Here is a 57,671-nt window from a genome sequence, read left to right on the forward strand (position 1 = left end):
GAATTTGTCTTGGGTAACATTGCCAACACCTACAAGGTTTTCTCTAAGATGGGTTCGAAAACGGTTGCGATTCAAATCTTGGATGATCAAGCATAATGTTAGTACGATTATCCACCACGACCAGTAGTTTTGCTGTTCAACCCAAACAAACTTAAAGTCGCCCCATGGCGCTTCATTAGCGAGCAGTTTTATGCTGGTACCGATATCAATAAACCATTGTTGACCTATTCTTGGCGCATTGGGAACCCAAAATAGTTGCTCATTGAGTAAATTACTGAGTTCAGAATATTGATCAGTTAATTGCGTGTAGATAACTTTTAACTTCGCCAATTCATTAAGGTACTGCACATACTCTTTTTGTAACTGTTTGATTAATGACAACTGTGACTGAATTAATTTTAAGTGCTGAGTGCTCAGTTCTGTATTTTGCTCCAGTTGTTGGTGATTAATGATTTGTTGTTGTTCTAAATGATACTTGGCTAATCGAGCACTTGAGATAGTACTTTGTAATTGGTTGAGATTGGGAGGCGGAGCCAAGGACTCCAAGGTTTTTAAGAAATGTTCACCAAAGGCCGAATTTAATTTTACCCATGAGATTTGCTCTTTTATATTATCAAGTTGGCGCGTTTGAACCTGATAGAGGTTTTCAGCCTGTTCTTGTCGTTTGACCGAACTATTAATGCCTAGAGTGAGAGACTGCAATCGTTGCGCATAAAGTCGGTTAGTGTTACTGAGTTCTTCAGCAATAGGATCTAAAATTTTTCCTTTGGAACTTAAGTTTTTTGCGATTGTTTCAGTGGTATTTTTCTGTCGCGCCGCACCAATTTTATTATTGAGTTTTTCTATTAACTTTTCTTGTTGAGCCAATTGAGCACGAACCAGTTTAAGGCGAAGTTGTGCGATGATTAATCGATTGGGGTTACTAGAAAAGTCGGCTTCTAAGGTGTCTAATGTTTGTTGATAAAGTTGCCGTTGGTTTTGTTGTCGCTGCCCGTTAGGGGTGCCAATTGGAGCGAGAGGCGCCTTTTTGTGCTGAGCCAAAGCGTTTCGAGCATGGCTAATATGCTCTGGAAGCTGGTTATGACGACTTAATAATTCACTGATTTGTTGACTGAGTTCCGCTTCGAGATCTTTTAATGAAGAAAGCTTTACGCTAGCGGTAGAAGCTTGCTCAGAAAGCTTCGTTTTGCTGTTTATTGTCAGCGGGCTTTTAGGTTTATTTAATTCGGCATTCAATGTAGTGCGTAGGCGTTCGAAGTCGACTTGAGCCTGTTGATAAGAGTCAGCTTGTTCCTTTAGCTGCTGAATACTGAGTTCAATCGTCTGTTGTTGTTTTTCATTATTACTGGTTTGATTTGTTGGGCTCGGTTTGATTCCAAGACGAGTGTTTAGTGTTGAAATCTGGCTAGCATTTACTGAAATACTGAAAAGTACAATTAACCCTATGAGGTAGAACCAACTAATACGCTGCATTTACTTCCATTTATCGTTAAATGAAAAACTATTCTAATAGTAGATAACTTGAGGTGACTTTGATATTTCTTTTTTATGGATTTTTGATGAAAGGTGAATAGCTTGATCAAGGTAACCACACGAGTGAGTGGTATATGCACTACTCATGGGGTAATTTCGTCATTCCCGTTTTCCTGGTACTGGTGGATTATAAAGTATACGATTTTTGTTCGGAAAATATTCATGCGTTTACCCTGATAGCTTGATTTTTATTGAAGGTGAGGAGTTGGTATTATACCAATTACAGTAAGTAATCTCTCACTCAGCAAGAGCTAAAGGGGTTCAGTGCAAGGCACAAGCTCGAAGTACTTTATTCCCTACGGCCGGCATACAACGCTGGCGTTCAACGCATTTTGTGCTTTTGTCGGGATAATTAAAGTGCTTGTAACGCAGTAATGGTACCCTTTAGCCTCGCCCTTTGGGAGCTTGTATGTGCTCACTTTGGTTTATCCTAAAAACATCAGTTGAACGCTGAGTATATGAGTAACTGTTTGAGCAATTGGATGATTTTATTATCATGTTTTTCACCCAATGAGTGAAATGCTCTACGCTCACAAGCTTGCTAAAATGGCTGCTATCTGCGTTGTAACTTTTGCAAGTAGAATAGCTACTTGCTGCAAGCTACGTCTTAATATCAGCCATTTTTTCTACGCTTGAGAACGCAGTCAACTGATGTTTCTAGGGAGCGCCACGAAGCGCTTTATTCTGTTGCGGGATTTGTCTCAACGTATACGCAGCCAAGCGATTACATGGCCATAAACCAGAGACAGCAACGTTATTATTTATAATAAGTCCATCAGGTTGAAACGTACCTGACGGGATAATTACCAGTTCATCCCGAAATCTGACGGGCATGCATAATGGGTAACCGCTATGACATGAAGCCCTGTGACAAAGGCCTTGAATAAAGGTTGAGATGCAATGTAGGCCGCAGCATCAAGCGAATTCAGTTAAGCGTCGTAAATCAAAAAATGAAGATGGGGAGTCTTTCCTAGTTGACGAACCCTGACACAAACAGAGAAGCAACTGGTAAATGCATCTGTTTGATCTTCCGGCGTAATATGAAGTGGCATGTATTGAAGGAAATAAAGTGAACGTGGGAGAGCCTGAGTGTTGGAAGGTAGTGACTTGCACTATCCGAATATAAGGTAAACCGAAATTTCAGATAGGGCGCTCAGGCAGTCGGATGAGCCCATAGTACCGTTAACCGTGAAGACAACATAACTTCACATCAGGGAAGGGGCTCAGTGTTACACCCGTTTTTTAACGTAACTTTTGAGGTGAAATTGCCATATGGCTAACACTCCAGTAAATATCAGAATATTACAGCGAAAACTTTACTTACGCTCAAAGCTTAACTCGGAGCTTCGATTTTACAGCTTGTACGATAAACTCAGTCGCCTAGATATACTCGAAGAAGCCTATCGACGATGCAAAGCCAATAAAGGCGGAGCAGGAATTGATGGCATCACATTCAGTTATCTAGAGCAGCAAAAGAAAGTCGTTGCGCTGTTAAAAGAAATTCAAACTCAATTACAACAGAAAAACTATCGACCTAGCCCAGTCAAACGAGTAGAAATACTCAAAGACAACGGCAAAACGCGGAAACTTGGGATCCCGATAATCAGTGACAGAATTGTGCAAATGGCGATGACAATAGTGATGCAACCCGTCTACGAACCTCATTTACATGAACACAGTTATGGCTACCGTCCATGTCGAAGCGCCCAGCAAGCGGTAAAAGTCATTGAAATGAGCCTAAAACAAGGCTACCAGCACGTACTCGATGCTGACTTGAGCGCCTATTTCGATACCATCCCGCACGCTAAGTTGATGGCAAAAGTAGAAAGGCGAATAAGCGACAGCAGCTTTCTGAGTTTGCTGAAAAGCTTTATCAAAGCGCCCATCAGCGTAGAGACGGTCAACAGAAAATGGCGAATAGAAGCAAGCCGATGTGGCACTCCGCAAGGCGGAGTTATCTCTCCACTACTGGCTAACATCTATCTCAACGATTTCTGTTTGAAAATACACGAAAAAACACCGTGTAAAATCGTTACCTATGCAGATGATTTTGTTGTACTTCATAAGCAAACCTACACACAAGAGCAACTGGACTGGATAACACAGCAATTAAGTGATGAAGGTCTGAAGCTAAATCAAAGTAAAACCCACTGTGTGGATATGGGAAAGCTGATGAATAAGTTTGATTTCCTCGGTTTTAACTTTCAACGGATCACAGGCCTCATCATAGGCACCAGTTACATTAAGATACAGGCGTCTAAGAAGAGCCAAACAAAGCTGAAAAATAAAATCAGAGACATAGTGAAACACCGAACCTCAAATACACTTGGCGTACTGATAAATAAGGTTAATCAAGTTCTGAGGGGATGGAAACACTATTTTGGTGGGATAGGTTATCCCAGAGGTGTATTTTTCAGAATAAATGGATTTGTAGTAAACCGATTCTATCGATGGCATCGTCGCTTAAGTCAACGTCGAAGCAAGTATCTATCACGAGGTGCTTACGAAAAATTACGCCAAGCTGGTCTTGAGTATTTACCCACGACAAGATGATAAGCAAAGTGAAGGAGCTGAGAGAAGTGTAACAACAGAGCCGTGTGAGGGAAAACCTCATGCACGGAATCGAAGAGGGGCTGCTGGATAAGCGATAGCGAAGCCAGTAGCCTACTCTACTTTATAAAGAATATTTCTCAAAATTGTCTTGACGTAGCAATGTAATAAAGACAGTTTGGTATGTCGGTAACAACTATGCCTTCATCAATTTCGATTGCACTTTGAGCACATACATAGCTCTGAGTTGAGCATTTAATTACTGTAACTACCTGATGTGTGAATTTTATAACTCATTGAAATTGCTAATATCGTCATTCCTGCGAAGGCAGGAATCCAGCATCTTTTTCTTTTTTAGATCAAAAAGGCACCAGATTCCCGCTTACAACATGCGGGAATGACGGACGTTTGAAAGGTTCAGTGGCGCGGTTAGACTGCCAACATTCCCTCAAATATTATTGCATCTTTATCAAACTCAAGATTGAGATAAGCACCAATGGTTAATCCCAGCATCTTTCTTCCCATTCGACTGGTCAAGTGCCACAAGTCTCGGCAGTTAACATGCTCAATATCAAAATATTTAACAAGCTGTCCTATGGTTGTTTCAACCCTTCTACGTACATTCATTAATAGCTTTACTGCCCATTTAGGACGACTATCTTTCATATTTTTTCGTAACGGTGTTTGTAAAATCAATGTCAGCTTGAAGATAGTATTCATTGAGTATTGGTCTAATAAGCCCTTTATCAACAATTAAAAGGTCTTTGATATTATTGATAATTTCATAAGCAGAATCACGTTCTTCAACATTTGCGGCGGTTAAAGTGAACTCTACTGGAGTGCCTCTTTCATCAACAAGTAGATGCCCATGAAAACCGTAGTATCTCATATCCTTAGAGGCACAGTTACATGAAGTAGGAAAAACTAATACCCAAGAGTTTTACTGGTGAACTCGTTAGTAGAAAGGAGTCTTGTGACCTGATCATGACTGTAAGCATCATCTAATAAGCCTGACACCCCTGTTGCTGTTACCTGCCCAAAGCTAGATAGTTGGTAATCGCTTTACAGCTCTAGCAATTCATCGCTCAAAGTATGATTATGCCACTAACCTTGAACTTGAAGCGGTGCGTAACATGAGTTAATTAATCACGCAGTGCATAACAATGAATAAAACATCATTGTTAATTCATTCTTGGTTAATTGATGAGCATTATACTTTAGTTTTATAAAGTATTACTGACTCAAGTTTCGGAGTTCATTTTTAGCTAAAATCATGGGTACTTTCCAGTAGAAATAGCCTCTTGGCGTAATGTAAAAGTATCCATTTGCATAACTTGATTAAAAAACGAGGTCACTTCTTCGTTGATTTTATTCAGTATGATTTCGCTTTCTGTTGTTGATAACGAAGAAATACTAGAAACTGCATCGCTGATCAAAGCCTTAAATAAGCCCCATAATTTACAAGCAAAATCTAAATTTTGTAGACTGTCGCAAAGTAGGTTCCTTGAGTCACAGACTTTGCTGTTTTCATCATTTTGCTTCGCATGCAGAAGCAAGCAAAATCTCAACCCTGTTAGATGAATTGAAGCAATATAAGCACTGTAATGACGACTTTGCTCACTCAAAAAGCCAAGATGTTGTTTGGCTTCCTTGAAGTACACTTCAATTCCCCAACGCAAAGCGTAAATCTCAAGAATTTTTTCATCGCTTAGCGAAGCATCCGTACTTAAAAATAATGCCCAATCGTGTTTACCTGCTTTTTTCTTATCAGGATTAACACCTCGACAAAAGACGAGTTTAACCTTAATCCAATTCGGCTCAAGCTTTGCCGTTTCTGCTAGATTCAACTCAACGACAATGGACTTTGTTTGATAAGGCAACCCTGCTAGTTTTTGCCATCGGCCTTTTACTTGGGTTTTGAATAGTTCGGCGGCACTGCACTCTGATTTATCCGCTAAGCGGTACTTCATTTTGTTTTTTTCATTCGGAGAATAGCCGTCAAATCATGCTCAAGCGTCATGCTGATAATAGGCTTGGTGGCAAACCAAGAGTCTGCAAGAAAATAATCAGCTTCAATACCTACTCCCAGCGCACGTTTAACCATACCTGCAACCATAGCAGGCTTAGTTTGAGCCACAGATTGCTTGTAACGTTTAGCGACTATTGAGCGCTCATCTTTAAATTTACGGGTTAGAGGTTGTGCTTTGGTTTGACTGATGAAGAGTTCATTATCCAGTGGGACAAATTGACTATCAGAAGCGTAGCCAAAACTCAGTACTTGCTGTCCCATAACACAACGCCCTGTCAAATGGTCGAAGTGACTGGATACGCCGGGCATTTTCTTACCACGACGTTGCTTTACTGAATCATCGACAACAAAAGCTCTGACTTTACTCTTGCCTTCCTGTTTTATGAGTTTTTTAGCGGTGTAAAGTTGCAGTTTTCTCCAATTCAAGTCTTCTCGGTTGAGTAAATCATAAAGCACATCTTTCTTAGCAGAAGAAAAGCTGAGTAGTGACTCTTTAGCAAACATAGATATGGTATCAACCTTCAACCAAACCCAAAGCATTAGTAAGTAAACGACTTCGGTTGCTTCAATACCCGAACGTTTACTGAAGCCACAAGATGTCAACATTGAAACAAAACCAAGCTGTTTCCATGATGTGCTGAACGAATTATCAATTTGAATGCCTGAACGCTGTAAAAAATTAGAAGTAAGTGATGGTAGAGAAAGTGATTTCATGTCAATATTTGTCTGAGAGTTGGTGTGTTTTAGTTTTTGTCTAAGCAACAAGATTATAACACATTAACTCTCATCTTTTATTTATATATCAGTAAAATACGCTCACTTCATTATTGAATTTGAACTCCGAAACTTGAGTTGCTGAGAGGCTTGTAAATTGACTCGACCATCAATTTCAAGTTCACAAGCTACATCCTCCTCTCCCCTACAATCTTGCAGAGAGGTAACAAAAACTTGTATTCCCATTGTTGACTGCACTGACAAAATTAAAACCTTTAAAGTTAAATTTCAAGACGAAAAAGTTACTGGTATTATTAAGTTTCATCGATATATACCTGATTTCTTATGCCAGCTTATTCCAGTTTCAGATGATGATAAACAGAAAGTTTCAGAATATTATTTACAAAATAAAGCTGTAAGTTACAGTGCAACAAGAGCTGAATCCGAGTCAGATAAAGTTACGTCACTCACTTCGCAAAAAGAACATAAGACGGTTTTAAGTCATAAAGTAGCCTCTGAGCCACAAGCTCCCTCCAATAAAAACGAACCAAGAGTTACAAGTGTCGAATTACATGCCGATATCGACAAAGCGAGGGCGGCCAAATTAAAAGAAACAGAAAAAACACTATTACAACAGGCTATGACTCATTTGATTGACAGCACGCACTCATCTCCTCTACTCACGGCTAATGACCTTATTGTCTTAAAGGCGCATTACGGTCCAAGTCATATAAAGTCAATACCTCAGTCTTTGATCAAACCTGAAGCTCTGTCGCAGTTTCTGCAGCCATCAATCCCTCCATTGGATCATTTCAAGAAACGGCCAGATCATGAAAAAACCTATTCAGAATGCAAAAAAGTCATTCTAAAAGATGCGGCAGCATATGAATTTTTCCCTGAGCGTTTCAAGCATTATGATGAGTTTAAAACCCTACTGGCTTCAGCTGATACGGATCAACTTCATTTGCTATCTAAGGAAGCTCTGACAAAAGATATCTGTAAGCAAGCGATTTTAAAACATGGACGAGCCGCATTGATATTTTTACTAAACCAGAGACCGGAATTAATTGATTACAGTATGTGCCAATTAGTCATAGCGAACAGACACAAAAGAGAGTGTGTGAATAAAGCAGTTTTGAAAACCCTCGAAGAACAGCGACCTGATTTAGTAGACTATAACCTATGTTTAACGGCCGTGCAGACTAATCAAGAGGTAATATCAGCTATACCATCCCGCATTTTGAGGAGCGATACCTCAAGTACGCTATACATTCAGTCATGTCGATTCGGTGCTCACCGTGTCACAAATTTTCCTTCTGAAATTAAAAGCTATGACTTCTATAAACAAGCCTGTTTGGTTAATGGCGATGTCTTACAACATGTTCCTGAAGATATCCTTGATGAAAACTTAATTCTGGCCGCTTGTGAAGCAGGGTTTCTTGAAGCATCAGAATCAGAACTACCATCGCAATTTTTTACCGAAAAGTACCTTATCGCCGCAGTAAAAGCTCATGCTTCCTTTTTGCCTGAAGTCCCCCTAATCTACAGAACAAAAAACATTTGTGAAGTCGCTATGTTCAATGGTGGTGAAAATGCTATCCAAGCCATCCCAGAAATCTATAAAAAAGAGTGGGATTCTGATTTCTATCTTAAGGTAGCGAAGCAAAATATCTTTTGTACTTTTGAATATATACCTGCTGACAAATTAACACCTGAGATTTGTGAATTTATAGTAATGAAATACCCTTACGAACTAGGAGGTGTGCCAGAAAAATATCTCAATCTAGAGTTCTGTCAGAAAGTCTGTCAAGAAGACTATCAAGCAATAAAATATCTACCGGGAGAACATCTGTCCCAGTCGCTTACAGAAATCTTTTTACGCCGCTGCTCAATCAAAGATGTACGTAAAGTAATTGACTCTAATCGCTGGGGATGGAATGCTGAAAGCCAGAATCAATTACTCAAGCATTTAATACAACTCTACCAGAAAGATCCAAATTTACATTTCCGTTCTACCCAGCAAAAAGTATTGCTTATTTCGTTACTTTCAAAAGCCAAAACCGAAAAGTGGTTGCAACCTCTTGGAATCGAGCTCAATGAACCCTTATTACAACTCGCAGAAGAAGCGCTCAACCTGACTCAGTTTAATGAAACGGACAATATTTTACCGATACTTGAAAATACGAAAAGATATATACCCGCATTGAGGAAACTAGCAATACGAGGAAGTAAATGTCAAATAGGCATTGCCGCCGATTCAACTATTGATAAAAATGCACGTAAAGCTGCGCTAGGACTAACTCCGCAAGAACCATTAGACGACTCCAGTCTCCCTTCGAATAATTTACTTTATGAAACCGTTGATCCATTAGTTAAACTTGGTGCCATCAGCGGAGTTAATAATCCGTTTTTAAATAACCTGTATCAGACAGCATCAACCAACAGTAAATTCAGGCCAAACAGCCTCGATAAAGGCGAAGAAATCGAGAGCTATATTAAAGCCAACACACAAAAACCGATAGAGTTAAAAGAGCTGCCAACGCAATTTCAGGGCTCAGATGTCTTGTTCGCTGGCGGCAGAGCAATAAAAACCGAGAGTGAACAGCAGACACATTATTTAAAAATACAACGTAAGGGTGAGCCATTAGAGGATTTCATTAGAGAAGGGCTTATTTACAAATATATTGAGGAACATCCAGAGCTTAAGCAAAAAATTAAAAGTCAGCTTCCTGTTCATAAAGCAACTATAAGTATTCCATATGAATCTCTCCCTACAATTACTAAAGAGTGTAGTGATGAACTTGAGATTATTGAAATCGAAGGTCAAAAATATGTTCACGTTTTTCACTATACAGCTTCACCTAACTATTGCGCCTATGCTCATAAAAAAAATACCGCAAGCCGCGATCCATACGAAAATGGTAAAGAAGGACTTAAAAGGGCCGTTCACGATTTAGGGCTTTTAGCCTCACTGGGACTATGTTTGACTTCGATTCTTCCGGCACTGCACACCACTAAAAACTTACGTCGTTGGCTTATTTTTCATGGCATTTTCGGCTTTGATAATGAATTAGCACAGACAGGTGTTTTTGATGGTTGGCTCGCTTCCGGTACAGATAAAGCCGACATGGGTTATGACGGTATCCGAGATATTGGGGACAGTGTTATTTTCGGAGAGTTAACCGATACATTTATCAATGAAGATCTCAATCCTGAAGCTCATTCTAAAGAAGTACTAGAAAAACTGATCTTCGCAAACCTTATTGGGGAAGGTTTGCTTACATCTCAACTGTTAGCAGCGAGATTACTCAGGGATAAACCAGTGTACTATTATCGAAATGAAGAAGGGGTAAAAGAGATCTGTGAAATGATTGAATCTTGTTTCAGTGAGTTCGTCAGTGGTTATTTCTTATTAAGTAATAAAAAAGAAAGGAGCCTGAAAGAGATACTAGGCGTCAGTAACGAAGAGTCCGACAAATGGTTACGCCGCTCAGCAATAGAGATTTTATACTGGACTGCAAAGCAACCGGACGAAGAGGCGTTTTTAGATAACCCAGATAAAGAAAGACCCGTCGATTTTGAGAAACAAGATTGCTACAGCGCTCACCTTGAAAGTATGAAACTATCTGAAGATTTATTTCCAGAGCAACATCAACATGACTTCAGGTACCCTAAAGATTTTATGTCACTAAATCATTTTACTCTGGGAACCCGAAACAGTAATTTTGTACTGACATCGTTAGTTAGAGGAATTACTAAATTATCAGCGGGAATACTCTCCACCTAATACTAATAGCTTACTTTCAGATATCTCAAAAGCACAACGAAGACTGATCCGCACCGCCCTTAGTGGACACAAAATTAAGCACTGTTTTAAGTTTATAATTTTCTGGGCTAATACAGCTCATTTTTTTAATTGACATACTGTGAGCGCCACGAAGCGCTTTATTCTGTTGCGGGACTTGTCTCAACACATACGTAGCCAAGCGATTACATGGCCATAAAGTAGAGTAGGCTACTTTAACCTAGAAACATCAGTTGACTGCGTTCTCAAGCGCAGAAAAAATGGCTGATAGTAAGGCGTTGCTTGCAGCAAGTAGTTATTCCTCTTGCAAAAGTTACAACGCAGATAGCAGTCATTTTAGCAAGCTTGTGAGCGTAGAGCACTTCACTCATTGGGTGAAAGCCATGATGATAAAATCATCGTATTGCTCAAACAGTTACTCATATACTCAGCGTTCAACTGATGTTTTTAGGTTTAACAGTCACCAGATAAAAACTCTTTCTCAAGATTTGTTTTATTCTTACCAACAGCCTGTAATCCTTCTACTGGTTCGGTATATCCACATAACCAAGAGATTGGACTTAACGGGCTTCCTTCTACAATCACTGGTCTAAAAGTTAGGTATTTACCTTGCAGAGGTTTGGGTACCTTATGGCCAAGCAAAACATGAAAAGCGCCATTTTCGACCGTTACACTTTTAATTTTATTGGTCATGAGCTTGTTAGCTGATGGAAGGCCTGCTTCTTTATTATTTTTAGGAAAGGCTAAATGACGAGCATAATAATCGGTAATGGGTTGTCTAATATTACTGGCATAACTGATAGGTTCAACCATGTGTGCTTTTAAGGTGTAAGTTTGATATTGAGGCATCGCTGTTGAAGCTAAAATACCTATAATTGCCACCACAACCATTAACTCAATGAGCGTAAATCCTTTTGTTTTTATCATGAAATAATTGCTCCCATTGCAAAAATTGGTTCGTAAAGTTGTGTGATATAAAAGCCAATACCAATAAATAAAAGCGCATGAATGAGTTTAAGTAATCGATTTAATAGCTTATTGCATTCATGATCAATTTCTTCAATATAGAAAGTCAATATGCTTGCTAACTCAGTGCCCAATGCTTCTCCGCTGAGTTCAAGTTCGTAAATGAGGCTTTCAAAAGCTGAATTCTTTTTTGGCTTGCTCCTAAGAGGAAGGCGAGCAAGTTGATGCAGTTTTGACATTTTATTGAGCGTTGTTTTTGGCAGAAAGAGCCTAAATAATCTCGGACTCGAATCTTTAACTAGCAGATTATTTAATTGAGCGAGGCTTTTACTCGTATAGATGGCTAACCCTACTGGAAAGAGAAGGATCAGTGCTACGGTAAAAAGAACCTCAGAAAATTTACCCAGCAAGAAAGGGACAGGACTATTAAAACTGATGTACATTTCTATGAATTGAGGCACTAAAAAGGTGCTGGCACCATAAGCCATGATGGCAAATATAAAGTATAAGCCGATTGCGTAATCTTTAGTTTGACTAGATTTTTTCGCTAAACTTTTATCGAAATTTACTTTGTTAAAATTTATTCCATTGATGGCGTCTAAAGTGTCAATTAACTTGTTTGTGTCTTCAATTGTGAGTATTTCAGAATAGAAACTTTGTTGAGCGGGCGTGAGAGCGCTTTTGCCAAACAACTGGCTGATTTCAACTTGCTCAGATGCATTAATCGCTTGAGATTTTGTATGGCCTTGTCGAAGTTTGCTGGCTAAATATCGGCACTTAAAATGAAAATGAGACCAACTCATAAATCCCTTTAATATTAATGTATAAAGTTTATGATGAATGTTTTACCAATATTTTCATTTTGTTACAAGTTGATCGGCTTAATTTTTAAGCTTTACCGAAACCAACATCGCACAGAGTAATAATCCGCTTGATATCCACAAGCAGGCCTCTAAACCATGTACTTGATATACCCAGCCTGATAATACCGTACCTAATAATCGACCTACCGCATTGGCCATATAATAAAACCCCACATCCAGTGATACCCCGTCGTCACTGGCGTAGTTGACGATTAAATAACTATGCAGGGATGAGTTAATAGCAAATAGCGCACCGAATATCAGTAAGCCAATGATCAAAGCTAGGGTTGCAAATTCAGGGATTGAGATGCCTAAGCTAATTAATAAAGGGATCATTGTAAGCGGAATAAGCCATCCAATTGCTGATATATGGCTCGGAGCTTGAGTGATCTTTCTATTGGTGATTTTTGGCGCTAAGGCTTGAACAATACCGTAGCCTATAACCCATAGTGCGAGAAAACCGCCAACTTCCCAGTGATTCCATCCAAGTTGACTGGCGAGATAAACGGGCAAGGCCACCACAAACCAAACATCACGAGCAGCAAACAAACATAAGCGTGCCGCAGAGAGAATATTGATTTGACGGCTTTTAGAAAATAACTCATTGAACTTAGGTTTTAACTTCGCTTTACCTATGTTTTTTTTGAGCATAGCAAGACTGCAGAGCAAAACGATCGTGAGCATGGCCGCCATTAACAGTAAGGCACCTTGATAGCCAAGTAAGGATAGCAACACACCGCCAAGAAAAAATCCCGCGCCCTTTAATGCATTTTTAGAGCCGGTCAGTAGTGCAACCCATTGATAAAGTTTACCTTGATCATTGGAGGGGATTAAGGTTTTTATGGCACTTTTTGCGCTCATTTTATTCAGATCTTTGGCAATACCAGACAGGGCTTGTGCGGCCATAACCCAAGGAATACCTGCTAACCAAACCGGTAATAATGTCGACGGTATGGCTAACATCGTTAAGGCAATAATTTGGGTACTTAACCCAATGTTCATGGTTCGATTCAGACCAATTCTGGCACCCAGATAACCACCAATAAAATTAGTAATGACACCAAAAACTTCGTAAAACAAAAATAGCATTGCAATGGCAAGAGATGAGTAACCAAGCTGATGAAAATGCAACACAACCAGCATTCGCAATGCGCCATCTGTCAGGGTAAAACACCAGTAGTTACTGGTAATGATTAAATACTGTTTTACCGATTCTGGTAGATTGCGAATACGAGATAGCATAATTATAAATCCTGATCGGAAATAAAACGGGCTAACTCAGCGGTACGATTAGCATATCCCCATTCATTGTCGTACCACACATAGAGTTTCAATTGGGTATCATTAATTACCATTGTAGATAGTGCATCGACAATAGCTGACCGCGGGTCTGTTTTGTAATCAATCGACACTAGCGGTTTGGTTTCAACCCCCATTATTCCGTGAAGTTCATTCTCTGAAGCTTCAGTCAGAAGTTGATTAATTTCTTCAACGGTAACAGCCCGCTTCATTTCAAAAACACAATCAGTCAATGAAGCATTAGCCAGCGGCACGCGAATGGCGTGACCGTTGAGTTTTCCTTTTAGTTCAGGAAATATGTGGGTAATTGCAGTGGCACTGCCTGTGGTTGTTGGGATTAAGCTCATGCCACAAGCTCTGGCACGTCTAAGATCTTTATGAGGCGCGTCTAAGATGGTTTGAGTATTGGTAATGTCATGAATCGTGGTCATTGAGCCATGTTCTATCCCAATCTTTTCATGAAGCACCTTAACAACAGGTGCTAAACAATTTGTGGTGCACGAAGCTGCGGTCACTATTCTATGTGCATCGGGTTGATAAAGCTGTTGATTGACACCCATAACCACATTTAAAACACCGTCCTCTTTTACAGGGGCTGTGACTACCAAACGTTTAACACCTTGCTCTAAATAAGCCTGCAGTTTTGATTTACTGCGCATAATGCCCGATGCTTCAAAAACAATATCACAAGCTGACCAGTCCGTTTCGGAAATTGTGGTGTTACGGCTAAATATTATTGATTTACCAGCGATATTTATTTGATTGTCGTGGTGCTCTACCGCATGCTCCCAGCGCCCGTGTACGGAGTCAAATTCAAGTAAATGCGCAAACGTTGCAGCATCACCTGCAGGATCGTTGATTTGCACAAACTCAAAATTATCCCAATTCCAAGCAGCTCTGAGAATCAAACGTCCCATACGGCCAAAACCGTTTATCCCAATTTTAATTGTCATGGTGAAGTACTCCAGTCATGTTGATTAGCAACACTTAACTTGACGCTGCGGTCTGTTGCCCATTGCTTCAAGATGAGAAAATGGTGCTTGGATTATTTCAGATTGTTGCGTGATAATGTCGCTGAGCATAGTGCGATACCAATGCGGTAACTCAGGGTTTAAGCGGTAAAAAACCCATTGCTCTTGGCGTCTATCGAGTAATATCTTTTGCTTTTTCAGTAGTGCTAAATGACGTGAAACTTTTGGCTGACTTTCATCTAAAGCTGCCATTAATTCACAAACACATAGCTCTTGTTGTTGGTGGATTAATAATACGCAAGTGAGTCGAGTTTGATCAGACAAAGCTTTAAAAAGAGAAAGCGTTTCCATGGTGTGTAATGATCCAATCATTAATATATGAAAAATTGTATATATGTTTTTTCGAATATTCAATATTAAGAATAATATTTTTTAAAAACGCTACTTTAAAGCTTTAGGGAGTTAAGGGTAAAATGACGGCCATTATTTTGAATGATTCACTGAATTGGTAATTATCTTTTTTATCGATAATATTGCCAATTTGAATATTTAACTTAATACCAAATACATAAAAATAAATCATATCCACCTTACCTGAAGGAAAACTCTGAAATGAGTCTTGCTGATTCCGTTCTTGCCGTAAACGATGACTTACCCATCCGAACTGATAAACCTGTGCACAGTGGTAAAGTCAGAAGTGTGTACTGGTTAACGGAGGCTGATAGCCGCCGTTTAATTAACGAAAAGCAATACCCAGTTCCAGAAGATACTCCTTTAGCTATCATGGTCATCAGCGATCGTATCTCAGCATTTGATTGTATTTTTCATGGCGAACAAGATTTACAAGGTATCCCGGGTAAAGGTGCTGCGCTTAATTCAATTTCGAATCACTGGTTTAATTGTTTTGCAGAGCAAGGCTTGGCCGATAGCCATATTTTAGATGTTCCTCATCCCTTGGTGTGGATAGTTCAAAAAGCGCGCCCGGTTAAAGTTGAGGCTATTTGCCGTCAATATATTACTGGTTCGATGTGGCGTGCATATGAGAAAGGTGAACGTGAATTTTGTGGTATACGCTTGCCAGAAGGCTTAACCAAAAATCAAAAATTACCTGAGTTATTGATAACTCCATCAACCAAAGGAATTTTGACGGATATCTCCGGTGTACCTGAACAGGATGATGTAAATATCAGTCGTAAGAATATTGAAGACAATTTTGAAGCCTTTGGTTTTGAGTCAAAATCCGATATTGATCTGTATGAAAAGTTATTGAAAGAAGGCTTTGATCTTATCTCAGATAAATTAGCACAACTGGATCAAATTTTTGTAGATACTAAGTTTGAATTTGGTTACGTAATCGCCAAAAATGGCCGCTCAAAATTGATTTATATGGATGAAGTGGGAACACCGGATTCTTCACGTATTTGGGATGGTACCTCGTACCGAAATGGAAGGGTTGTTGAAAACTCAAAAGAAAGTTTTCGTCAAATGTTATTAAGCCACTTTCCTGATCCAGATATCTTATTAAATAAAAAACGTATGCCTGAACGTGAAGCTTTAGCGCGTAATAATGCTTTACCGCTAAAGTCGATGATGGACGTATCAAAAACTTATTTAGACATTGCGAGTAAAGCAGTAGGGACTCAGATTAAGGTCCCAGAACATCCTAAGGATGAAATTATTAAGATATTACGTTCCGAGTATCAACTGATTGTTTAAGTTGGATAAAGCCATACATGAAATGTATGGCTTTTTTGTTGGTATCTACAGAAAAGAGATAATCTCGCTCAAGGTTTTAAAGTTGTTACTATACTTATAAATATAGTTAATTATTCTTGAGTTCACGGATGACCACACCCATAAAAGGCCACTGGCAAAAACCGCTTGTTGAAAAAATGAAGCCTAGTGAACTACAAAATATTGTGGATCACACAAAGATACTTGAAGGTGAACGTTTTAGAGTGACGTTTACCATGCGCCATCCAACCACAGGAAAATTAAAAAATAAAACGTTTCTAGTTAGCCACGATGGAGCAAACTTTAAAGTTAAATATGCAACGCCTTGGCAAAAACTCATGGCAAAATTCCACGGCGCTAGTCAGGTAGCTAAAGAGCTAAGCGAAAAACTTAATAGCCATAATCCGTTGGTTGTTAAAGAAAATGAAATTGAAAAGGTGGGCAAACATCGAACTCACCATCGTAATGTTATGGATTTTAATGCCATCCCTGAAAGTATTACAGGTAGTAAACCTTTAATCATTTTCGATGTTGATGAAGTGATATTAGCCGCTAAGATAAAATTTGATGATGTGAGCGGTAAGCATGTCTCCGACAACTCTAAAGTTGATGCAATCGGTGGTCCGTCAGAGTTTAAAGCGGTTATTACAAAAATTACTGAAAAAGCACAAGGTGCCAAAATTTTATTATTGACAAACGGACGAGGAACACGCTTTAAACTACAACAAGCGGGTATTGAATTAGGAAGAGATATTACTATCGATGAAATTCCTCCTAAACCTTATGGCCTGAATAGCAAGCAGTATACAAGATGGAGGGAGCTGCAGAGTGAAAAAGGAGGGAGGTTAAAACGATTCCTTGATTTTCAAAAAACTCAAGGCAAAGAATATGACGAAGTCCATTTTATTGATGACAATACTGTTAACCTAGATAGTCTTACTGAAGAAACCAACAAAAGGGGATTACGTTGCCACACCTATGATTTTATTGGTGCCATTAAAGAAAGCAATTTTAAGTGGGCAATACAAAATCCTAAAAACCTAAATTCCCAAGGAAAAGTAAATTGGCCTAAGTTCTACCATAAAAAACCAGAAGAAATAACACGGCGCGCAAACTTTAATTCCTTAAAATCAAAATTTCAGAAATGAACTAAGCAAATAATATCAATTACAGTAATTAAATGCTCAACTCAGAGCTATGTATGCGTACAAAGTACAAACGAAATTGGTGAAAACATAGTTATCTACGTTGAGATAATTTTGTGAAGTACTCTTTATAAACACAAAGTGTGTGCATACAAGCTCCCGAAGGGCAAGGCTAAAGGTTTCCATTACTGCGTTGCACGTTCTTGAATTATCCCGACAAAAGCACGAAGTGCGTTGAACGCCAGCTTTGTATGGCGGTTGTAGGGAATATAGTACTTCGAACATGCGCCTTGTACTGAAAACCTTTATCTCTTGCTGAGTGAGAGATTAATTACTGTAATTGGTATTAGTTATTTATGTGGTTGAGCATAATCAGAGGCATTAATAATATTAATTAATACCTCTGAAAAAGGGAAGGTAATGGTTATTTCAGCAATAAATCTAAATGTGATGCAAACTCTTCGGGCCCCATGAAACCAGCGACACGATACTCATCTCTAAGTTGTCCCTGTCCGTCGAAAAACATCAAGGTTGGTAAACCCAGTACATCATAGTTTTCCATGATTTCGATGTCGTCGTCATCGTTACCAGTAACATCGGCTTGAAGTAATACGATTTGATTCATACGTTTTGCAACTTCAGGATCTTTAAAGGTAATGTTTTCGAATTCTTTACAGGCCACGCACCAGTCAGCATATAAATCAAACATCACGACTTTTTCTTGAGCACTTGCTTTAGCTATTTCAGATTTGAGATCAGCAAGGGTTTTAACACGTATAAAGCCATGGTTTTCTTGCTCGCCCACAACGGCATGTTCAGTAGTGGCAAGGTTAAAACCTAGGTGATTCATTACCGCTTGGAAACCATAAGAGAAACTGCCCATTAGTGTAAGGATCAGGATGACTGAGCGGGTAGTTTGCTTCCAGTTAAACTGCGATGCTTTATTCTGATGCATCAAGTAACCTGTTAGGGTGACTCCCCACACTGACCACAGCACATCGGAAACGACACCAGGCCAAATACGGCCGACCATCATGATAGAGACAGCAATCAATAGGAAACCAAAAATGGTTTTGACGATTTCCATCCATCCTCCAGCTCGAGGTAATAACTTACCGCCCGATGTACCCATGATTAACAAAGGTAAACCCATTCCCATGCTTAATACGTATAACGCAATGAAACCGAGGAAAACATTACCTGTTTGTGCGATATAAATGAGGACTCCAGAAAGTGGAGCTGATGTACAAGGTGAAGCAACGAGACCCGAAATTGCGCCCATAGCAAATACGCCAATGAGGTTGCCGCCTTTTTGGTTGTTTGACGCATTATTCATCTTCTCTTGCCATTTTGAAGGCAATTTGAGGTCGTACAATCCAAACATTGACAAACTTAACACGATGAACAGCGTTGCCAGTACAAGTAATACCGCTGGGTGTTGTAGTGCCGCCTGATATTTTAGTCCAGCAGAGGCAACAATTAGACCCAATAATGAATATGTGATCGCCATACCTTGGACGTAAGCCATCGATAAGGCGAAACCTTTTTTCATCGAGAGTTTTTGACCTTGGCCAACAATAATGCCGGATAAAATGGGATACATTGGAAATACGCAAGGCGTTAGAGCCAGACCAACACCCAGACCAAAAAAGATCAGCAAGGTTAAAAATAGATTATCTGTGCTGAGCATTTTGTTCAAAGAATCTTGTTGAGTGATTGGCTCAGAAACACTTTGTTGTGTCGGCGTTCCCGTATTAGTCGTGCCGGGATTGTCAGTAACTTCGGAAAGCTGCACAGTACGCTTGGTAGGAGGATAGCAGAGCTTTCCTTCAGCACAACCCATAAAGGTGACTGTAATAGAACCGTCTTTAATGGCATTTTTTAACGCAACAGGGATTTCGACAAAATTAATGTAGACTTCTTGTTCACCAAAATATTCGTCAGTGTGAATTTTACCTTCGGGTAGTTCGATATCTCCTAAAGTCGCATTTTGGCTTTCAAATTTAAGTTTACTCTTATACATGTAGTAGCCATCAGCCACCACCCAGCTTAACTTAACAATATTACCTTGCTGCTTTGCTTCAAAATCAAATGCTTTTTCTACTGGTAGTAATTCGGGCTCAGAGTTAAAAAAGCTCCCCCCTCCGTTATCAAAAATGCCTTCACTGTGAGCTATTGGCACACATACCAAAAAGCTAATAAAAAGGAGATTAAGTAATTTTTTCATGGGATATCGTTGTTTTCATCCAGTCGAAATACAAAAATGGTAGCGTCGCATATTTGAAAAAAATGTGCAGTAACGCTTACGTACAATCTAGCTCTTGTTTAACCTAAATAAATCGGTTGAACGCACAATTTAACTTTAATCTATTGAAGTTAAATACAAAGTTAAACAACCCGAATTCACCCATCAGGTGAATGCTGAACATTCATATACTTACCAAAATCACCGATAGCTGCGTTATAAATTTTGCAAGTAGAAACGAAGTAACGATAGTTTTGTATGTCGGTAACCACTACTTGCTGCTATTCATGCCTTTCTATCAGTAATTTTTTCTGCGTATATGAATGCTCCCAACCGATTTATTTAGGTTTAACCAAAAATCTCAAGCTGTTTATAGTAAATATTCAAATGAAGATTACTATGTTAATTATAATTATGCTTGATTTGCATTAAGTCTCAATTAACTTTAACTCACTATTTTATTGAGTAGTTTGTGCCTAGACTTGAAATTAGACCGTTTTACCCCAATAAACTATTCATAGACTCTAAAATATTTGGTGTATTCATGTTACCTGTGCTGCTTTTATTATTTATTCTTATCCCAGTATTGGAATTATCTTTGATGATCCATGTCGGCGGTGTAATAGGTACATGGAATACTGTTGGTTTAGTCATATTTACCGCTGTAGTTGGCGGTTCATTAGTACGTAGTCAAGGTCTTGAAACCTTGCACAATGTACGTGCGAAATTGGCTAATGGTGAAACTCCTGGTAAAGAAATAGTCGAAGGGATGATGCTGGCCATCGCTGGGGTATTTCTAGTGTTACCTGGGTTTATTACTGATTTTATTGGTTTATTATTTTTGACACCCATTACTCGTGCGCCTATTGCGGCTTTCATGTTTAAAAGAATGCGAGTAAACATGGTGAACCAAGGTCAATTTAATCAATCGGGTCACAATCCATTTTCTTCAAATGGTTCAGGCCCGAATGACCATAATACCTTTGAAGGTGATTTTGAGCGTAAGTCAGAAGAAGTAAAGCCAGAACATAGAATTGATGATAAGGATAATTCAGAACGTTAGGAAAGTTGCGGAAGAAAGCATATCGATGAGTTCGTGTCACTCCAGCGCAGGCTGGAAACGAAGTTACGATAGTTTTGTATGTCGGTAGTTTAGGGCTTTTGCTTTTTTCTATAAAAGTCACTGGATACCAGCCTTCGCTGGTATGACAAAGACTGGTACCTTCTAAATCGCTAGATCCCTTAGCATTACTTGTATGCTGAAAATTGAGATCAGAATAAGTCTGATCTCAATAGTTTTACTTTACTTGGTCGTTAAACTGACGTTCAAGCTCTGCAACTTGAGATTGTAATAACTCTAACTTTTCTCTCGTTTTTAACAACACATGTTGTTGTACTTCAAATTCTTCTCGAGAAACAAAATCTAGCTTCATCAACTGATTTTGTAATACTTGTTTGCTTTTTTCTTCAAACTCTCCAGCAAACTGTTTTAGCCCTGCTGGCATGTTATCTGTCAGTTGCTTAGCAATTTCTTCAATCTTTTTAGGTTTCAACATAGTCTATTCAATTATTGGAGATGTTAATTAAGATGATACCGCAGCATCATGTAAAAGTCTTTCTACGTAATGCTGCGTTGAGGATTAGCTGATTACCATTAACCTTCGTCAAATACAGGCAATGCTTCATGTTTTTCTGCGATATAAGAATAAATCACAGGTAACACAAATAAGGTGAATATGGTGCCAATCCCAAGTCCGGAGACAATCACTAACCCAATATTAAAACGAGCGGCAGCACCTGCACCGCCAGCCATGAGCAAAGGTATCAAACCTGCTATCATCGCTGCTGTCGTCATTAAAATTGGCCTAAGGCGAATAGAAGCGGCATATTTTATTGCCTCAATCCTATCAAACCCTCTATGTAGTTGTTCTTCTTTAGCGACTTCACACATCAATATACCGTGTTTAGTGATTAAGCCGACCAAAGTAATGAGTCCCACTTGGGTATAGATGTTCATCGACGATAACCCAAAGATATGCGTCCAACCTAACGCAATTAAGGCACCACTGATAGCTAAAGGTACGGAGATTAGGATGACAAATGGGTCTCGAATGCTCTCGAATTGACTGGCGAGCACTAAAAAGATGATCAACAAAGCTAATACAAAAGTGGTGTACAAGGCGCTGCCTTCAGTGACATATTGGCGTGATTCACCCAAAAAGCTATAGCGATAACCTCTGGGCAATTCATTGTCGCCGATGTTTTGTAAGAAACTAATGGCATCACCGATTGCCACACCAGGTTTGGCGACACCACCAACAGTTAGAGAATTCATCTGGTTAAAATGAGGCAAAGAGCGAGGTTCGGTGATCATTTCAATCTCAATTAGGCTAGATAAAGGAATCGAACGACCATCGGCTGCTGTTACGTAATAATGAGACAAGGACTCTGGGCTGGAGCGTAATATTCGCTCTACCTGAGGGATCACTTCATAAGCGCGTCCATCAAGATTAATGCGATTAATGTAGCCCGCGCTCATCATGGTGGATAATGTTTGCCCTATATCTTGCATGGTGATGCCATAGGCACCAGCTAAGTCACGCTTAATATGAATTTTCATGGTTCCAGAATCAAACTTTAAGTTAATTTGTGAGTAGATGAAAAAGGGACTTCTTTGTACTTTTTCAAGTACATTGCTGCCAATTTGGAATAAACTCTCGAAGGAATTGGAAGTCGTTATTACAAATTGAATGGGTAGTCCACCAGATGAACCAGGTAATTCTGGCAATTGGAAGGTGGTAATGGCCATGCCTGGAATATTTTTTACATCCGCTGAAAATGCTTTCTGCATTTCAGCCTGACTTTTTGTGCGTTGACTCCACGGCACCAAAGGTGCAATTCCAAAAGCTTGATTTGAATTGGGGATGCCAACCAATGCCAAGGTTGCTGCGGTTTCTGGTTTGGCTTCGATAATATCCGTCACTTCAGTCATGTTAGCTTGAATATAATCTAAGTTTGCTGTTGACGGAGCGGTGCCGAGCATCATGACTACGCCTTTGTCTTCTTTGGGAGCTAGTTCGCTCGGAATAAAGTTGAACATGATGGGTAATGAAATCATTACTATGATGGCAAAAGCGACTATTACTGGGCGTTTATTCATCACGGCTTCGAGCATCTTGTCATAGCGATTGGTCAAACAACCCAACACATGCTCGACACTAGATTCAAACCGATTAGGTGCAATATGTGGTTTCAAAATCTTGCCACACATCATTGGTGACAGAGTTAATGCAACGATACCTGAAATAACTACCGCACCAGCGAGAGTCAAGGCAAACTCTTTAAATAGTGCACCAGTAATGCCTGACATCAATGCTATCGGAGCATAAACTGCACCTAGTGTAATCGTCATAGAAATAACGGGGACTGCAATTTCACGAGTACCAATGATGGCGGCACGAAATGGCGACTCACCTAATTTTATGTGACGGTCGACATTTTCAACAACAACAATAGCGTCATCAACCACCAAGCCAATAGCCAACACCATCGAAAGTAAAGTCATTAAGTTTATGGTGAATCCGAAAGTTTGCATGATCAACGCCACACCAATGAGTGATAACGGGATCGTTACAATAGGAATGAATACGGCGCGCAATGAACCTAAAAACAAGGTGATGACTATGATAACGATAATCGCTGCTTCACCTATGGTTTTAATTACTTCGTGGATGGACTCATTAATGGATTGCGATGCATCATACAAAATATTTGTGTTAATGGATGGTGGTAGGTTTCGCTCAATTTCAGGAAGCAAATCTCTAACGCCAGCAGCAACAGTTAATGGATTGGCCGTCGGAGTGACATCAATTCCGATAACGACAGCCTCTTTACCATCGGCAAGTGCTCGATATACATCGCGACTTTTTTCAAGGCTCACATCGGCTATATCGCCCAAGCGGATCACAAAGCCATCTTTGCTTTTTATGACTAAACGTTTCAGCTCATCAATATCAGTAACTTGTGTGTCAGCGGTGCCATTGAAAAGGGTATAAAAGCTGTTAGTTTGCCCTACAGCAGACTGAAAGTTATTAGCTTGAAGTACTTGGTTGACTTGGGCCGTACTTAAATTAAATGCGCCCATTCGAGCAGGATCAAGCCATATACGCATCGCGTATTGGATACCTCCAAATAAGCTGACTTTAGCTACCCCGTTGACAGTGAACATTTGTGGTTTTACAACACGTTCTAGATAGTCGGTTAACTGACTGGAGTTCAAACTCGCGCTGGAAAATGCAATATATAAAACAGATGTCTCCGACCCTGTTGAGACTTCCACATTCGGATCTTGAGCTTCTTTAGGTAATATGGATCTAACTGAATTGACTTTAGCGAGTACGTTAGCCAACGCAGCGTTGGGATCGGTATTCAGTTTCATATTAACAGTAATTGTAGAGCTTCCTAAAAAGCTTTCTGAAGTCATAAAATCAATGTTGTCAGCTTGAGCTAGAGCTTGTTCAAGTGGTTGAGTAATAAACCCTTGTATCAAGTTAGCATCGGCACCGTAATAGCTGGTCGTGACTGTCACAACGGTATTCGTCATTTCAGGGTATTCACGCACCTGCATTCCCTTCAATGCATTCAAACCAAGCATGAAAATTAATAAACTTATAGAGACCGCGAGAACAGGTCGGCGAATAAAGATATCGGTAAAACGCATGACTTGGCTCCTATTTACAGCTTAGGTAAAGTGGCAGGGGGAGTTATGGTTTTATCGTCAACAATTTTAACTTTGCTGTGATTGCTGAGCCTGATTTGTCCTGTGGTAACAATACGGTCGCCTTTTTTAACTCCGCCACTTATTAGCACTTGACTGCCTTTACGCGCCAAAACATTCACATTATTTTGTTTGACTCGGTGAATGGTTTTACCGTTTTCTTGCGTGGCGGCAACAAAATAAACCGTATTGCCATATAGCGAAAAATTAATGGCGGTTTGAGGTAATACCATTTGATTTGTGAGCATGGGTAATTGCACATTAACCTTAGAGAACATGCCGCTTCGTAGCATAGCTTGATGATTGGGAATTTCAGCTTGCACTTGAATTAAGCCACTTTGATAAAATACAGCGGGTTCGATGGCGGAAATTTTTCCGGAAAACGGTTTTTCAGGGTAAGCGTCAACAAATACAGAGATGTCTTGGCCAAGAGCAATTTTAGGCAATTGTGTTTGAGTTACGGTAAAACGTATCTTCATGGTTGTGATGTTCTCAAGGCGCACAATTTCAGTACCTGCTTGAAGAAACTGTCCTAAATGAATATCACTGATCCCAATCAAGCCAGAAAATGGCGCTCGTATAATTTTACGTTCAATTGTAGCCTTTAACGAAGTGATATCGGCTTTCAGTGCGAGGTATTTGGCTTCAGCATTATCGAGATCTTGCTTTGATACTGACTTTTGGCGATAGAGCTTTAATAGTCGCTTATAGTCGGCTTCTGCAGCAGGAAGTTGTACTTGCTTACTGGTGAGATTGGCTTTTTCAACTTGAGTGTTGAGTTGCAGTAGTATTTGACCTTTTTCTACCTTACTGCCGTTTTCGAACTCAATGCTGGCAACGGTACCCGATAGCTCGTTGGCCAGTGTCACTCCTTGTAATGGTTCAACAAAACCAATGGCACTAATCACAGGTTGCCAGTTGGTTAATTCAATTGTCTGTGTGGTTACTGGGAACTCGGCTTCAGGTAGATTGGCAATGGCATCGGCAATTTTACCTTTCACAAAGTAATTAAAACCAATGACGCTACCAAATGCGGCAACGGCAATAATTAACATGGTCACGATCCACTTTTTCATTCCTGATGACTCCTATAAGTGATTTGAATAAGTAATAGCATGCCAGCAGATATCACACGCTTTCTGTAACTCTTGTTGATTAAAGTGTAGATGGCCTTCAAATATTCGTCGTCCTAGTGATATGGCTGGTTCAAAAGCGATGGAAAATAAATATTCAATTTGAAGATTAAGTACAAGATGCTGTTGAATCCCTTCAGTAAACAGATCTTCTAGCGGTTTAAAGGTTTCACGTGCTATGGCATTATGTTCAGCGGTATTCACGCCGGGCAGTAAATAAAATTGTTGATAATTGAGCTGCTGGGGCGTGCGATCACATCCTAGTCTGACAAAGTTAAACCATATGTGTTTAAATCTTTGTTCTACGTTACCGGCTCTAGCGTCAGTGAATACAAAGGCTGCAACGGATTGAAGGATATTGACTCTTAACTCAGAAATAAGCTGGTCTTTATCTTTGAAGTATCGATAAATGGTGCCAGCTGCAATCTTTGCATCGTCAGCGAGCTTTTGCATCGAGAGATGTTGGATTCCTTCTTGTGCAATAATTTTTTCTGCTGACCGTAAAATTTGTTCACGTTTATTCGCCATATTTTAATATCATAGGTACAAAATGAATATTCATTCACACTTTACCCTTGCAAAAATAAATAGATATTGCTCGGTTTCGAAAATGTGATGCAGCGCGTTAAGTCAGCAAATACGACGCTTATTTTATCTATTGGTTCAGTTTTAATTCAGATAGTTGAACAGAGATTTATGCAGCGGTGATGGTCTGTTATGATCATCATTTCAGATACATTAGAAATTGAGTTCACAATGAAGCTAAACCCCGGTCAAAATGAGGCGGTGCATTATGTATCAGGCCCATGCTTAGTACTTGCAGGTGCAGGCAGCGGTAAGACTAGGGTGATCATTAATAAAATTGGTTATCTACTAGAGAAATGTGGCTACAAAGGCAGAAACATTGCTGCTGTAACTTTCACCAATAAAGCGGCGCGAGAAATGAAAGAGCGTGTCGCGCAATCGATCGGTAAACAACTCTCTCGAGGATTGTGGATATCGACCTTTCATACGCTTGGCCTTGAGATCATTAAACGCGAACATAAAGTCTTAGGATTAAAAGCGGGCTTTTCGTTATTTGACGACCAAGATACATTAGCGCTGCTGAAAGAGTTGACAGAAAAAGAGCTGCAAGAAGATAAAGATTTGCTCAAGGCACTGGCCAGCACCATTTCAAACTGGAAAGGCGGTTTGATAATTCCTGAGCGAGCCAGAAAAATAGCAAAGGGCGAGCAAGAACAACTCTTCGCATTGCTTTATCAGCGATATGCTCAGCATATGAAAGCGTACAATGCGCTAGATTTTGATGATCTCATTTTATTGCCGACCTTGTTATTGCGATTAAACGAGCAAGTCAGAGAGCGCTGGCAAACCCGTTTTCAATATTTGATGGTGGATGAATATCAAGATACCAATTCGAGCCAATATGAGCTGGTGAAGTTGTTAGTGGGTGAGCGTGCGCGGTTTACTGTTGTAGGAGACGATGATCAATCAATTTATTCGTGGCGTGGTGCTAAACCACAAAACCTTGTACTGCTCGGCAAAGACTTTCCACAACTTAAATTAATTAAGCTCGAACAAAACTATCGTTCTAGTCAGAGAATTTTGAAAGCCGCTAATATCTTAATTGAGAATAACCCTCACGTGTATGAAAAAAGGCTGTTTAGTGAGCTAGCTTATGGCGAACCATTGAGAGTCATTACGGCGGGAAACGAAGAACAAGAAGCTGAGCGAGTGATCGCTGAAATTGTAAGGCATAAATTTGTTGGGCGTACTCGGTTTGGTGATTACGCCATGTTATATCGAGGTAATCATCAATCGAGATTGCTTGAACGTGCACTCATGCTCAACCGGATCCCTTACAAAATAAGTGGTGGTACGTCATTTTTTGCCAGAGCTGAAATCAAAGATATTATGGCTTACCTCAGGTTGGTCGTGAATCCCGATGATGATAATGCATTTTTACGGGTGGTTAATTTACCAAAACGAGGCATAGGTCCAGCCACCTTAGAAGCCTTGGGTAATTTTGCCAATAGCAAACACATTTCTTTGTTTAGTGCCATTTTTGAGTCCGATGTTAATCATCATGTGAGCCCTACTGCTGCGGCTTCCTTATATCAATTTGGCCGTTTTATTGTAGATACTGGGGAAATCGCGTTACGTGGTGAAGGTGTGGATGCCATTAAGCAGTTGATCCGAAAAATCAATTATGAAGATTATCTTTACGAGCATAGCCCAAGTGCAAAAGCGGCAGAAATGCGTATGAAGAACATTTCAGAGTTGTATCGATGGGTGACGGAAATGCTTCAAGGAGATGAGCTTGATGAGCCGATGACATTATCTGAGGTAGTGACCCGATTAACCCTACGAGACATGATGGAGCGTAACAGTGAAGATGAAGCAGGGGATCAAGTTCAGCTGATGACACTACATGCATCTAAAGGCTTGGAGTTCCCATACGTCTTTATGGTCGGAATGGAAGAAGGATTATTACCACATCAAGTCAGCATTGATGAAGACAACGTTGAAGAAGAAAGACGTTTGGCTTACGTAGGCATTACTCGAGCTCAACAAGAGTTGTGGTTCGTTATCTGTCGTGAGCGACGTCAGTTTGGTGAAACGATGCGTACTGAACCGAGCCGTTTTTTAATGGAATTGCCGCAAGACGATTTATATTGGGAAAACCGCCAACCGGTTCAATCAGAACAACAACGTCAGCAAACAGGCAAGGCGAATATATCGAATTTAAGGAATTTATTTAAGAAATAGCCATTACAAGTTTTTAAATTAAGTCGTTTTTGAGGTGGTTTTCACTGAGGCAATCGTTATAGGTTGATGAATGACATAACGACCTCGACCTTTTGACTTCGCCAGATACATAGCTGCATCAGCATCCTTTAATATGGCTTCGCTTGATTGAGTATTGGCATCACTGATCGCGATACCAATGCTGGCACTGGAATAGAATTTGTGGTGATTTAACGTATATGGTTGTGATAATAACTGTAAAATTCGATCCGCAATTTCAATGGCATTGTTTTTCCCTTGTGTGCCGTCCAGTATCACGACAAACTCATCACCACCTAATCGGCCTAAGGTATCGTTTTGTCTGACACAAAGCTTCAATCTATCCGCCGTTTCGACTAAAAAACGGTCTCCCTCTAGGTGGCCTAGCGTATCGTTGATTAGTTTAAATTTGTCTAAGTCAATGAAGATTAAAGCAAAACAATCTTCTGGGTGACGTTTAATGTGATTAATTGCCTGCTTGAGTCGTTCCATGAACATGGAGCGATTAGGCAAGCTGGTTAAAGGATCATGTTTAGCATCATAGATAAGCTGTAACTCAACGTGTTTTCGGCGTTGAATTTCTTTTTCTAACTCTTGGTTTGCTGTGGCGAGTTCGTTAGTACGAATTTCTACTTGTCGTTCCAGCTCGATGCAGTTTTTCTGAGTGGCTTCTATGGCTTCTTTTCGTTCAATGGCTCTGGCAATGTGTTGACTTACAAATTTAAGGATATCAAGATCTTTTGCTTGAAACTCAGTGTCTTCATCTGAATGATGAAGCACAAGAGCGCCACGTACTTTATGATGAATGTGTAAGGGAACAGCCATCCATTGTTTGATTTCTTGGGTATTTAAGCAATAAGGCGTGCTTTGAAATATTTTTTTATCATTAATCATTCTTTGAATGTCTTGATGCGTTAAAATTAGCGGCTTTTTATGCTTGATTAGATACTCAGTAAGCCCGTCTGCAAAAGGGCGTCCATTAGGATTGCTTTGTTTTTGTTTGGTGCTATGAAAAGGAAAGTAAAGGCTATTAGAAATTGGATCATGTAAGGAAATATAGCAATTTTTAGCATCAATTAGTTGATTGAGTATTTTATAGAGTTCCTGGTAAAAATCATTATCTTCTGTTTTTGCGCTACATAAGCTGGCAATATCAAATAATGATTTTTGTAACTTTTCGGCGTTACTACGTTCATTGATTTCCTGTTTTAACTCGTTATACGCCAATACGAGTTCTTTTGTCCGCATCGATATTGCTTTTTCTAATTGAGTATTTTGTTTTAACCGCTCTGTCATACCAGCAATATGCTGACAAATGAAGCTCATTAGCTCAATTTCAGGTTGAGCATAACTGTCTTCCTCAGTGTAACTTTGAATAACCACCACTCCAACGGCTTTATCTTGCTTCATGATTGGAGTGCCTAACCAAGAACGACAACTTGATCCTTGTTTAGTAATTTTTTTCTCTTTGATCAGTTGAGACAAGGTCTCTTTATTTCCAAGGAAAGGTTTTGCTGTTTTAAGCACATATCCAGTTAATCCACTTTCTAATACATCAGAAAGCGTATCCGAGTCGTAGTAATTAGTGCAATTATCTTTTTGATCTCGATAAAACGGGATTTCTATCTTTCCAGTTTTAGGACAAACCCAAGCAACAAAAAAATTATCAGCAGAAACAAGTTGTTTTAAATGATTATGTACACCTTCATAGAAATCATCGGGACAAGAAACAGTGGAAGCAATGTTTGATATAGCTATCAATGCATCTCGTGCACATTCAGAACGCTTATATTGCTTGGCAAGTGTTTTCAAACGGACAATACGTTTTTGTAAGCGTAAAATTTCGCTCGTTTTAGGGCGGTTTTTGGCTAAATTTACATCAAAGTCCATTTGATCGTGTCCGTACCTGTCTGGAGAATAATTAGCTGCTTCTAATAATAAATCTAGAATTAACACGAATTCAACATTCTGCCAAGTCAATTATTCGGCAAGTGTTGTACAAAAAACCGCTCAAGGTGGCAAAAGTTGAGCATCTGAACTAAAAAAAGTAAAACAGGGCTAGACGCGGAGGATAATAATCCCTAGTATATGCCGCGCTAACCAAAGCGAGCGCCCATAGCTCAGCTGGATAGAGCGCACCCCTCCGGAGGGTGAGGCCGAGGGTTCGAATCCTTCTGGGCGCACCATTTGGAACAGGCGTTTTTCTAGGTTGGTTAGTAGCAGTAAAATTATGGTGATTGTAGCTCAGTTGGTAGAGTCCCGGATTGTGATTCCGGTTGTCGTGGGTTCGAACCCCATCAGTCACCCCATTTTGCTCATTGTTTCGGTGATTAGCGCAGCCCGGTAGCGCATCTGGTTTGGGACCAGAGGGTCAGAGGTTCGAATCCTCTATCACCGACCATTTTCATGTAAATTGAATATTTGATTTACAGCAGTTGAAATACTGAAACAGTTTACGGTGATTAGCGCAGCCCGGTAGCGCATCTGGTTTGGGACCAGAGGGTCAGAGGTTCGAATCCTCTATCACCGACCAAACAACAAAAAAGCCTCTAACTCATGTTAGAGGCTTTTTTGTGGGTGTCCCATGAACCAATATGTATCGAATAGGCATTCAATCTTGATGTGGCGCAAAATAATTGTAATTGAATATTACTTGAAGGGTTGAATGGATGTTGAGCGATATAAGTCGCAAAGGTTTCAAGTGGTAATTGACTGAGTGCTAGTAATTCAAAAGATGGATTAGAGTTTAAATCAGTGACTTTTTGAGATGGCTGGCTGTTTTTGCCACCTTTATGCATACGCTCAGACATAGTACTTCCTTATCTTTGTCTTTATCAGCGCAATTTATTTTTATTATCTTACCATTATCTTTTAATAAACTATCCAGCTGCCGTCTTCTTGATCAATTTCTTTAGCACCCTGCTTGAGTAAAATATCATGGAAAACTTGGTGTCTTTCACGTTCTTGGGCCGATCCATTATCAAGCAGAACTCGTCCTCTTACGTTTGAGACTTCGGCTACATTTTTTTTAAGGCGTTTCAGCTGTTCAACCATCTGTAAAACAGCGCTGCTTATTCCTGATGCTTTATCTTTACTTGTAAATTCACAAACGGTGAGCGCGTTTTCATCGAGACGATAAATAAGTGTCCACTGTGGTGTGTCCCAACATTTACCCCACTCATAATTACTGCTGCCAAAATAGGCGGGTTTAATGTCGACACCTAGTTTTGTTAAATAATTTGTTACTGGATCCATAATATCTTCCTGATGTTTATTTGTGTAGACATGCGCCGAACAACATTTACTTCAAGGTTATTCGGCGCATCAGTTAACAAAAATCATTACTTCATTAGAGCGTTTTCTAAGCTACGGTGTAACTGCGTCAACTCGGTAAGCAAACTCACCATGTCAGCCGATGTTTTACGAGCTCTCTCTAGCATTTCAACCAGCTTTTTGATGAAGGTATTGGCGTTACTTTCATCAAATCCACCGATCAACTTTTCTTCTTCAGCGGTTTTAGTCATTGTCGCGTTCGCTACGCCACCAGCGCCTTCTAAAGCTTTACCTAAACCTTGTCCGCCAATTGCAATAGCTTCACCAAACCCTGAACCAAGAGCACCACCAGCTACGCCAGCAATACCACCTGCAATTGTGAAACCTGCAGATAAGGCACCAGCTATGGATTGTTGACCAATACCTTGTTCTTTTTGATCGTACCCTGACACTTGTACAGCCCAGGCCAGTTTTTCCTGCTTCACATCAAAATCTTGAATGATATTACGTAGCTCTTGAAAAAGTGTTGCGAGCTTGGTCATTAAGTCATTGATTTCACTGATTGCGGCAGCGCCACTCATTGAACCGTTACCATCAAGTGAACCATAGCGTGAAGTGAGATCATTAAGATAATCGTTTGCTTTTTTTGAACTATCAGTTCCTGCGTTTTCTATATTCGCATTAGCTGAAAGCAAGTGAAATGATTCTTTAATTTTGGCATGATGATTTTTCAGAGTGTTTACTGTCGAATTAACCACTTCTGGATCAACCAGCGAATCATCCATTAGTTTACCGCTTTTAGGGTCGAGGTTAGGAGAACCTTGACCGATACTTGTAGTACTCATAATTGACCTCTTTTATATAAGTGAACTGGCAACGCGAGATTGAATTGAGCCAGTTTCAGTAATGGTTTGTGTTGCACCTTGAAGTGACGTTGTTTCTTTTTGCATTAAACCCTTGGCAGCTTTCACTTCATCATTTTTGGTTCTTTCATACCAGTCATAGGTATATTCCAAAAATTCGGTATCTAGCATAAGCCGTTCAACGGCTTCTTCTGTTTTCCGTTTAATTTCTTTTATTGTACCCACGGTAATTGTTCGGCCGCCTCCAACAGCGCCTTGTAGCATATGAATACCCACTTTCACGCCTATGCTTGCGGCTTTTTTCATGAGTTCCCATGTTGCCCAGCGGCCAGCAGACTTAACTAAGTCATCAGCACTGATTTCAACACCTTCTTTAATGGCTTTTTTAATGGCTCTTTTAACCACTTTATTAACCACTTTTTCAGTCATATCTTTGATGGCCTTTTCACCAAAATGCTTGGTTGAATCAGAAACTGAACTCATGGTTTTTTTGACAACTGTACTGCCACTATTTTCAACAGCTTCTTTGAATGCTTTTGAAGTAACATTTTCAGCGATAGAGTCACCTAACTTTTCACTGACTTCTTTGGCAATTTCTTTAGACATTTCTTTGAGTGCCTGCTTGGCTTCGGTAATACTTAATTCAACGGCTTCCGATGCGCCATCTTCGGCGGATTTAGCTGCTACATCCGCGATACCTTCGACCAATTTAGGGGCCGCGGCTTCTACTCCAGTCTTGATACCTTTCACCGCGCCCCTCGCTGCTTTAAAAGCAAGCCCACCTTGCACAACATCTACAATTAATCCGGCGGCTTCAAAACCCAGTTGAACAAAGCCTGCATATTTTGCTACTTCTTCACACTTTTTCTTTTGTGCTTCAGATAAATGTGGTGACAGCTCTGCGGTTTCAGCTGCTGCTTTCACAAAACCCGCAACGCCTGCGGCGAGATAGGTTCCGCCAGCGGCTACCTCCATGTAAGCATTTACGTCGGCACCAGCGCTTAATATAATTCTCGCTGCACCTTCTACGAGTTTTACTATTCCGTATATCGCTTCGGCCGCACTGATGACCCAATCAAATAATGCGGTCCAAATCCCAGCTTTGTGTGCTTTTTTAGCTTGAGCAGACTGTTGAGCCATTTTGTCTTGCAACTTTTTGACTTTTTGGTCTCTCAAAACTTCCTGTGTTTTTGTCATGATATCCGTAGCCTTAATTGTGGCGTCGGCGGTGGCACTAAATGTTGATATGCCCAATAGAGTCGCCATCATGACCATTTGTTGTGGATCAATTTTTTCAAGGTTCGCCATTTTAATGTCGTCAACCTTTAGGGTTGGCGATGAGATGGAGTGATCATCTGCTGTTTTTTTGGCTTGAGCGATATCTTGATTTATCTGATCTTGTAGACTTTGTTTGGTTTTGTTTTTTTGATGAATATCATCTTGCATGATTTTTTCTTTTACGATTTCGTCATGAATCTGTTCTTTTTCATTTTCATCATCGGTGGCTTTAGCATTGGTTTGTCCTTGCCTTATGATTTGCCCCATGACTTTTTTTAAGGCGCGATCAGCATCAGTCCTCGATATGGCGCTGCCATGTTTACTCATATGATCAGCGAGCGCGTACTCGCTAGGCTTTGACCAGCTCGGAATGGTTGCCGCTTGATAAGCTGCATCGATGCCTGCGGTATCCCCAGTTGGTGATGTACTTTGGATTGATTGCGGAATATCAGTTTTGGGTTTTATGCTATTAACTGCTGACATGGTTCTTCTCCTCAGTTACTGCACTTAAACCTTTACTGGCGTTTTCATTGACTTCTTGGAACTCAGGGCGACCATCACTCCACCTTAGTGAAGCGCGAAAACTTCTTCTTGCGTACTCTTTGTTTCCTAATGCAGTGAAACTTAATCCTGCATGATAAGAAGGCAGGGGATTATCTACTTGAATCATTCCGGCACGACCAAAGAGATAAATCGCTTCATGGTGTTCATTGAGTTTTTGGCAGACAAGCCCAAGGGAATAACAATAGTCATAACTCCAACTATCTATTCGCCATAATAAATAGAAGATATTTCTTGCAGCGCTAATATCTTTACATTCAAAGAGCTGAAAAGCATATTGATATAAAGTGTCTAATTCTTTTTGATCAACATCATTAAGCATCCTTATGGAGCCACCTTGTTGAACAAAATCTTGTAAGGTTTCAAATTCTTCTGTTTTCATCTTCGTCGCTCCTTAGAAGACTTAATGCTGATGAATCATGCAATTTAGAAATTTGATATATTCAAACTGATATTATTTAACTCATAATCTTTCGTGGGTTATTCAATAAATACCGAATGAACTTTTAGTATAGTTTGGTTGTTAATTACCATTAACGCTTGTTCATTAACTATTTTTAATATTCATGTTTTATTTAAATTGATTATTCAATATCGTGTATACATTAATCGTAAGCCAAATATGAAATAGAGATATCGAAAAGTAATGGAGGATAATTGATTGGTGGTATGACCAGTTTGATTGTGTTTTGTTTGTTCTTAACATATTAATTAGCTCACTCTTATTATTTTATTTCGGCTAGTGGCCTAATGTTAATCGGTATCTTGTTTTGAGTATATTTGGTTATTAACGAAATATAGACTGAGTATTTCTGCATGGTGTACATGAGGTCAGCAATGAAAAAAACAGAGCTCGTTATTGTTGGAGGAGGTATTCTTGGTACCGGAGTTGCTCAAGCAGCCGCAGCTGCAGGATATCAGCTAATTTTACTCGAAAGTAATAAAGTCGGGCATGCGACATCAAGTAATTCAAGCAAGTTAATTCATGGTGGTCTTCGATATTTGGAATCAGGGCAAACGCATGAGTGTTCATATTTTAACCGCGTCGGAAAATCCCGCTGTTAATACTTTCTCTAAAAAGGATGTGTTCATCCAAGCTCGCCTTCTTTTAGTTGGCATACTGACTTTCGTTTTCTCTTTTCTCAGCATATTAAGTGCTGTTTGACGTAGTATTCCCCAGTTTTCAGCACCGTTGTCCTTATAAATCTGGCAGGCATCTTCTCTCATTGTTAGATCTAGCACCCAGTGCAGGCTATTCTCTACAGCCCAATGCTCACGGACAGCTTCTGCGAACTTATCTTCTGTTAATTCTGTTGAACAGATGTAGTAGCGGTACTCTAAACTCGGTTCTTTCCCTTTTTCCTGTCGATAGCTCATCGTAACCCCAACCGTTTTTAATGACGGCCATTCAGGAAATTCTTTCGCAAGTCTTTTGGCACTTAGGATCTGACAAGCTCTCGCTTCAAGCCTACTGCGGTTTTTTTCTATTTTTAGATTGTCGGCTTTAGCGTTTCTAAAATCATCAAACATGCTTTGCACCGCTTCATGTAGTGACGGTTGATTCCCTTTAACAGCCAGCAAATAGTCAGCACCTTGTTTGATAATCGTCTTGGCTATTTCTTTTTGGCAACCCATTGCATCAATAGAAACTATCGCGCCTTTTATTTCTAATAACTTCAGTAGTTCTGGGATTGCTGTAATTTCATTTGATTTCACATCGGTACTTAGTTGCCCTAGTACCATCTTATTTTTGCTCGCAAAAGCATTGATCATATGAATGGTGGAAAGACGATCCTCTCTATCGTATGAGCCTCTTAGTGTTTTCCCGTCAATCGCTATAATTTCCCCTTTAGATAAACGATTAACTGACTGCATCCATTTGACAAAGCACTGGTTAAATTGCTCAGGTTTAATTCTGCTAATAACTCTCGCAATAGTGTCATCAACAGGGACTCCAGACTTTAAAAAACCATGCTTTTGAAACCAATCTAAATGGCCTTCTGCATACTCTTTAATTTCTTTCCAGCCTTCTGCACCTGCTATCACAGCACATAATGTGATAAAAAATATATCAAACATTGGATAGGTAACTTTCGCTGATTGACGCTGGTCATCGAGTAGCTCGAAATGCTTTCTAAAAGAGGTAAGATTCATCGTCATCGGGTACTTCCGCAAAAAGAAGTATATGATCACAAAGTAAGATCTGGGTCAAACTTTATTTCCCAATCGGTTAAAAAGCGTTCGCGATCTTGCCCTGTATTTGGAATCAGCTCAATTTGGTTTAGTTCGCGAGTCGCTTAAAGAAAGACAAAAGTTGTTAGAAATAGCAAATCATTTGGTTAAGCCTGTTAAGTTTTATATCCCAATATATAAGGAGAGTAAAAGAAATGGCTGGCTGATTATACTGGGGCTGTCTTTTTATTATGTGTTGAGTGGTTTTTCTAAGTGGGGGAGGTTTAAATTAATTCCCATGAAAAATTGGGATGAAATTAAAGGGATCAAAAAAAGTGGCTTGAAAATTATTTTACAGTACTGGGATGGGCAAACGGATGATCTTAAATTATGTGAACAAGTTGCTCATAGCGCGACAATTCTAGGAGCTAATATTGTTGAAGGAGCACAATGCACATCAATAATAAAACAATCAAGTGGATATAAGTTAACGTATGCATTAAGTAATGATTTATTTGAAATAGAATGTTCAGCAATAATTAATACAGCAGGTCCATGGGCGAATCAGTTACTTGATACAGTAAAACCGAAAATTGAACCCCCTAGTATCAACTGGGTACAAGGTACACATTTATTATTGGATATACCTGCTGCAGAGGGCATCGTCTATCTAGAATCCTGTTTCGACGAAAGAGTCATTTTTGTTATGCCTTGGTATGGAAAAACACTGATAGGAACAACGGAAACTTCATTAACGTGCTTACCTGAAGTTATCAAGCCAACTGAGGACGAAATTAGGTATCTATTGGGCGTTTTTGTTCATTACTTCCAACAGTATGGCGACATAAACGATTTGCGAGAATTAATGATAAAAACATTTTGTGGCGTACGAATATTACCCTCATCGAAAGATAAAGCTTTTCACACTTCTCGTGAAACCTTAATGCATATGGATCAAACACATCCTAATTTTCTCAGTGTTTTTGGTGGAAAGTTAACCACCTACCGATTAACGGCTAAAAAGACTGTTTCTTGGTTAGAAAAACAGTTAGGAAAAAGGCACAAAGTCGCTGATTTTGACACTATCACTTTGCAAGACAATTAAGAGTAATGCAGTGGTTCTGTTTGTATGACGATGTTGTCATTTCAGTGTCATCTTAATGTCACATCATAAGAAAAAATATTCTGGAATATCAACCTTGTTCAACTCAGCCATTACCATATTCAAACAGTTTTTATTACTGGGAGTCATTGCTTTTGGTGGGCCAGTGGCTCATATAGGCTATTTCCGTCGTCGATTTGTTGATGAGTTAGCTTGGCTTGACGATGCCTATTTCGGACAATTGTTAGCACTGTGCCAGTTTTTACCGGGCCCTTCTTCTAGCCAGTTGGGTTTTGCTATCGGTTATCATCGCGGCGGTATTGTGGGAGCATTAGCGGCGTTTGTAGGATTCACCGCCCCTTCATTTATTATCATGTTTTGTTTGGCGATAATGAGCCTGAATTGGCTTGATGAAACTTGGATGCAGCAGCTCATTCATGGGCTTAAGTTGCTGGCGGTTATTGTGGTGGCTGATGCGGTTATTTCAATGTTCAAAAGTTTTTGCCAAACGAATATCAAACGGATGTTGGCATTGGTTGCAGTAATTTTGCTTATTATTTTTCCATCATCTATCACTCAAATCGGTCTGCTTTTTACTGCTGCCCTTTATGGGTATAACAAAAATGCGTCATTGCCGCAGCCATCTACACAAAAAATTTGTATTAATTACTTATGGCTCGCTATTTTTTGTGTGATTTTGATAGGGCTGGTTTATTTTTCTGATACATCGGTAAATGTTGAAATCATGAAAGAGTTTTTCTTCGCAGGAACCCTAGTTTTCGGTGGTGGGCACGTTGTATTACCCCTGTTACAACACAGCTTAATCCACCTTGTTGATGGGCAGCTTTTTTTAGCGGGTTATGGTTTTTCTCAGCTGATACCCGGCCCCATGTTTACCCTCAGTACTTTTATTGGAGCCTCTACTTGGCAAGGCGCATCGTTCTTTGGCGCGTTGATGACGACATTAGCTGTTTTTATACCCGGATTTTTGTTACTGCTATCCACAATTAAGCATTGGCATTTACTGTGTGAAAGGCCAAAATTCAACGAAGCATTACAAATGATCAACGCTTGTGTCGTTGGTGTATTGGCGGCCGCTTGGGTTCAACCTGTTGTGGTTAGCTCAATACTATCAATGAGTGACGTTTTCATAGCTTTAGGTGGTTTTTATTTACTAAAAATACAAAAGTGGCACTTAGTAAAAGTGAGTTTGGTATTGTTTTTGATTCAAGGCGTAAAATTCAGTTTGGAAAGCTTGATTTGACGGTTTTCACACCTCTCCTCATAGGTTAAAATGGTCGGCTAAATGACTTACTAATTGCAGATAAGCGAAACTGAATTCATGTTTGAAGTAAACCCAGTAAAATTCAAAATCAAAGAGTTGGCTGATCGAACTCATCTTCTTCGGGGGTATCTTTGACTATGATGCCAAGAAAGAACGTTTAGAAGAAGTTACCCGAGAGCTAGAAAGCTCAGGGATCTGGGATAACCCAGAACAAGCACAAGCATTAGGAAAAGAACGCGTTTTATTAGAAAACGTGGTCAAAACCATCGATGATATGGACTCAGGTCTTGAAGATATTGAAGGTTTGTTAGAGCTTGCCGTTGAAGAAGACGACGAAGAAACCTTCAATGATGCAAGCACAGAGCTTGATGATCTTGAAGTTAGACTGGAAGATCTTGAATTTAAAAGAATGTTCTCCGGCCCGAATGACGTGAGTCACTGTTATCTCGATATTCAGTCTGGCTCAGGCGGTACTGAGGCTCAAGATTGGGCAAATATGGTACTGCGTATGTTCTTGCGCTGGGGTGATGCCCATGACTTTAAACCCGAACTTGTCGAAGTTACAGACGGTGATGTTGCGGGCATTAAAGGCGCGACCATTAAGTTTAACGGTGAATATGCTTTCGGTTGGTTACGAACCGAGACTGGTGTACACCGACTAGTGCGTAAATCGCCCTTTGACTCATCAGGTAAACGCCATACTTCATTTTGCTCCGTGTTTGTCTATCCAGAAATTGATGACTCAATTGAAATTGATATCAACCCTGCGGATTTGCGTGTAGATACCTACCGTGCATCAGGGGCTGGTGGTCAGCATGTGAATAAAACGGAATCTGCAATACGTATTACTCATTTGCCGACGAACACCGTTGTACAGTGTCAAAGTGGTCGCTCGCAGCATAAAAACCGCGATGAAGCGATGAAACAGTTGAAAGCAAAATTGTATGAGCTTGAAATGCTCAAACAAAATGCTGACAAGCAAGCTGCTGAAGACTCTAAATCCGATATCGGTTGGGGCAGTCAAATTCGTTCATACGTATTAGATGACTCACGGATTAAAGACTTACGCACAGGTGTTGAAAACCGTAATACCCAAGCCGTACTTGACGGCGATTTAGATAAATTTATTGAAGCCAGCTTAAAATCAGGAATTTAATCACTGTAATTGATATCACAGTGACGAAATTGTAAAACGAACAGAAATTCGATGGGTTAAATAACCCAACTATTAATAATACAACTACGCTTTTTAGGTTTAACGAGAGAAGAAGATGACTGAACACGTCCAAGATGAAAACAAGCTCATTGCTGAGCGTCGTGCAAAGCTCGCACATATTCGCGAGAATTGCCCTGCTAACGGTCACCCAAATAACTTCGATCGAAAACACAAGGCGGCGGATATTCAAGCTGAATATGGTAAGTACAGCAAAGCAGAGCTTGAAGAAATGGGCATTCAACGTTCAATCGCGGGTCGTATTATGGCGAAACGTGGCCCATTTTTAGTTATCCAAGACGTCAGCGGCCGTATTCAAGCTTATGCAGGTAAAGACGTTCAAAAAGACGTTAAAGCGAAATATCAAGGTTTAGATATCGGCGACATTATTGGCGTAACAGGTCAACTCCATCTTTCAGGTAAAGGGGATTTGTACGTCAACATGGAAGACTACCAGTTGTTGACTAAAGCATTGCGTCCTTTACCTGAAAAGTTTCATGGTTTGACGGATCAAGAAATGCGTTACCGTCAGCGTTATGTTGATTTGATCGTAAATGAAGAATCTCGTGATGCGTTCGTGATGCGCTCTAAAGTGGTTACCGCAATACGTAATTTCATGGTGAAAAAAGAGTTCATGGAAGTTGAAACGCCAATGATGCACACCATTCCAGGTGGAGCTAGCGCGCGTCCTTTCATCACACACCATAATGCACTTGATATTGAAATGTATCTGCGTATTGCACCAGAGCTTTATTTGAAGCGTCTTGTGGTCGGTGGTTTTGAACGTGTATTTGAAATCAATCGTAACTTCCGTAATGAAGGTCTATCACCGCGTCATAACCCAGAATTCACTATGATGGAATTCTATATGGCTTACGCCGACTACAAAGACTTGATGGATTTGACTGAAGAAATGCTTAGCTCAATCGCCATGGATTTGTGTGGATCGACCAAACTGCCATACGGTGAGCATACTGTTGATTTTGGTGGGCCTTATGCACGTTTGAGTATGCTAGAGGCAATCAAACAATACAACCCAGACAATGCAACGATTCAATCAATGACGTATGAAGAAGTTAAAGATGTTGAATTCATGCGAGATCTTGCTAAAAGCTTAGGCATGACGGTTGAGAAGTTCTGGACATGTGGTCAGCTACTCGAAGAAATTTTTGGTGAAACGGCAGAGCCGCAGCTGATGCAACCAACATTCATTACAGGGTATCCTGCTGATATTTCCCCATTAGCCCGCCGTAATGATGAAAACCATTTCATTACGGATCGATTTGAGTTCTTCATTGGTGGTCGCGAAGTGGCAAATGGTTTCTCGGAGCTTAATGACGCTGAAGATCAAGACAGCCGATTTAAAGCTCAGATGGATGCGAAAGATGCTGGTGATGATGAAGCCATGTACTACGATTCTGATTACATCACAGCACTTGAACACGGACTGCCACCAACCGCTGGGCAAGGTATTGGTATCGATCGTTTGGTTATGCTGTTTACTAACACGCATACGATTCGTGACGTAATCCTATTCCCAGCAATGCGCCCTCAAGCATAGTTAATGCGCCCCCAAGCATAACTTCAGCTTTACTAGTGTTAATAAAATGCCCTGACTGTTCAGGGCATTTTATACCAATTACAGTAATTAAATACTCAACTCAGAGCTATGTATGTGCTCAAAGTGCAATCGCAATTGATGAAGACATAGTTGTTACCGACAAACAAAACTGTCGTTATTATATTGCTACGTCAAGACAATTTTGAGAAGTATTCTTTATAAACCAAAGTGAGCACATACAAGCTCCCAAAGGGCAAGGCTAAAGGGTTCCATTACTGCGTTACAAGCACTTGAATTATCCCGACAAAAACACGAAATGCGTTGAACGCCAGCTTTGTATGGCGGCCGTTAGGGTATATAGTACTTCGAGCTTGTGCCTTGCACTGAAATCCTTTAGCTCTTGCTGAGTGGGAAGTTAATTACTGTAATTGGTATGTGCGCCGAGCATGGCGTTGTTCTATGAGGTGAAATCTGAAGGAAACCAATGGCAAAACGCAGTTTTGATGAACAGAAACCTTTATGACTGGCGGGAGGTCATCTTTTATTTTTATATGAAAAATTTTTTATTTACCCTATTCATAAACTTCATATTCTGATTTGTTATTTCCAAATTTATTCATCTAGAAGTAGTTTGGGTTCAGTTTCTTTTTTGTACTTTGGTTGTGTGTGAATTATTGGTAGCTAGTAATACCAGTTACTGTAATTGGTATTATGTATATGCACAAAGTACAAACGAAATTGGTGAAAACATAGTTATTACCGACATACAAAACTGTCGTTATTACAATGCTACGTTGCAGGTTCTTGAATTATCCCGACAAAAGCACTGAGGGATCTAGCGATTTAGAAAGTGCCAATCTTTGTCATGCCAGCGAAGGCTGGTATCCAGTGACTTTTATAGAAAAAAGCAAAGGCACTAGACTACCGAGATACAAAACTGTCGTTACTTCGTTTCCAGCCTGCGCTGGAGTGACGAAAGCTCATCGGTATACTTTCTTCCGCAACTTTCCTAAGTGCGTTGAACGCCAGTTTTGTATAGCGGCCGTAGGGAATATAGTACTTCGAACGTGCGCCTTGTACTGAAAACCTTTTACTTCAGACTTTCAAAAGATTGATGAATTAATATGTACAAGGTCAATAGTGAGTTCAAGCTTTCATTACTAAGTTGTTTTAAGTAATGAATTAAATCCGTTGTACGTTGGTAATCAAATAAAGGCTTTGGAGTTGTTATGTGCAAGCAAGTAAAAGCAATTTTATTCTGTAGCTTGTTAGTTTTGGTTATGCCAAAAGTTGTCGGACAAACTTGGGTATCAAACCCTACAGATGCTGTAAAAGGTAAAGGCGATATTGTATTCATAGCAAATCGAGGTCATGGAAATATTATTCAGTGTCATTGGCAAAATTTGAGGTTAAGTGAATGTAATACTGTTGATGTTTCAGGTTTAAGTAGAATAAGTAGAAACTATAATAAATTGAGCATTGGTTTTACCCGTGACGGCCATCAATGGTTATACGTGACGATGATTGGCAGTTCAGAACTATTTAGAGTGCTAACAGATGAAAACGGAAAAATTAATGAAAACTCAACAGTAGAAAAGATTAACCTCAGAATTGCTGATGGGCAGACAAGTATCATCGATTTAAAACGTAACGACTTTAACGGTGTTTATTATTTCTCAGTTGCGACTCCTTACCATTATGGCTCTATAGGAATTTGCCGCTTTGACATACCAGAATTTAATGGCGATCAATGCCAAGCTCTGCCAGATCTTCATCTACCTGTATTTAATTTTTCTGCAGATGGACACACCCTATTTGGAGTCGGAAAGCGGGGAAGTGAGCTGACAGATTTCGAACCTATATATCCAATAACTGCGAGTGTAAATAGTGACGGTACTTTGACCTCTATACAAGGAGGGACGGAAGAAAGTACCAATATTGAAGTTTCATCCAATGCCCTTTCAATTGTATATGCCTCTAATAAATATTGGCTAAGTTACCGTGGTGATCCAACCAACGGTTACCCTAAGATTAGTCGTTTCGATACGTTTCCACCAACATCAATAGTACCGCCTGAAAGCTATCAAGCACCAGAAAGAGATGATATCAATTTGATTAATATAGATAACTCTATTTTGGCTTTGTATTTTTTGACGCTGAAGGTTGGTATTTGCAGTGCGGATGATAATCTGTTTTGTAATAATGTCTTTAAATATCTAGATATTAGAAATGAAGTGGGAAATGAGATCAATTATATTAATATTGATAACCAATCCCATGGAATGTTGTATTTTCGTAATGCAAATTACTGGCTTTTATCTCAATTGGAAGTGAATAAAGAGCTGTCGATTCCAGATGAAGTTAGGCGAGGCTTTGGGAATACTAGAGATAGTGATTGTTTCCTCCAGAGAGCATTTCAACCGTTGGGCCAAAAAGACGATTTTTGTGCACTGCGTTATGATTTTCGTAATATGACTGTATTTCACGCTTATGAAGGCAGTTCAGCACAAGGTTTTTCGATAAATACAGGCTTTAATGAAACTACGCCCTATAAAGTAAATATAAACGCTAACTTGCAGAGCAGAACAAATCTTGCAACTTTAGTTTATCGGCAACATGATAACTTCATAAGAACTTTGGATATAGCAGCTGGAACAAGTGGAAGTATTGAAATATTTAATACAGGCTTAACAGATTCTTTAGCCGCTCATTTGAGGTTTAGTTTCTTAGTTTATAATGAGGATTTCGATCGCCCAAGCACTGTATTTCAATCTTATTTTGATCCCAATTCGCCTTGTTTTACTACGACGTCATTAAGTGGTGGGCAATACTGTATTTTAAATTATTCAATTCCAGACGATGCGGTTGCAGGGCGGTACGTGCTTTCCACAGAACCTTTCACTCCATTTAGTGAAGATTTAGCGGTTAACATTCATCAAGGCCCTGCTGTTGCAATGCGCTTTCCTGAAGATGATCAAAATATCACGAAATTAAGTTTAGCCCCAAATGCAGAGGGGGATCTGTTGTTTTTCAATGTGGGGGATCAAACAGCAGATAATTTAAAAGTAGAAGTCGATAACAATATAAGGCAGTTTTTTAGTGGGAACTGTTTAACTGAGTCAGATATAGCGCCACAAGACAGTTGTACATTGCATTACCGACTTCCGAGTAAAGTTTTACAGGGTAATTTCATTGTTAGTGTAATTGCAGATAATCTTGCTCAGGATCGTTGGCCCATGATTATTCAGCAGCCTTTACCCCCAAAAACACCGAGTGATGGACATTTTCTATGGCTTGTGACTATAGATAATCAGACAGGTACATTAATCAATGACTCTATGAATTTGTACACTGGAAGTACAGGGAGTATTGCGATAAAAAATTTGACTGCTGGTGATATTACAGATTTACACTTAGTTCTTCCGGATGATTTGCCCGATGCAATCAACCTAAGTGGTTCTTGTTTAACCACTCATCATTTACCGCAAAGTGCGGGCTGTACTTTAAGTTATCAAGTGAACAGTGATACTCATGTAGGCCGGATCAATTTGGGCATCAGATATGATGATAATCAATATCATCGGGACTTAGGAATAATTGTACATCCCTATGCAATGATACAAGGAGCTGTGGGTGATCGTATTCTCAGTGAACAAGGTGTAACACTAGATCCAATTAATTATAAAGTAGATTTGAAGTTATATAACCGAAGTCAGCAAGATATCACTGGAGTTCGTGTTAGTGTTCCTGACTCTATTTCTGAAGTTATTACTGACAATGCTTGCACAAATCTTGAAACTGGTGGGCACTGCATAGTAAAACTCGCCATTGATAAAAATGCTCCCCATATTGGCGACTATGCGATTACAGTACAAGCGGATCACATGTTGGATAACCTTATTCCACTTTCCCTACAACGTGGTCAAGAAGATCACATCACTATTGAAAACCGTGGTGGCTATGCGATGCATGTTGAGTATGAAGCTTATTTTGATCAAAATAATGATTGGTCTGATTGTGATTATGATTGCTACCACCAAACTAAAACGAGTACTTTTTTGAATCCGAGTTCTAGAATCATAAACAATTTACATAACCATGATTTAACGTTTAAGATTCATGCAGGTAAAACTCGAACATTGCCTTCGTGTGATGGTGGTAAAATTCGTTGTTCAAAGGCGACGTTAAATCCTCATTGTTATTATTACGAAGGTGGAACGAAAGAGCATCCATGTTCTGAGTTGAATAATTAAGCATTTAATTACTGTAATTGGTATAAGAAGCTGTGTTAAGTGATATATGAGGAAAAAGAATTAGATATAAAAGCGTTAAGCTCTAGAGGCCATTTGCGCCACCTAGAGCTTAAGTTTATTTACGATTATTAAAGTGCTTTTAAGATATTTTCAACACTCGCTTTCGCATCACCAAATAGCATTTGGGTGTTGTCTTTGAAGAACAATGGATTTTGCACACCCGCATAACCGGTATTCATTGAGCGTTTAAAGACAATGACATTACGGGCATTCCAAACTTCAAGTACTGGCATGCCCGCAATTGGACTATTAGGATCGTCAAGAGCCGCTGGATTGACCGTGTCATTTGCGCCAATCACAAGCACCGTATCAGTATCACCGAAGTCATCATTAAGTTCATCCATTTCAAGTACGATATCATACGGGACTTTGGCTTCTGCGAGTAATACGTTCATGTGTCCCGGTAAGCGCCCTGCGACAGGGTGAATACCAAAACGAACATTAATGCCTTTATTGCGCAATTGTTGAGTGATTTCAGCCACAGGATACTGAGCTTGCGCGACCGCCATACCATACCCTGGAGTAATGATGACTGAAGTGGAGTCTTTCAACATGTCAGCAACGTCTTCCGCGTTGATTTCTCGGTGTTCACCTTGCGTTTCTGTCGAGCCTGATGACTGAACATCATTGCCGAAACCACCCGCAATGACCGAGATAAACGAGCGATTCATCGCTTTACACATGATGTAAGATAAAATCGCACCGGAAGATCCCACAAGTGCGCCAACGATAATAAGCAAATCATTAGATAACATGAAGCCTGCGGCAGCAGCGGCCCAACCTGAGTATGAATTCAACATTGATACCACAACAGGCATGTCAGCACCGCCTATCGATGCGACTAAGTGCCAACCAAAAGCACAGGCTAAGATGGTCATGACAAGTAAAACCGTTAAACCGGTACTGTCACCAATAAACATGGCGAGCATAATCGCTGATGCGATCAAAACCAGTAAATTGAGCTTGTGTCTGTGAGGCAGCATTAATGCTTTTGAATTAATTACGCCACGGAGTTTACCAAACGCAACAATTGAGCCACTAAAAGTCACCGCGCCGATAAAAATACCAATGAACACTTCAACTAAATGAATATAGTAAGCGACATCTGTTTCAGCCGTTAACACATCCTTCGTACTCGTTGAAGCCATACCCAAATTGCTGGCTAAGTCGATGGCAGATTGTGGATGAAGATCGATAAAACTGTTAAAGCCAACCAACACCGCAGCCAAACCGACAAAGCTGTGTAAGATAGCAACTAACTCTGGCATCTCCGTCATTTCCACTTTTCGAGCCAAGTGTATGCCGATGGCTCCGCCAAGCACCATAGCTAATAATATCCATTCAATACCTGATGTATCAGGTGCAAGTATTGTGGCCAGTAGCGCAATGCTCATACCAGCAATACCTGAGATATTGCCTTGTTTAGCGGTTTCTTGTTTTGACAGTCCCGCTAAGCTGAAGATAAATAATACCGCTGCTACTAAATAGGCGGCTGTAATAATTCCTTGAGACACAGTTTGACTCCTTAACCTTTACGGAACATTTTTAGCATACGTTGAGTCACTGTGAACCCACCAAAGATATTGATACTGGCTATTAGTACAGCGAAGAAAGCCAAGGCTTTGATCAATAATGAGTCGTGACCTATCTGCAATAATGCACCGACGACAATGATCCCAGAAATGGCATTTGTGACGGACATAAGCGGTGTGTGCAGTGAATGTGAGACATTCCAAACTACGTAATAGCCAACGATACAAGATAAAATAAACACGGTGAAATGGGATAAAAAATCCGCTGGGGCGGTAGCCGCAATAGCCATAAAAGCCGCTATTCCTAATGTGCCTATAACATACTTGGTTTTCGATGGTTGTTTTGGAGCCTGCGTTTCAACTTTTTCGGTGACTTTAGGTTTCGAAGGGGCAGCAGAGACCGAAATAGGTGGCGGCGGGAACATGATCTCGCTTTGATGGGTTACTGTCATGTTTCGCGTGACGACATCATCAAAATCGAGTGCAACTTGTCCGTCTTTTTGTTTGCAAAGTAGCTTCATCAAATTAACTAAATTGGTGGAGTATAATTGTGATGATTGACTGGCTAAGCGGCTGGCTAAATCAGTATAACCAATGACGGTAACACCATTATCGGTAATGATCTTTTTACCAGCAACACTGGGCTCAACATTACCCCCAGAACCCGCGGCTAAATCAACAATAACTGATCCTGATTTCATGCTTGCGACCATTTCAGATGAAATCAGTTTAGGCGCTGTTTTCCCCGGAATTTGGGCAGTGGTGATAATGATATCAACGTCTTTAGCCTGCTCGGCAAATAGAGCCATTTCAGCGGCAATAAATTCATCAGACATGACTTTGGCATAACCGTCAGATGCATCGCCTTCTTTATTGTCAAATTCAAGTTTTAAAAACTGCCCACCCATAGATTCAATTTGTTCAGCCACTTCTAGACGAGTGTCAAAAGCACGAACGATGGCACCCAAAGATCCTGCGGATCCAATTGCGGCAAGACCAGCAACGCCAGCACCGATGACTAATACTTTTGCTGGTGGCACTTTTCCTGCGGCCGTAATTTGGCCAGTAAAAAAACGTCCAAACTCGTGTGCGGCTTCAACCACAGCGCGATAGCCACTGATGTTTGCCATAGAAGACAAGGCATCCAGAGATTGGGCTCTGGAAATACGAGGTACCATGTCCATTGCTAGTACAGTAATTTGTTGTTTTGCTAGTAAGTCAACTAAATCAGGGTGTTGTGCCGGCCAGACGAAGCTTATCAGGATTGTTCCTGGCTTCATTTGTTTGATTTCACTATCTGTCGGGGCGTTGACTTTGAAAATAATGTCTGCATTGAGCACAGAGTCAGAGAGCTGGGCACCTGACTGTAAAAATAGATTATCGTCAAAATTAGCCGCTAGTCCTGCGCCTTGCTCGACGATTACGTCGAATCCCAGTTTTTTTAACTGAATAACGCTAGTAGGGGTAGCGGCCACCCGAGTTTCGTTTTCTAATTGTTCTTTGGGTATTCCAATCAGCATGGTTTTTCCCTATTAATTAAGGTGATGACTGCATAAGTGTCGAAAAATTAAGCTCAGTTAGACAATATGGCAGTGATGGTCACAATGCAATCAAATATTGGTCGCATCAGTGAGCGGTTCAGTTATGTTAATCAAAGCCGTGTAACGTGAGTTTGAATCTGGTTAAAGCCAGATACTTTGCCTAAGCACGATAAACATGGCGAATTGAAATAGAAAATTTGATGTCCAGTTCACAAACTCATAAAAAGGTTATGAAAATACTAAAAGTGTGACTTGGAACAACAAGTAAAAGTTCAGTAAATCTATCTTGATCAAATTTCTATTGCCTTTTGACCATAAGTAATCTGAAATAGAATACTGAGTATTCAAACAGCCAATTGGCGGCATGAAATCACGATTTATTTAGGTGGATTAAATGCAAATTCTAATCGATTTCCGCTAGGCTCTCTGATCATCATATGAATAGTTGGACCTCCTCCATTGGGTTGTGGGGCAAACTCGATTTCAACATCATCAAGCTTTTGAAAGCTGGCGTGTAAGGCATTCAAATCATTTAAACTTGCAACTGAAAATGCGAGGTGATGCAAGCCGACATTATGTTTACGATCGAAGTCGATGGTTTTGGCATCGCTTTGGGTTTGCCATAAAGTCAGAAACATTTTTCCGTCGGTAATAAAAATGGATGGGTAATCAGGGTATCCACCTGCTTTTTTCCATCCTAATGTGTGAACAAAAAACTCAGCGGTTCGTTCAAGGTGCTTAACACTTAAGCCTAAGTGATTAAGGCCTTGAGTCATGGTTTTGTTCGCTGAAGGTTTAGAGTGAGTTTCAGCCGCAATCGTAGCTGATGAAAAAACGAATGACAGAGCAAACAGGACAGGTAAGTAACTGGAATTAAAATTAATCGAGCGCTTCATGAGGTAGCAATTATTAATTAGTTGTATTTTAGATGACCAGCAATAAGCTAATTATTGTTCACCTGTACCCTCATTTATTTTTAATAGGCATAAAAAAACCAGCTCTCACTGGTTTTTATTCATATAAATTGGTTTAACTTTCCCAAAACCAAATTTGGCAGCCATTAATATTACCGCGTTGCAACTTGTGGCGTTGACGCTCAGCGGCACGTTTATGAGGATAAGGGCCTAAAACGACTTTATACCAAGTTCCTGTTTTTCCTTTGACTTTACGAACTTCCGCCTCTAATCCTTGAAAAGCAATATTGGCTTTCAAAGAGTCTGCCTGTGCTTCTGTTCTAAAAGAGCCACATTGCATTTGGTAAGGACGTTTGGGTTTAACTTCCTTTTTAGGTACATCAACTTCAATCTTTTGGTTTTCTAAAAGGTTTTGATATTCCCACTCATCTTTTGGTTTTGGGGGTAAATCATCTTTTTTCACTTTTTTAGGTGGCGTTTTTTTTACTTCAGCTATTGTTGGAGCTGTTTCGGCACTGTCTTTTATGCTCCATAAAAAGTAGCCAAAAGCACCAATACCCATTATTGCGAACAATAACAGAAGTATTGGGTATTTACCGCCAGTATTCTGTGGTTTTTGGCGGCTTGAGCTCTTACGAGCTTTTGGTTTTGTCTTGTTGTAATCCCGACTCATTTTACATTTGCTCTAATGTTTCAATCCCTAGAAGTGCAAGACCTTGCTTGAGTGTTTGTGCTGTTAGTTTAGCTAATAATAAGCGACTGTGTTTTTGCGCTTCAGTTTCAGCCGTCAGCACAGGACATGCTTCATAAAAACTTGAAAACGCTCCAGCGAGCTCGAATAAGTAGCCACACAATACATGAGGTTGCCCTTTTGCACTCACGCGAACCAGTGTTTCGTTAAATTGTCCAAGCTTAGTGCCTAAGGCTTTTTCTTTTTCATGATTGAGACTGATAGTCGCATCAGATAAATCAATGTTCTCAACTCGGTTGAATATGCCGACCACTCGAGTATAAGCATAAAGCAGGTAAGGCGCTGTGTTGCCTTCAAAGCTGAGCATTTGATCAAAGCTGAAAATATAATCGCTGGTTCGGTTCTTCGACAAATCAGCATATTTAACCGAACTTATGCCAACGACTTTGGCTATTTTGGCAACGGTTTCTTCGTCCATATCAGGGTTTTTGCTGCGAACGAGAGCATTAGCACGAACAATAGCTTCATCGAGTAGATCGGAAAGTTTTACCACGCCACCGCTACGGGTTTTGAATGGGCGACCATCTTCACCATTCATGGTGCCAAAACCGAGGTGTTCAAGAGAAAGGTGCTCAGGAACGAACTTTGCCTTTTTCGCTAAGCTAAATACCTGTTGGAAGTGCAAGCCTTGGCGCAAATCAACAAAATATAACGCGCGATCTGCTTTTAATACATTGGCTCGGTATCGCATTGCCGCTAGATCAGAAGTAGCATACAGATAACCACCATCCGCTTTTTGAATGATGACAGGTAATGGCTCACCTTCTTTATTCTTAAATTCGTTTTGAAAAACGACTTTGGCGCCGTTGCTTTCAGTCAATAAGCCTTGAGTATCAAGATCAGCAACGACATTGGTTAAATCATCGTTATAAGCACTTTCACCGTGGACATCAGATCGGCTTAGGCTGACACCAAGTTTGTCATACACTTGGTGGCAATGACTGAGTGAAATATCATTGAATTGACGCCATAACTTGTTGCAATACTCATCGCCTGATTGCAGTTTAACCACAAGTTGACGGGCGTAATTGGCGAACTCATCAGATTCATCAAAACGGACTTTAGCTTGACGATAAAATGCTTCTAAATCAGAGAGCTCAAGCTCGGCTTGTTGACCATTTTTAGCTTGTAATTCTTCCATGTAGGCTAATAGCATACCGAATTGAGTACCCCAATCACCAACATGGTTTTGTCGAATGACATTGTGGCCTAAAAATTCTAATGTGCGCACAATGCTGTCGCCAATGATTGTTGAACGCAGATGCCCTACGTGCATTTCTTTGGCTAAATTCGGTGACGAGTAATCAACAACAACCGTCTGAGTTTTAGGTAAGTTAACCCCAAGTTTAGAGTCGTTCACAGCGTGCTGTAACTGGTTTGCAAGGGCGTTATCGTCAATAAAGAAGTTTATGAAACCTGGGCCCGCGATTTCAACTTTTGATACATAGTCTGCAGCGGGTAAGTTATCAATAATTAATTTCGCCAGCTCACGTGGGTTTTTACTTGCTGCTTTGGTTAACATCATTGCTAAATTTGTCGCAAAATCACCGTGGCTTTTGTCTTTGGTTCGGTCTACCTGAATGCGTGCTTGAACTTCAGCAGGCACAACGCCTTGCTGGATTAATGTGTTTAAAGTTTGTTCAAGCAAAGAGTGTATATTTGATTTCATTGGTGACCGTCAGCCGTTACTTCATTGATTAAGTGAAAAGAGAACATTTTAACGGTTTGTCTAGGTCAATTGCTATCTTTTCGGAAGATATTCGTTAATAAGAGTCATAAATAGTATGTTAATCATGCTTCACAATTCTTGAGATTAAACCCATATGTTTTTAACCTTGTATAGATGAAGTGCATGAGTTGGAGTATATGAATGAGTGTTGAAGTACGATTAGAGCGTATTCCTGAGGTTGGTACCCATTGTTGTTCGAGTGAAATTAAAAGTATCAATGAAGGTAAAATGGTTGATTTTATTATAATTAGTGCCTTACAGAACCGACACTTCCATGCTAAGTCTTGTCCGAATGAGCCTTTAGTTGTATTTCATGAAACTGGTCTCTTTACTATTGCATCAAAGGAAACAATAAGCCGTGAAATAACACGGCTTAATCGGTTTATTGTTTCGCACCCAATACTCTCTGTAGAAAAAGCGGTAAAAGCGCTAACAGATGATTTTATTGCAATGGATGAAAAGCGAGAAATACTCAGCAAATTATCTGAAAATAAACAATTAGATATTATGCACACAATAGCAGGAGGAGACAGTAAGCAGCAAGCAGCGGCTCTGGCTATTATTAATGACGTGGCTGTGAATCAGCCGACATTATTAAGTCATTGGATGCAGCAAGAAGCGAGCAAGCCTATATCTGATGACGCGCCAAATATTATTCAAACCGTATTAAAAGCAAATCAGCAAACGCTGCACATTTTTTTTGATAACCTCCCAGAAAGTGCTAGTGGTGCATTTATTAAAAAAGTAAAAGGACGTTCGGACGCTGATGATATTATTTCTGAGTATATTCGAGTTAACCTAAGCACAAGAAAATGTAAAGTGTTAGAACAATCGCCGTGCGCACTAAAACTAATTTGCTTCTATGAAGCGCTTCCAGCAAGCAAAAAGCTAAATTTAATCATTGAGCAATTAAGAGAATTTACTGATAAAGGAAGTGCGGCTTATTTATTTAGTCAACTGGATGGAACAGAGCAACAGCAACTCATACCACGGTTAACTAATCGAGAATGCATGTATTTGTTAAAAGAAAATGCAATTAAACCTTTGGTCATCGGCACGCAAGATTTCACCATTAAACTAGGTGATGATTTAGACTTACTTTTGGCAAAAGGCACAAACATTTTATTTTTAAGTTACTTCTCATGTCCCACTGATGCTCTTTATGAATTGATTACAAAGATACATCCATCGTTAATTGGAGCTCATATATACGTAGGAGTGACTCAAGCAGACAGACCGATGTTAGCGAAATTACTCGAACGCTTTTTAAATGATGAGACTCACAATGAGTTAGTGACACAAGTTTTTGATCAGTTAAGTAAAAATGTTATGTTAAGTGTTCTGGGCTCGTGCACCCAATCCGAGCAACCGAAACTTCATAATCTTTTGACCTTGAAATTACAATAAGGGAGCTAACGATTTAGAAAGTACCAAGCTTTGTCATACCAACGAAGGCTAGTATCCAGTGACTTTTATAGAAAAAGCAAAGGCACTAGACTACCGACGCTGAAGTGACGAGAACTCATAGGTATACCTTCTTCCGCAACTTTTCTAAGTTCGTTGGATCGCGATCTATGCTCCAAAGATATTTCTTAGGGGCTGTTGATCTTTCAGGATTAAATTTTGTGCTCTTTGAGCATTTATCTGTTCAACCTAAAAACATCAGTTGACTGCGTTCTCAAGCATAGAAAAAATGGCTGATAGTAAGGCGTAGCTTGCAGCAAGTAGTTATTCTACTTGCAAAAGTTACAACGCAGATAGCAGTCATTTTAGCAAGCTTGTGAGCGTAGAGCACTTCACTCATTGGGTGAAAGCCATGATAATAAAGTCATCTTATTGACTCAAACAGTTACTCATATACTCAGCGTTCAACTGATGTTTTTAGGTTCAAGGCGTGAGCAGTGATGCTTAGCCATCTATGTGAGCTGATCAAAACACAGAACAGTGAATGCTCAAAAGCATCGAAGACAGCGTAAATTGGTCATTTCTGCTGCGTTATCGTTTTCTTATTTGGAAACGAAGTAACGACAGTTTTGTATGTCGATAATAACCAAACCTCACAAACTCTGCCTTGCATAAAATAACCAATTTATCGCTGCAAAAACAATCACGAAAGATCAACAGACCCTAGCTTCTGGCAATAAATCGGCTGTGCTATCGCAGTCAATTCACACCACTGGAGAGCTAGGGAATTCTTGCTGTAAGGCTTTTAAATTGTTCAGTAATCCTTGCTCAATCAGCATGGCTCTGCCACATTGTTATTGAACTTGTCCTAATTTGAACAAAGGATAAGGATATTTATTGGATTTTCCCTGCCCATACTCGAATATGGGCAGGGAAAATAAAATGCCGCAGTAATTAACGTAAACCTTTTTGGGAATGAACCGCAGTGGGATTTAGGTGTAAGCAGAGGTTTTGAGCATTCGCTTCGTCAGTGGCCTCGTCACTATTGTAATAATAACAACTTGGATTAACTGTAGCTCTAGTGCAGCGTGCTTTTCCTCCACGGCAAGACAGTAATTTTTTAGTTTTACCCGTCATAATTTTCATTGTGAGTTCTCGATGTCTTACATTATTGAAAGTTCGGCTACTTGGATTTGAGAAATTACCCGTTGACTCTTGGGAAAAGCAAGCGTTACTTCCACTGCAATGCTCGTCATTACCATCTGAATTATCATAGTATTTTGTGTAGAGCACAGACATAATGTACCCACCTCTATTATCGACTTGGATTTTGTCCATTGAAGGGCTAAGTATTCTCAGTGGAATTGTGTATAGGCCAGATTCTTCAGCGTCCAGTGTTAGTGGGTAATCACCTAAGTGGGGTACGGACTCATCAAATAAAAGAGACACTCTGCATCTCCTTCCTAGTGCTAGTACTGTGCCACTACTACAGGCATTCTGAGATATAAACGGCTTAAGCTCTGTTGGTATAAAGTCATTGCTTCTCAACGTTAAATTTTGGTGCGAGTTATTAGTTATAAATAACATTAATGTGTGATTTGATAAGTCAAAGCGTACAGATGAGTCAACCACACTAATGCTTATCGGCCTGTCTTCTCTGTAGAAGTCCTCGGTTGCTGACAGAAACAATTGTGACTGCCCCCTTAAGTGAGCTTGAAACGCTCGTGAATGCAATCCATTTCCATAGGAAATCCTAAATGAGGTGTCTGAGTGGTAATCTCTGTCTGTATGTGCTGGAATACGGAAGCTGATGGTGCATGATTGTCCATTTTCTAGAGCATGTGTTTCGCTTTGTATCAGTTGATAACAATTACTGTTGGTAGCCGAAGGAGGATTGGAAATTATAGTGCCTTGAGGAGCATTTTCCCTTGAAGGTGATATGGTTAAATCATTTATTGTTACGCCTGTGTTATTTGTGATTGTGACCGTTTGCATTTGGTCGTTTGCGTATTGATAAATACGTGAAAGCGGGCCATTTTGAGAATTGAGTATGGCTAATCTTGATGTAGTAAGGTGTGCTGTAATTCTTACATTATTTATAGTCAGTGCTTGGATATTATCGGGGTTATTGGCCGATATGGAGTAATTATTTGCAGTGCTTGAGCTCAGTGAATCATTTGGTGTAAACATTAATGTGCAACTTCCTCCTTCCGTGCCAGAGGAAGAACTTGGAGCTAAGTTGCTTGTGGTTAGACAAGTACTATGGCGGCCCATGCTGGTAAACAAATCTTGAACATCTTGAGGCGTATTTTCAAAATGGATTGAAAAATTGTTGACCGCGGCTGAACCGATATTTACTAGCCTAATGGTTTTGGGTGTGGATAAATCAAAACGAATCTGAGCTAAATCCTCCATCATTCCGTTTGCATTTCTAGCTACAATTTGAGCTGCTGTCGCGATATTAACCATAAGAGGCGAAATATTGTTCGAGGGATCATTATTATGTGTGCTAGATAGATTGAGTGGCAATGAAAGCGCGCCATGATCTACAGCTACTTGATATCTAAGTTCACAGCTTGCTTCCGCCTGTAAAATCAAGCCTGAAACCAAGCAGGGAGAATTAGGATCAAACACACGGTTAAAGTCTTCTGAACCTTGGCTATTACTACCTAAACTAAATATTAAATTACTTGCATTTATGTTTCTTGACGCATGATTAACAACAAATATAGAACCTCTGTCTCCTGCTCTTAGATCTAGGCTGTTAGTCCTTACCGGGCTGCGTCTTGTTGTCCGAAATGTGATCTTGGGTGAGCTGTCTGCCTCGATATTAAAGGTAAATTTAATATTATAGTCAGTTGATTGTCCATTGTTGCTAACCGTAAAGCCCAGTATCAGAGGCTCATTATCCCCTCGGGTGATGGCTGAGCTGGCATTGTCTAAATCATAATTTAAGGTACAAATGTCATTTCTCGTAACAGAGCTTGAGCTGGTATCAACTTTTTCGGTGAAGTCTTGTTTTATATTCGGTGAGTCCCCAATATTATTGATCCCAAGGCACGTTCCGCTAAAGATATTTCTCATTTCGCTAGGTATAGTATCAAATGTATTGGTAAGTTCAGATGCCGAGAGGGTGCTGTAATTGAGATTTCTGAAGATGAAGTGCCCGTGTTTTACTGTCGAACTATCGCTGTTTTCAGGTGTTAGGTTGATCGTTGTTCCCGAAGAGAGAGCACGCCCGGTTTCGTCTTCAATACTGATATGTTGGATGGCGTTTTGACATTGAAATTGTGCATCTCGTGCGTCTATACCTTCACTAGCCTGTCGTTGAGGTAAATAAGTACATTTATTGATCTGGTTGTCATCAGTAAATAAAGCAAACTCTGTGGCACTTAAAGTATTGCCAGTCAAAGAGCTTGGGTGAGCAATTTGCTTCAAGACAGCATTACTGACTTCGGGAGCGATAAAATTGTTGGATGAGAAACCCTCAGTAGGAAATAAATTACCCAAGGTAGAAACTTCTGTTTTTGAAAATTCCTGAACAGTATCGTAACTCACCAAGTATCGTTCACTGTTTTTCAGCAAAGAAAACGCATTATTATTTATGGTAATTGTGTTAGAGCTGGGA

At 39.9% G+C, this 57,671-nt stretch carries 40 protein-coding genes, 4 tRNA genes and 2 pseudogenes (2 of these 46 only partly in view); 17 read left to right on the forward strand and 29 right to left on the reverse strand.

Going from position 1 to position 57,671, the window contains the following annotated elements:
- A protein-coding gene (locus E2I05_RS02440; RefSeq protein ID WP_121854030.1) for a mechanosensitive ion channel domain-containing protein crosses the window boundary here: on the reverse strand, positions 1-1,473 show its start. The gene continues 1,737 nt to the left of window position 1, outside the view; 1,473 of the gene's 3,210 nt are visible here — the first part of the coding sequence; it begins with the start codon at positions 1,471-1,473; its stop codon lies off the left edge, out of view.
- Positions 1,474-2,805: 1,332 nt separating this feature from the next.
- Between E2I05_RS02440 and ltrA the strand changes: the two genes are divergently transcribed.
- Positions 2,806-4,086, forward strand: coding sequence for a group II intron reverse transcriptase/maturase (gene ltrA, locus E2I05_RS02445; protein ID WP_133309446.1), 1,281 nt, complete (start codon positions 2,806-2,808; stop codon positions 4,084-4,086).
- 426 nt (positions 4,087-4,512) lie between these two features.
- Here ltrA and E2I05_RS02450 read toward each other — a convergent pair whose 3' ends face one another.
- From E2I05_RS02450 to E2I05_RS22415, 5 genes and pseudogenes are all read right to left on the reverse strand, one after another.
- Positions 4,513-4,749, reverse strand: a complete 237-nt coding sequence (locus tag E2I05_RS02450; protein ID WP_121855317.1) for a hypothetical protein — start codon at positions 4,747-4,749, stop codon at positions 4,513-4,515.
- On the reverse strand, positions 4,739-4,972 hold the full coding sequence (locus E2I05_RS02455; protein ID WP_121855316.1) for a transposase: 234 nt from the start codon (positions 4,970-4,972) through the stop codon (positions 4,739-4,741). Before E2I05_RS02455 ends, E2I05_RS02450 begins: the two co-directional genes overlap by 11 nt.
- A 44-nt stretch (positions 4,973-5,016) precedes the next feature.
- Positions 5,017-5,172: pseudogene (locus E2I05_RS22895) on the reverse strand (IS701 family transposase); the annotation flags it as partial.
- 182 nt (positions 5,173-5,354) lie between these two features.
- Positions 5,355-6,053, reverse strand: coding sequence for a transposase (locus E2I05_RS22410; protein WP_244935410.1), 699 nt, complete (start codon positions 6,051-6,053; stop codon positions 5,355-5,357).
- Positions 6,050-6,826, reverse strand: a complete 777-nt coding sequence (locus tag E2I05_RS22415) for a transposase (RefSeq protein ID WP_244935411.1) — start codon at positions 6,824-6,826, stop codon at positions 6,050-6,052. The genes E2I05_RS22410 and E2I05_RS22415 overlap by 4 nt, the downstream gene beginning before the upstream one ends.
- Positions 6,827-7,466: 640 nt before the next feature.
- Here E2I05_RS22415 and E2I05_RS02470 point away from each other — a divergent pair.
- Positions 7,467-10,613: a hypothetical protein gene (locus E2I05_RS02470; RefSeq protein WP_133309447.1), complete on the forward strand. Its 3,147-nt coding sequence runs from the start codon at positions 7,467-7,469 to the stop codon at positions 10,611-10,613.
- Positions 10,614-11,084: 471 nt separating this feature from the next.
- On the opposite strand, the gene E2I05_RS02475 is transcribed toward E2I05_RS02470, so the two are convergent.
- The 5 genes from E2I05_RS02475 to E2I05_RS02495 form a co-directional block, all read right to left on the reverse strand.
- Entirely contained in the window at positions 11,085-11,558 is a 474-nt protein-coding gene (locus E2I05_RS02475) for a pilin (protein ID WP_121853717.1), read from the reverse strand.
- Positions 11,555-12,400, reverse strand: coding sequence for a hypothetical protein (locus E2I05_RS02480; RefSeq protein WP_121853718.1), 846 nt, complete (start codon positions 12,398-12,400; stop codon positions 11,555-11,557). The genes E2I05_RS02475 and E2I05_RS02480 overlap by 4 nt, the downstream gene beginning before the upstream one ends.
- A 78-nt stretch (positions 12,401-12,478) precedes the next feature.
- Entirely contained in the window at positions 12,479-13,702 is a 1,224-nt protein-coding gene (arsJ, locus tag E2I05_RS02485; protein ID WP_121853719.1) for an organoarsenical effux MFS transporter ArsJ, read from the reverse strand.
- A gap of 2 nt (positions 13,703-13,704) precedes the next feature.
- Positions 13,705-14,712 carry an ArsJ-associated glyceraldehyde-3-phosphate dehydrogenase gene (locus E2I05_RS02490; protein WP_121853720.1) on the reverse strand — a complete coding sequence of 336 codons (1,008 nt, stop codon included), beginning with the start codon at positions 14,710-14,712 and terminating at the stop codon, positions 13,705-13,707.
- Between the two features lie 24 nt (positions 14,713-14,736).
- On the reverse strand, positions 14,737-15,081 hold the full coding sequence (locus E2I05_RS02495; RefSeq protein ID WP_121853721.1) for a metalloregulator ArsR/SmtB family transcription factor: 345 nt from the start codon (positions 15,079-15,081) through the stop codon (positions 14,737-14,739).
- A gap of 261 nt (positions 15,082-15,342) precedes the next feature.
- Between E2I05_RS02495 and E2I05_RS02500 the strand changes: the two genes are divergently transcribed.
- Positions 15,343-16,446 carry a phosphoribosylaminoimidazolesuccinocarboxamide synthase gene (locus E2I05_RS02500; RefSeq protein ID WP_121853722.1) on the forward strand — a complete coding sequence of 368 codons (1,104 nt, stop codon included), beginning with the start codon at positions 15,343-15,345 and terminating at the stop codon, positions 16,444-16,446.
- Positions 16,447-16,574: 128 nt separating this feature from the next.
- A complete protein-coding gene (locus E2I05_RS02505; protein WP_121853723.1) occupies positions 16,575-17,612 on the forward strand; it encodes a hypothetical protein in 1,038 nt (345 codons plus the stop codon).
- A gap of 421 nt (positions 17,613-18,033) precedes the next feature.
- Here the strand turns inward: E2I05_RS02505 and E2I05_RS02510 are convergent, their stop codons facing one another.
- On the reverse strand, positions 18,034-19,836 hold the full coding sequence (locus E2I05_RS02510) for a protein-disulfide reductase DsbD (RefSeq protein ID WP_121853724.1): 1,803 nt from the start codon (positions 19,834-19,836) through the stop codon (positions 18,034-18,036).
- A gap of 562 nt (positions 19,837-20,398) precedes the next feature.
- Here E2I05_RS02510 and E2I05_RS02515 point away from each other — a divergent pair.
- A complete protein-coding gene (locus E2I05_RS02515) occupies positions 20,399-20,917 on the forward strand; it encodes an FxsA family protein (protein ID WP_121853725.1) in 519 nt (172 codons plus the stop codon).
- A gap of 235 nt (positions 20,918-21,152) precedes the next feature.
- Here the strand turns inward: E2I05_RS02515 and ubiK are convergent, their stop codons facing one another.
- The 4 genes from ubiK to E2I05_RS02535 form a co-directional block, all read right to left on the reverse strand.
- Positions 21,153-21,410 carry a ubiquinone biosynthesis accessory factor UbiK gene (gene ubiK, locus E2I05_RS02520; RefSeq protein ID WP_121853726.1) on the reverse strand — a complete coding sequence of 86 codons (258 nt, stop codon included), beginning with the start codon at positions 21,408-21,410 and terminating at the stop codon, positions 21,153-21,155.
- Positions 21,411-21,508: 98 nt separating this feature from the next.
- Entirely contained in the window at positions 21,509-24,574 is a 3,066-nt protein-coding gene (locus E2I05_RS02525) for a multidrug efflux RND transporter permease subunit (RefSeq protein WP_121853727.1), read from the reverse strand.
- 14 nt (positions 24,575-24,588) lie between these two features.
- Entirely contained in the window at positions 24,589-25,707 is a 1,119-nt protein-coding gene (locus E2I05_RS02530) for an efflux RND transporter periplasmic adaptor subunit (protein WP_121853728.1), read from the reverse strand.
- A 12-nt stretch (positions 25,708-25,719) separates the two neighbouring features.
- The gene (locus tag E2I05_RS02535; protein ID WP_121853729.1) at positions 25,720-26,292 is read right to left on the reverse strand and encodes a TetR/AcrR family transcriptional regulator; all 573 of its coding nucleotides are present in this window, start codon (positions 26,290-26,292) and stop codon (positions 25,720-25,722) included.
- Between the two features lie 228 nt (positions 26,293-26,520).
- On the opposite strand from E2I05_RS02535, the gene rep reads away from it, so the two are divergent.
- Entirely contained in the window at positions 26,521-28,533 is a 2,013-nt protein-coding gene (rep, locus tag E2I05_RS02540) for a DNA helicase Rep (protein WP_121853737.1), read from the forward strand.
- An 18-nt stretch (positions 28,534-28,551) separates the two neighbouring features.
- Here the strand turns inward: rep and E2I05_RS02545 are convergent, their stop codons facing one another.
- Positions 28,552-30,507, reverse strand: coding sequence for a sensor domain-containing diguanylate cyclase (locus tag E2I05_RS02545; protein WP_121853730.1), 1,956 nt, complete (start codon positions 30,505-30,507; stop codon positions 28,552-28,554).
- Positions 30,508-30,660: 153 nt separating this feature from the next.
- Here E2I05_RS02545 and E2I05_RS02550 point away from each other — a divergent pair.
- The 4 genes from E2I05_RS02550 to E2I05_RS02565 all read left to right on the forward strand — a co-directional run bounded on the left by E2I05_RS02550 (position 30,661) and on the right by E2I05_RS02565 (position 31,084).
- Positions 30,661-30,737, forward strand: a tRNA-Arg gene (locus tag E2I05_RS02550).
- Between the two features lie 47 nt (positions 30,738-30,784).
- Positions 30,785-30,860 (forward strand) — tRNA-His (locus tag E2I05_RS02555).
- A gap of 15 nt (positions 30,861-30,875) precedes the next feature.
- Positions 30,876-30,952, forward strand: a tRNA-Pro gene (locus E2I05_RS02560).
- 55 nt (positions 30,953-31,007) lie between these two features.
- Positions 31,008-31,084: transfer RNA gene (locus E2I05_RS02565), tRNA-Pro, on the forward strand.
- 16 nt (positions 31,085-31,100) lie between these two features.
- On the opposite strand, the gene E2I05_RS02570 is transcribed toward E2I05_RS02565, so the two are convergent.
- From E2I05_RS02570 to E2I05_RS02590, 5 genes are all read right to left on the reverse strand, one after another.
- The gene (locus E2I05_RS02570) at positions 31,101-31,361 is read right to left on the reverse strand and encodes a hypothetical protein (RefSeq protein ID WP_121853731.1); all 261 of its coding nucleotides are present in this window, start codon (positions 31,359-31,361) and stop codon (positions 31,101-31,103) included.
- 61 nt (positions 31,362-31,422) lie between these two features.
- Complete coding sequence (sseE, locus tag E2I05_RS02575) at positions 31,423-31,806, reverse strand: type III secretion system effector protein SseE (protein ID WP_121853732.1); 384 nt, start codon at positions 31,804-31,806, stop codon at positions 31,423-31,425.
- Between the two features lie 86 nt (positions 31,807-31,892).
- On the reverse strand, positions 31,893-32,669 hold the full coding sequence (sseD, locus tag E2I05_RS02580) for a type III secretion system translocon protein SseD (RefSeq protein ID WP_121853733.1): 777 nt from the start codon (positions 32,667-32,669) through the stop codon (positions 31,893-31,895).
- Positions 32,670-32,681: 12 nt separating this feature from the next.
- Positions 32,682-34,448 carry a type III secretion system translocon subunit SseC family protein gene (gene sctE / locus E2I05_RS02585; protein WP_121853734.1) on the reverse strand — a complete coding sequence of 589 codons (1,767 nt, stop codon included), beginning with the start codon at positions 34,446-34,448 and terminating at the stop codon, positions 32,682-32,684.
- Positions 34,435-34,908, reverse strand: coding sequence for a SycD/LcrH family type III secretion system chaperone (locus E2I05_RS02590; RefSeq protein WP_121853735.1), 474 nt, complete (start codon positions 34,906-34,908; stop codon positions 34,435-34,437). The genes sctE and E2I05_RS02590 overlap by 14 nt, the downstream gene beginning before the upstream one ends.
- A gap of 455 nt (positions 34,909-35,363) precedes the next feature.
- Between E2I05_RS02590 and E2I05_RS02595 the strand changes: the two are divergent.
- A pseudogene (locus E2I05_RS02595) lies at positions 35,364-35,543 on the forward strand (FAD-dependent oxidoreductase); the annotation flags it as partial.
- A gap of 12 nt (positions 35,544-35,555) precedes the next feature.
- On the opposite strand, the gene E2I05_RS02600 reads toward E2I05_RS02595, so the two are convergent.
- Positions 35,556-36,680, reverse strand: coding sequence for an ISAs1 family transposase (locus E2I05_RS02600; RefSeq protein ID WP_121855319.1), 1,125 nt, complete (start codon positions 36,678-36,680; stop codon positions 35,556-35,558).
- 106 nt (positions 36,681-36,786) lie between these two features.
- On the opposite strand from E2I05_RS02600, the gene E2I05_RS02605 reads away from it, so the two are divergent.
- The 5 genes from E2I05_RS02605 to E2I05_RS02625 all read left to right on the forward strand — a co-directional run bounded on the left by E2I05_RS02605 (position 36,787) and on the right by E2I05_RS02625 (position 46,112).
- Positions 36,787-37,803 carry an FAD-dependent oxidoreductase gene (locus E2I05_RS02605; protein ID WP_165905461.1) on the forward strand — a complete coding sequence of 339 codons (1,017 nt, stop codon included), beginning with the start codon at positions 36,787-36,789 and terminating at the stop codon, positions 37,801-37,803.
- Positions 37,804-37,858: 55 nt separating this feature from the next.
- Entirely contained in the window at positions 37,859-39,064 is a 1,206-nt protein-coding gene (gene chrA / locus E2I05_RS02610) for a chromate efflux transporter (RefSeq protein WP_121853025.1), read from the forward strand.
- A 78-nt stretch (positions 39,065-39,142) separates the two neighbouring features.
- A protein-coding gene (prfB, locus tag E2I05_RS02615; RefSeq protein ID WP_165905460.1) for a peptide chain release factor 2 occupies positions 39,143-40,241 on the forward strand; the annotation gives its coding sequence in 2 pieces (ribosomal slippage) (positions 39,143-39,217 and positions 39,219-40,241; 1,098 coding nt in all).
- 115 nt (positions 40,242-40,356) lie between these two features.
- Positions 40,357-41,859 carry a lysine--tRNA ligase gene (gene lysS, locus E2I05_RS02620; RefSeq protein ID WP_121853023.1) on the forward strand — a complete coding sequence of 501 codons (1,503 nt, stop codon included), beginning with the start codon at positions 40,357-40,359 and terminating at the stop codon, positions 41,857-41,859.
- A gap of 1,229 nt (positions 41,860-43,088) precedes the next feature.
- The gene (locus E2I05_RS02625) at positions 43,089-46,112 is read left to right on the forward strand and encodes a hypothetical protein (RefSeq protein ID WP_121853022.1); all 3,024 of its coding nucleotides are present in this window, start codon (positions 43,089-43,091) and stop codon (positions 46,110-46,112) included.
- A 128-nt stretch (positions 46,113-46,240) separates the two neighbouring features.
- Here E2I05_RS02625 and pntB read toward each other — a convergent pair whose 3' ends face one another.
- From pntB to argS, 5 genes are all read right to left on the reverse strand, one after another.
- Entirely contained in the window at positions 46,241-47,686 is a 1,446-nt protein-coding gene (pntB, locus tag E2I05_RS02630) for a Re/Si-specific NAD(P)(+) transhydrogenase subunit beta (RefSeq protein ID WP_121853021.1), read from the reverse strand.
- Positions 47,687-47,697: 11 nt separating this feature from the next.
- Positions 47,698-49,224: a Re/Si-specific NAD(P)(+) transhydrogenase subunit alpha gene (locus tag E2I05_RS02635; protein ID WP_121853020.1), complete on the reverse strand. Its 1,527-nt coding sequence runs from the start codon at positions 49,222-49,224 to the stop codon at positions 47,698-47,700.
- 398 nt (positions 49,225-49,622) lie between these two features.
- A complete protein-coding gene (locus E2I05_RS02640; protein ID WP_243641060.1) occupies positions 49,623-50,141 on the reverse strand; it encodes a VOC family protein in 519 nt (172 codons plus the stop codon).
- Positions 50,142-50,274: 133 nt separating this feature from the next.
- Positions 50,275-50,832 (reverse strand): SPOR domain-containing protein, encoded by a 558-nt coding sequence (locus E2I05_RS02645; protein WP_121853019.1) that lies wholly within the window; start codon positions 50,830-50,832, stop codon positions 50,275-50,277.
- 1 nt (position 50,833) lies between these two features.
- The gene (gene argS / locus E2I05_RS02650) at positions 50,834-52,579 is read right to left on the reverse strand and encodes an arginine--tRNA ligase (protein ID WP_121853018.1); all 1,746 of its coding nucleotides are present in this window, start codon (positions 52,577-52,579) and stop codon (positions 50,834-50,836) included.
- Between the two features lie 201 nt (positions 52,580-52,780).
- Between argS and E2I05_RS02655 the strand changes: the two genes are divergently transcribed.
- Entirely contained in the window at positions 52,781-54,046 is a 1,266-nt protein-coding gene (locus tag E2I05_RS02655) for a hypothetical protein (RefSeq protein WP_121853017.1), read from the forward strand.
- 951 nt (positions 54,047-54,997) lie between these two features.
- Here E2I05_RS02655 and E2I05_RS02660 read toward each other — a convergent pair.
- Positions 54,998-57,671: the 3' portion of a hypothetical protein gene (locus E2I05_RS02660; RefSeq protein ID WP_121853016.1), read on the reverse strand. 749 nt of this gene lie beyond the right edge of the window; 2,674 of the gene's 3,423 nt are visible here — the last part of the coding sequence; its start codon lies beyond the right edge, outside the window; its stop codon occupies positions 54,998-55,000.

This window comes from Parashewanella spongiae (assembly GCF_004358345.1).
Classification (GTDB): Bacteria; Pseudomonadota; Gammaproteobacteria; order Enterobacterales; family Shewanellaceae; genus Parashewanella; species Parashewanella spongiae.

What these genes read in the sequence shown, in the direction of transcription:
- sctE (WP_121853734.1), bottom strand. Translation starts at nt 34,448, where the DNA reads ATGTCAGCAGTTAATAGCATAAAACCCAAAACTGATATTCCGCAATCA.
- E2I05_RS22415 (WP_244935411.1), bottom strand. Translation starts at nt 6,826, where the DNA reads ATGAAATCACTTTCTCTACCATCACTTACTTCTAATTTTTTACAGCGT.
- E2I05_RS02510 (WP_121853724.1), bottom strand. Translation starts at nt 19,836, where the DNA reads ATGAAAAAATTACTTAATCTCCTTTTTATTAGCTTTTTGGTATGTGTG.
- sseE (WP_121853732.1), bottom strand. Translation starts at nt 31,806, where the DNA reads ATGGATCCAGTAACAAATTATTTAACAAAACTAGGTGTCGACATTAAA.
- E2I05_RS02505 (WP_121853723.1), top strand. Translation starts at nt 16,575, where the DNA reads ATGACCACACCCATAAAAGGCCACTGGCAAAAACCGCTTGTTGAAAAA.
- E2I05_RS02500 (WP_121853722.1), top strand. Translation starts at nt 15,343, where the DNA reads ATGAGTCTTGCTGATTCCGTTCTTGCCGTAAACGATGACTTACCCATC.
- lysS (WP_121853023.1), top strand. Translation starts at nt 40,357, where the DNA reads ATGACTGAACACGTCCAAGATGAAAACAAGCTCATTGCTGAGCGTCGT.
- sseD (WP_121853733.1), bottom strand. Translation starts at nt 32,669, where the DNA reads ATGAGTACTACAAGTATCGGTCAAGGTTCTCCTAACCTCGACCCTAAA.
- E2I05_RS02450 (WP_121855317.1), bottom strand. Translation starts at nt 4,749, where the DNA reads ATGAAAGATAGTCGTCCTAAATGGGCAGTAAAGCTATTAATGAATGTA.
- E2I05_RS02490 (WP_121853720.1), bottom strand. Translation starts at nt 14,712, where the DNA reads ATGACAATTAAAATTGGGATAAACGGTTTTGGCCGTATGGGACGTTTG.
- ubiK (WP_121853726.1), bottom strand. Translation starts at nt 21,410, where the DNA reads ATGTTGAAACCTAAAAAGATTGAAGAAATTGCTAAGCAACTGACAGAT.
- E2I05_RS02590 (WP_121853735.1), bottom strand. Translation starts at nt 34,908, where the DNA reads ATGAAAACAGAAGAATTTGAAACCTTACAAGATTTTGTTCAACAAGGT.
- argS (WP_121853018.1), bottom strand. Translation starts at nt 52,579, where the DNA reads ATGAAATCAAATATACACTCTTTGCTTGAACAAACTTTAAACACATTA.
- rep (WP_121853737.1), top strand. Translation starts at nt 26,521, where the DNA reads ATGAAGCTAAACCCCGGTCAAAATGAGGCGGTGCATTATGTATCAGGC.
- E2I05_RS02470 (WP_133309447.1), top strand. Translation starts at nt 7,467, where the DNA reads ATGACTCATTTGATTGACAGCACGCACTCATCTCCTCTACTCACGGCT.
- E2I05_RS02480 (WP_121853718.1), bottom strand. Translation starts at nt 12,400, where the DNA reads ATGAGTTGGTCTCATTTTCATTTTAAGTGCCGATATTTAGCCAGCAAA.
- chrA (WP_121853025.1), top strand. Translation starts at nt 37,859, where the DNA reads ATGTCACATCATAAGAAAAAATATTCTGGAATATCAACCTTGTTCAAC.
- E2I05_RS02655 (WP_121853017.1), top strand. Translation starts at nt 52,781, where the DNA reads ATGAGTGTTGAAGTACGATTAGAGCGTATTCCTGAGGTTGGTACCCAT.
- E2I05_RS02495 (WP_121853721.1), bottom strand. Translation starts at nt 15,081, where the DNA reads ATGGAAACGCTTTCTCTTTTTAAAGCTTTGTCTGATCAAACTCGACTC.
- E2I05_RS02475 (WP_121853717.1), bottom strand. Translation starts at nt 11,558, where the DNA reads ATGATAAAAACAAAAGGATTTACGCTCATTGAGTTAATGGTTGTGGTG.
- E2I05_RS02635 (WP_121853020.1), bottom strand. Translation starts at nt 49,224, where the DNA reads ATGCTGATTGGAATACCCAAAGAACAATTAGAAAACGAAACTCGGGTG.
- arsJ (WP_121853719.1), bottom strand. Translation starts at nt 13,702, where the DNA reads ATGCTATCTCGTATTCGCAATCTACCAGAATCGGTAAAACAGTATTTA.
- E2I05_RS02515 (WP_121853725.1), top strand. Translation starts at nt 20,399, where the DNA reads ATGTTACCTGTGCTGCTTTTATTATTTATTCTTATCCCAGTATTGGAA.
- E2I05_RS02455 (WP_121855316.1), bottom strand. Translation starts at nt 4,972, where the DNA reads ATGAGATACTACGGTTTTCATGGGCATCTACTTGTTGATGAAAGAGGC.
- E2I05_RS22410 (WP_244935410.1), bottom strand. Translation starts at nt 6,053, where the DNA reads ATGAAGTACCGCTTAGCGGATAAATCAGAGTGCAGTGCCGCCGAACTA.
- E2I05_RS02625 (WP_121853022.1), top strand. Translation starts at nt 43,089, where the DNA reads ATGTGCAAGCAAGTAAAAGCAATTTTATTCTGTAGCTTGTTAGTTTTG.
- E2I05_RS02600 (WP_121855319.1), bottom strand. Translation starts at nt 36,680, where the DNA reads ATGAATCTTACCTCTTTTAGAAAGCATTTCGAGCTACTCGATGACCAG.
- ltrA (WP_133309446.1), top strand. Translation starts at nt 2,806, where the DNA reads ATGGCTAACACTCCAGTAAATATCAGAATATTACAGCGAAAACTTTAC.
- E2I05_RS02535 (WP_121853729.1), bottom strand. Translation starts at nt 26,292, where the DNA reads ATGGCGAATAAACGTGAACAAATTTTACGGTCAGCAGAAAAAATTATT.
- E2I05_RS02525 (WP_121853727.1), bottom strand. Translation starts at nt 24,574, where the DNA reads ATGCGTTTTACCGATATCTTTATTCGCCGACCTGTTCTCGCGGTCTCT.
- E2I05_RS02570 (WP_121853731.1), bottom strand. Translation starts at nt 31,361, where the DNA reads ATGTCTGAGCGTATGCATAAAGGTGGCAAAAACAGCCAGCCATCTCAA.
- E2I05_RS02645 (WP_121853019.1), bottom strand. Translation starts at nt 50,832, where the DNA reads ATGAGTCGGGATTACAACAAGACAAAACCAAAAGCTCGTAAGAGCTCA.
- E2I05_RS02640 (WP_243641060.1), bottom strand. Translation starts at nt 50,141, where the DNA reads ATGAAGCGCTCGATTAATTTTAATTCCAGTTACTTACCTGTCCTGTTT.
- E2I05_RS02530 (WP_121853728.1), bottom strand. Translation starts at nt 25,707, where the DNA reads ATGAAAAAGTGGATCGTGACCATGTTAATTATTGCCGTTGCCGCATTT.